The following is a 56,056-nucleotide window of genomic DNA, read 5'->3' as shown; positions in this document are numbered from 1 at the left end:
AATATAAATTGTAAAAAAACACCAGCTAACATAGCTGGTGCACCAGATAAATTATATAAGTTCAAATAAAAATGAGCGTAATTCTTCTGCATTTTCTTCAGACATCGAAAATGCATGCTCTAAGTAGCCTTGTTCGTTTAAATCGTCAGGACCGATGATAGCAAATTTGTTGCTTTGCATATCAAGGACTATCGTTTTACCGTAATGACGATCGGAGTATAAAAGCGCTAAATCATGACGCTCATTTTCCCCCAAAAAGCTAACGAAACGAGTTTTTGTAGCGACTGTATCGTCGTACAGAAAGAAACGTTCTTCCATACACATGGCTCCTTTATTAAATATCTAAGTTTAAGTGTGGTTTATAATCTAAATGGTGATGCGTTTTAATGAAACGTACTGTTCTTGTTTTGTAACGCATTACGATAGAATATGTTTCAGCTAAATCTCCGCCAAGGAATTTCACGCCGTCTAATAATTCACCAGCAGATACACCTGTTGCTGAGAAGATTGCATCATCACCAGATACTAAGTCATCTAACATAAGAAGTTGACGAGGATCTTCTAATCCCATTTCACGACAACGAGCTTCTTCTTCTTCGTTCATTGGAACTAAGCGAGCTTGCATTTCACCTTCAAGGCATTTTAATGCTGCTGCAGAAATAACGCCTTCTGGAGCTCCGCCAACACCTACGAATAAGTCGATACCTGTTCCAGGTAAAGCTGTAGCGATTGATGCACCAACATCTCCATCACCAAATAGTTTTACGCGTGCACCTTTTGCACGAACACGGTCAATAATATCTTGATGACGTTCACGTTCTTGGATGATAACCGTTAGGTCACGAATTTTTTTATTGTTTGCTTCTGCTACAATTTCAATTGTTTTTTCAATTGGATCATCTAAGCTAATTTTACCAGCTGCTTTTGGACCAACCGCGATTTTTTCCATGTACATATCAGGAGCATGAAGAAGGTTTCCTTTATCTGCGATTGCGATAACTGCCATTGCATTTGCAAGGCCTTTTGCAACGATGTTTGTACCTTCTAATGGATCAACGGCGATATCTACTTCTGGACCGTTACCTGTTCCTAGTTCTTCACCAATATACAACATCGGTGCTTCATCAAGTTCTCCTTCACCGATTACAACTGTACCTGCCATGTTTACTGAATCGAACATATCACGCATAGCTGTAGTTGCTGCATCATCTGCTTCGTTTTTCTTTCCGCGGCCCATCCACTGTGCGGATGCTAAGGCTGCTGCTTCTGTTACACGGACAATTTCTAGTGCGAGTTCACGTTCCAAGGTTGCATTCCTCCAATTTCAAAAATCATACAAATATAACTATAACAAATAACGAGGAAAAGGTGAATTCGAAAAATTGTCGATTTTTTCAGAAGAAAGCGTTACAATTAAAATGTAAATGCTTTAATTTCCAGGTAGGTGACATTCATGTACTTCGTAGACAGAAAAAAAATAGAACAAATGCTAGTATGTTTAGAACGAGCAACAAATACATTTCAAGAGAAAAAGACATATGAAACCGAGTTTGAATTTTACGCATTAGAGCGCATGGCGCATCTTATTATCGATTGTATATTAGATGTAGGGAATGCGATGATTGATGGATTTATTATGCGCGATCCAGGAAGTTACGAAGATATTATTGATATTTTAATGGACGAGAGAGTTATAAGTGGAGAAGAGGGAGCGCATATTAAAGAAATTATTCTTCTTCGAAAAATGCTTACGCAAGACTATATTCAAATGAATCATGATGAATTATATAAGACGATTCAAAAACATATCGCCGTGGTAGAGAAATACCCAGCGAATATTCACAGTTATTTAGAAAAGGAATTAGGACCTGTATCTGCATTTGTACCAGAATAATTGTGCTTATAAGATCCCCGGGAATTCCTTTGGGGATCTTATATTGTATAGGAGAAAGAAAAGGGAGAAGGGTGAGCTATGGGGGAAGCACGTACTACGAGAGAAGAGATTGTACAATTACTGAAGATAAAAGGAGAGCATACTGTAGCAGAATTAGCCGAAGCTTTAGAAATTACAGAGATGGCGATTCGTCGACATTTAAGTAAACTAGAAAATGATGAGCTAATTTATTCAAAGATGGTAAGGCAGCATGTTGGACGCCCAACATATTTGTATGGATTAAGTCAAAAGGGAGAAGATACATTCCCGAAAGAATATAAGCAGTTTGCTATTGATATGCTAGAAGATTTGGCTCGAATGGGCGATGAAAAAATGCTGCGTCACGTCTTGCAAGCGAGAACGAAACGAATGGAAGAACAGTTGCAAAAGAGGATAAGTAATCAAAGCAATTTAGCGTATAAAGTTCAAGAAGTAGCTGCTATGCAAGAGAGAAACGGTTATATGGTTCAAATAAAGCGAGATGGGGAGCATTCTTTCATATTTGAAAAGCAAAACTGTCCGTTAAAGGAAATTGCAGAGAGATTCCCGCAAGTGTGTGAAGATGAAAAAGATATGTATAAGCGGTTATTTGCAGATGCAAATGTGAAGACGTTAGCAAACATGTGCGTGGGCGATTGTAATTGTTCGTACCAAATAAAAGAGAAAAAATGAACGTTATGGGACGCTTTAGGGTAAAGCGTTTTTTTCTTTTGAAAAAGGGGTTAATATAAGAGTGGTATGATAGATATGAACGTTAGCATAGAAGGAGAGGCAAACAGATGTATAAAGGCTATTTAATTGATTTAGACGGTACGATGTATCGCGGTGAAGAACAAATTGAAGAAGCAAGCGACTTCGTAAAAGCGTTAGGAGAGCGCGGTATTCCATATTTATTCGTTACAAATAACTCAACTCGTAAACCAGAACAAGTTGCAGAAAAGCTTGTTCGTTTCGATATTCCAGCGAAAGCGGAGCAAGTATTCACAACGAGTATGGCTACAGCGAGCTTTATTTATGAGCGCAAACAAGATGCAACTGTATATATGATTGGTGAAGAGGGCTTACACGCTGCACTTGTGGAAAAAGGCTTTGAACTTGTGGATGAAAATCCTGATTTCGTTGTTGTTGGTTTAGATCGTGATATCACATATGAAAAATTAGCAAAAGCTTGCCTTGCTGTGCGTAACGGTGCAACGTTTATTTCAACAAATGGGGATATCGCAATTCCAACTGAGCGCGGATTATTACCAGGTAACGGTTCATTAACATCAGTTGTTGCAGTATCAACAGGTGTGGACCCAATCTTTATTGGTAAACCAGAATCAATCATTATGGAACAAGCGTTAAAAGTGCTTGGCATAGGAAAAGAAGAAGCTTTAATGGTTGGGGATAACTACGATACAGACATTTTAGCCGGGATAAATGCTAGTATGCATACCCTTCTTGTCCACACTGGAGTAACAACTGTGGACAAGTTAACAGAATATGAAGTACAACCGACGCAAGTTGTGCACAACTTGACGGAGTGGATTGAGAAGATGTAATGAAAGGCAGGTAACCGGAGGAGGTTGCCTGTTTTTTATTTCTAAAATAAAGACGCTAAAAATAGCCGTTCTATATCCCGCTCATACAAAGAACAAAGAAGACGAATAAAATGATAACAATACCAATGCCAAAGTTAAATACAAGAGTACTATCCATATATGTAACCTCCTTGTTTGAAAGTAAAAAGCACTCTGGCTGGAGTGCTTTTTATTATCCGAATCTGTCGCAACGAACGCTGCAACGTATAGAAAGGGAATAATACGTTTAAGAGTTATATTAATTTATGCATTAGTTTTGTAAATGAGCAGGTCCTGCTCAGGTATAGAAAAAAAGACACTCTTTCGAGTATCTTTCATGATGACAACATGTGCCAATTGCTTGAGTTTGATAAGACGTTAATTTTCCGGTTAACAGTCTTTCTTAATCAAGAAGTGTAACAACAGCGATTCAAATAAATTTTAGCATTTTTTAAAGGGGTGTGCGTATGTAACTATGCATATTACGATTAGAGGAGAATCAAGTTTGGAAAATGAATGAGTAAATACATATAGATTAGTAGAGTATTTGATAAGGAGCGAGATGAATGGATATACATAAGTTAACAGAAGAAGAAGCGAAAGAAATAAATACGTGGAAGTATGAAAATCCCTATACGTTATATAGCTTTTCGGGAGATGCTGAAGTAATAGAAGAGTTGCTAGATGGAACATATTACGGTTGTTGCGGAGAGAATGGAGAATTCATCGGCTATTTTTGTTTTGGAGAAAATGCACAAGTGCCAGGGGGAAGAGATGCTAATTTATATAGGGGAGAAGATGTAGTAGATATTGGGCTTGGAATGAAGCCGGAGTTAACAGGGAAAGGGATGGGGGAAATATTTTTTCAAGCGGGAATAGCATTTGCTACTGAGGAATTGAATTCGAAAATGTTTCGACTGAGTGTAGCGACATTTAATGAGAGAGCGATTAGGCTATATAAAAATATTGGATTTCAAGTAGGACCTGTTTTTTGGAGCCGTGGAAGAGAGTTCATGCTTATGGAATATGAAAGGCCGTCAGTATGAAACTGACGGCCTAGATACGTTACTCTGAATGCTCAGCACGGTGCGCTAAACGACTTGAAGCAGCGGCAGCGATTCCGCCAACGATATCATCAAGGAATGTATGCACCTTTCCAGTTGATTTATCATTTAAGTATTCTAAAATACCTGGTTTTAATTTATCGATATATCCAAAGTTCGTGAAGCCAATTGACCCGTACACGTTAACGATTGAAAGTGCGATGACTTCATCAATTCCATATAGTCCTTCATCGCGTTTTACAATATCTTGTAACGGCTGACTTAACATTCCTTTTTCAGCAAGGACATCAAGTTCAATGCCTGTAATAAGAGCGTTTTGTACTTCTCGTTTTGATAGTACACGCTCAACGTTATAGCGACATTCTGACATCTCTAAATTTGCATGGTATTTCTTTTGAAGAAAATGAACAAGATCAGCAATATCGTCAATTGTTACACCGCGCTCTTGTAATAGTTGTAATGCTCTTTCTTGTAGTTGATTTGAGTCTTTCATGTTTATCACCTTTTTTTCTTTTTAGTATTTGTATACGTTTCGTTGCTTTATCATGTGCATAGGAATGAAAGGCGAGCACAAGCTCATATATATAAAGAAAAACCATAGGTGGCGACTGCGATGATTCAGCATATTTATGAGCATTATCACATGCATATTAAAGAATTAATCCCCCTTGGCCCCTATAAAAGCTTTTGGATTCGCAACAAAATTTATGTACTTGTTCCAATTGGAGAAATGGAGGAAGAAGTACTTGTAGAGATGAAAAAGCTCAGTGATTATATGAACCAGCAAGGGGATATAACTGTTTCGACTTTCGTTCCGACTATACACGGCTACTATGTAAGTGAGATAGAAGAAAAAAATTACTGCTTATTAAAAGGTATGCGTATGTTAGAGCGACATGCTACATCATTAGGAAGTGAGCTTTCTATATTCCATAAACGTGGCGCATTCTTTCCAGAAGAAGTTGAGCAATTAAGCCGCATTGGTGAATGGAAAGCATTATGGGAAAAAAGGCTCGACCAATTAGAAAGGTTCTGGCAATCGCAAGTGATGAACCATCCTTCAGACGTATTCGATCAATTGTTTATTGAATCCTTCCCGTATTACTTAGGAGTTGCAGAAAATGCAATTCAATATGTTGTCGATACAGAGATGGACGATACACCACAAATAACTGACGCAGCAACAATTTGCCAAGAACGATTTACACCTTTATTATGGCAGCAAACGAAGCGTTTAAAACTTCCTTTTGATTGGGTATATGATCACCCAAGTAGAGATATAGCAGAATGTATTCGCTATATGATGATAGAAAAAAAGAAAGATTGGGAGCAAACGGTAGTTCAATTCATTACAGATTATGAACGTAATTATTCGCTCTCTTCATTTGGTTGGCGCTTATTATTCGCAAGGCTTCTGTTCCCGCTTCACTACTTTGAAACGATTGAACGATATTATCAAACAGGAAACGAAGAACAAAAAGGCATATATAGAGCCCGTTTAGAAATCATTTTACATGATGTGAAGCGCACTGAGCAATTTATGAATCATTTTTACGAGTCATTTCGTTTACCTGTTGATAAGTTAGGCATTAGGAAATTAGATTGGCTATCTTAAAATGAAAAAAGAGACCGGGTGAGGTCTCTTTTTTATATATCACAATTGTATGTAATACATTATGCCCCTACCTGTTGATCTGCACATATATTTAAAATGAATTGATGTCTTTCGATTTTTTCATTTACTTTACTCAATAATTCTTGCTGGATTTCTTTAAATAAAAATTGATAACTTGCATTCCATGTTGGTATAACGGATGAAATGTCTAATAAATACTCTTTTTTCTTTTCTAGTTCTTGAATTGTTAAGAAAGTGTTCCCCATTCTTGGCATGTGTCGTCCCCCTATGTTTTTTTCTGTATATGTGTGAACGATTCTATAGTATTAATTATCGCACTTTTTGAGAAGGATTTCCAATTTTGTTTTATGATGTTAAAGGGGAAGTGTTATTTGAATAAAAAAAGAGACCCATTTGGGTCTCTTTCTAGGAAGCGATTCTGAACGAGCCGCTTCTGCTTTTAGATGTTATCTAGCTCTGGTGGCTAGCTCTTCGTGTCTAAGAACCTTCCGCATAAGAAGGCAAAAAGCACCTTCTATGCGAAAGAACCTTAGCCAGTCAGAGCTGAACGAGCCACCGCTGCTTTTAAATTAAAATACTTGTTCTACTTCAATAACGCCTGGTACTTCTTCAAGTAGTGCACGTTCGATACCAGCTTTTAGTGTGATTGTAGAACTTGGGCAGCTTCCGCATGCACCCATAAGGCGTAATTTTACGATACCTTCTTCAATGTCTACTAATTCAACGTCTCCGCCATCGCGAAGTAAGAATGGACGTAATTTATCTAATACCTCTAGTACTTGTTCTTGCATATGTGGGTTTTCCATTTTTATCGACTCCTTTCATCAGTTTTATTATAATCAAGATAGAGGGGAAAATCTATTTTTTCTCTTCTTGTTTTATTGTCAAAATATTATATCGTGTGTACAACGTGTTTTTTCAGTATAGGGGTAGGGAATAAGTTTGTAAAATGATGTGCTTATGTACTAAGACATCTGAATATGCTGTTGAAACAAGAAGTGGGGGAGAAGAAATGGTTAATGTGCAAGTGTATGGGACGAAAGTAATTTGTGCGAGCTGCGTCGGAATGCCATCTTCAACAGAAACGTTTGAGTGGTTACAAGCGGCGATTGGTCGTAAATATGAAGGACAAGAAAATAAATTTAAGTTTGAGTATATTGATTTTCAAGAAGAACAAGAAGATGAAGATAAAAAAGTATTCGCAGAGCGAGTAGTGGAGGAAGATTTATTTTATCCAGTCGTTCTTGTAAATGGAGAAATTGTTGGAGAAGGAAATCCTCGTTTGAAGGATGTTTACGAAGAAATCGAGAAATATTTATAAAGCATGAAGCCTTTGCGAATTTGCGAAGGCTTTTTTTATTGGAGGGATAGATGTGGAGAATGGAATAAAGCAGGCTCTACCAGAAGAAGTAAAGCAATTAATGGAGCAGTACATAGTAGAATTAAAAGGGATTTTTTCGGATGAAAAAATAGTCGGGGTATATATTTACGGCTCCATTGCACTCGGTGCATTTCATGCAGAAACGAGCGATGTTGATTTTATTACAGTAATAAGTGATTCTGTGAATGAAGCTGAAAAACAGCAACTTGTAGAACTTCATAAGAAACTTAGTGAGAGTACGTTAGGTAAAAGAATGGATGGTATGTATATTCCGCTTGCTGATTTAGGGAAATACAATGATGAAATGAATGAGTACGTGTATTGTGCAGATGGTAAAGTGAATATAGGTCATTGGGATATTAATGCGGTCACATGGTGGACGTTAAAAAATCAAGGTATTACAGTTACCGGGAAAGAAGCTGAAGATCTTTCGTTTCAAATAAAGTGGGACGATGTAGTAAATACAATGAAATACAACGTAGAACATTACTGGCTTGAAAAAGCGAAGCGTCCTTATTTATTTTTCATAGAAGAATGGGTAGAATCAGCTGTCGTTACGATGGGACGTATTTTATATACGTTAGATCATAAAACAATTGTTTCAAAAGATAGAGGATTACAATATTTATTAGAACGTTCAGCGAAAGAATGGGAGCCTTTATTGAAAGAGGTAGAGCGAATGCGGCAGAATCCAAAAGAAAAGCGAATGCTTTCAAGGTGGAGAAGGGCTGATATGACGAAGAGGTACTTACTGCATTTAATTGAAACATGTAGAGAGAAATGGTAGCAGTTTCTTATTTTGCATAATTTCATTTTCAAAAATGCCCTATATAGTTGAGGCTTATAATAAGTCCTGTTTTTGAAAAATTAACAATAGATTAACGAAATATGGAATTAAAGTTATTAAATAACAAATTGTAACCCCTGTTTTTATTTAACAAATCTAAAAATTAAATCATCCCTTAAACACCTTACTTCCTTGCGAATAATGAGTTACTATTAATATATCTGTATAATACACTTAATATTGAGGAAGACAGAAGGAGACATGTTATGGGATTTTTAGAAGCTGTGGGAAGTTTGTTGTTTTTTGCGTCACTTGTTTTATTAGTAATTTCATTAGTAAGTAAGACTAGAAAAAAACCAGCAAAAATATGGATAAAAAGAGCTATTATTTCATTTGTATTAGCAATGGTAGTATTAGGATTTAATGTCTCATTTTTAGGTGGAATAGCTGTAATATTTTTCTTTATGGGCTTATATGGTTTAGCTAAAATCATTCAATTATTGGTTAAAAAGAAAGATGGTAAAAAGAAATTTGCTATCCTTATGGTCATAGGATTTGTAGGGTACTCTATTTTTGATAGTTCTTTTTTATTAAATGCAACTTACAATAAGCCTGCTGAAAAAGTTGCAAATGCAAAACAAGAAGAAAAGAAAGAAGATAAAAAAGAAAAGGTTACATACAAGAAATATGGTATTGAAGAAATAAAATCGATGTTTACAGTCGGAATGACTAAAGAAGATTTTTCTAATAAAAAAGAAAAAGCAAGTCTTAATAATCGCTCCTTTGAAGATTACGAAGGGTATGCTATATACACTTTCAATTCCTCTGAAGGTCAAATAGCTGCTGTTGTTTTAAATAAGACTGCTGTTACAAAGATTGAAGTTTTTGATAATGAGGATTCTATTGCAAACTTTATTAAAGAGGAAGAAGATAGAATTAAAGAAGAGCAAAGGATTCTTAAAGAAAAAGAGCAGGAAGAGTTAAAGAAAAAACTTGAAGAATCATACAATAATAGTAAACAAAAACTAGAAGGATCTGGAGATTCTGTTACAAGTAAAATTAATTTGAATTCAGGTTTAGCATTCTTTGAGCTTACCAATCAAGGTTCAAGAAACTTCATCGTTCATCTAAAAGATTCTTCGGGTACAGCCACTCAATTATTAGTAAATACTATTGGGAGCTATAAAGGAACAGTCCAAACAACGATTCCTTCATCTGGAGAGTACTATTTAGAAGTGAAATCAAGTGGAGGTTGGAGTAGCTCGGTAACCCAAAAGGCTGCCCCAAATACAGAAAAAACACCAGGCACAGTTAGCGGTCATGGGGACGATGTGGTATTTATCGAAGTACCAAGTGGTAATCATATAATTAAACTTAAACATACGGGCTCAAGAAACTTTATTATTAAAGTGAATGATAAAAACTTGCTTGTTAACAAAATTGGAAGCTATGAGGGCTCAGCTTCTCAAGTATTCCAAGACACAGGAATGTATAGCTTTGGTGTTAAAGCTGACGGAGATTGGAGCATTACAATAGAATAAAATAAAAAGCGGTCATAGGGATATGACCGTTTTTTATTTGAATGAGATTATAATCAATACAATTTATAGAAGTAATAAAGCATCGGAATTTCATTTGAAATTTCACCTTAAAAAAATCGTTTACTGTTATTTCATATTGTTACATACCGTAAAAGTACTTTACAAGGAATGAGAGTTTGACAGGTAATATAAAAAAATATGTAGGCGGGGAAGCGGATGAATAAATATAAATTACATATAAATAAAGAACAACTATGGAAAGGCTGCATCTTAAAGTCGATTGCAGATGCAATTTTTGTAGCACATGCTCCTGATTTCTCACATGAAAGTTCATGGGATGAATTTAACTATAGTATGCAATATAGTCAAGGTGGACAAGGGACAATTACTTTCCATCCGAATTACACGATCGTATGTATTCAAGATGTGAATAGTGAGAGAATTGATGAGTGGATTGATGCAGTAAATTATTTCGAAGGGGCACCTTCAGAAGTGCTAGAAATTGCTAAAGAGGAAGCACTCCAATACGTATTAGAAGAGGTAGAGGGGGAAACAGTTCCTTTCATTACGACAGCATTTTGGATTGATGATAACGGTGCGTATTCAATCGATTCATTTGAAGAGATGGAAGAGCACGGTGGATTTTTATTAGAAATTCCATTACTTGATACGGAATCAGCAATGGAAAGATTGGAAGAAGAGTATGAACTGACAGAGGAACAACTAGAGCTTTTACAAGTAGTGTATGAGAGAAAAATTCAAAATCCAAACAAGGAAATTAAGTTGTCTAAAGAAGAGGTAGCGATGATTGGAACGGATGATGAAGAAGGATTGGAAGTATGTAAGGATTCATTTGAAGAGATGAATATTACTTGGGAATTGTAGGAGAGGATAAAATGTTTCCGATTGGTGAGCAGCCGAGGATTATAAAGGACTTGGAAAATGTTACTGCTAGTTTAGAAGAATTAGCGATTGAGGGGAAAACAAAAAATATAGAACGATTAGTATCTTTACAAGTTAAGAAGTTATGGGTTTTCGCAGTAAATCAAAAGCAATTTGAGCATATTCTTACGTACGCTCGTCCAAATATATTGTACGTTTACGAAATGAGGGTCGAGGATTTAAGTAGCCTTCAGAAGTTATCAGATTTACAACAGTTGTATATGTGCTGGAATACAAAAGCGAAGACGTTATGGGATATCGCGTATAATAAAAAACTCAAATCCTTATTAATTGATGATTTTTCTAAGCTAGAAGATTTAAGTGCTTTAAGTAAGTGTCCGCAACTCAATACCTTTTACATGGGCGGTGGGATAAATACAGCAATGAAAGTACAAACTTTACAACCACTCGTTGCATTACAGCATTTAAAAAAACTTACTCTTATGAACTTAAAGGTTAAAGATGATTCGTTAGAACCTTTAATCCAATTGAAAAATTTACGAGAGTTAAGTTTATCTAATCAATTTAAGGTGGAAGAGTATGCAAAATTATCTGTAGCATTGCCATATACGAAATGTAAGTTTTTTAAACCTTACGTATATATGAATGATGCAATAGAGGGGGAAAATATAATGGTGACTGGGAGAAGAAGACAATTCCTTAATTCGAAAACGGATACGGTAAAGATGCAAAAGTATGAAGAACAATTTAAAAAGTTACAAGAGGAATATAGAGCACTAGTAGAAAGTACAATGTAATTTCACATTATGCCTTCTACTAGTTTTTTCATATACATATCAACTTCAAGAAAGAATACTTGCTCTTTTTCCTCGGTATTAAGATGTACAGCACAATGCAAATATTGCTGTAAGTAGCGGTTAGCTTGTTCGTACTGTTTTAAGTTGTAGAAAGAGAAACAGGTAAGAAGTAAAAATGCTTTTTCTTGTAATATTGGAACGACAGCTAGTACAGGAGTCATGGAATGGATAGTTTCATGTGAAACATTATGCAATAGACTGTTCTTTTTGATGTTTATCCCGCATTAACGGGCAGTAAGACTCTCACTTCAAAATTCGGCTGGAGCAAAGAAGTCAGGTGGGAGATCAACTGCCCGTAAAAGCCTTCACTTTATAATGAAATCTTGCACTATTGCGCACTCCTTTAGAGATAGGTTTACTCTTCATCATAATCGTACGTAGTTAAGTTTTGTAAGAAGCTTTCAAAATTAGGTGCTAATTCAATAATTTCCTCAAACTCATTATCGATAAATATAACTGGAGGATTTTCAGCTACGTTTCGATAGTCTAGTGCAATCCACGTATGTCCGTCACCAGATAAAAGCACGATATTCTCAGGCATGTCCCATTCCTGAATTAAATAATGGCTCTCTAAAATACTAGACTCATTTTCATCAAAAGAAATGCCATATAATCCAGAAACATTAACGTGATCGTCTGCCCAAGAATTTGGCTCTGAAGTAGGATGAGTATCTAATCGAAGAGTTCCTCCGTTTTGTTCTTTTAGAAGATTTATGTACGATTCTGGGAGCTTTACGTTTAGTACTTCTTCTGCTTTTTTTATTAGTTCGTCGTTAATAGGTGCTAATTTTAAATAGTCATCTTCTGCCCAAAGTGTAGTCTTCATATTTGGTCACCTCAAATAATAGTTTTATAAACTTTATTTTGTATATTATAGTTAATTAAAAAATTGCGCAATAGAGGGAGAAAATCTTATGATTAACCACAATAAAATTAAACAACTTTTAGCACATGTAGATCACGCTGAGGATAATGAAATTGAGTTAGAGTGTGAATTTGAACCTATGACAATCGAATTATTTAATAGTGAAGAAATAGAAGAAGGACAACTTGGTTATAGCTTTGATGAGGAAGGGCAAAGCTTAGTCGGAAATGAAGAGGGAGATTGGAAAGAGGGATGGATTGTAATTGGGATAGATTCCTATCTCGGAGACCCGATCTTTTTAGATAGTAATGATGAGAATTATCCGGTTTATACAGCTATGCATGGTGAGGGAGATTGGGAGCCAGAATGTATAGCTAAGCGTATAGAAGATGTTATTGAGAAAGTGAAGGGTAATGTGGGATAGTTGTGTAAGTGGAAATATGTTTGAAATAGTAGAGAGCTAATTTGTGAAGTCTCTTAAGTCGAGATTTTAGGTTTGGTCATATTACAATAGTAGTTTAACAGGAGAAGGGTGTGTCAAAATGATTTTGATACATCCTTTTTTGCGAATATACAAGATATTTAACATAGTGTATTAAATGTCTTATATATGAGTATTCTAATATATTTAATAGTAAAATGGAATATAGAATGGATAATTGTCGGAATGTATTCGATTTTTGTTCATTTTTATGAAATATAACTATTTTTTGTTAGATTCCTTCTTTTTATAGATATACAATAAAGTTATATAGAAATAAGAGAAGGATGATGTACGTGAAGGACACTGTTTTACAAGAAACAATTTCTCCGCAAGAATTACATAAAGTTGTTCAAAAGAATACAGCTTATTATGACTTTAAATGGGGCAAAGTAGAAAACCCAGCGCAAGGGAATACGTGGAATTGGGTAGCCTTTTTCTTTCCAACTTTTTGGTTAGCTTATCGTAAAATGTATAAGTTGTTTATTATACTTACATTATTATCGGTACCTAGTGTACTTGTAGCCCCTTTTATAGACATTCCGGATGGGATTTTTTTATCAATTAGTTTAGCTTTTCAATTAGTAATGATGATATTTACTGGATGGCAAGGAAACCGTTTATATTATAAGCACGCTGTTCGTATTTTACATAAAGCAGAAGATACGCTTGATCATGAGAAGGCGTATTACTTACAATCAAAGGGTGGCGCTAGTTTTGCTGGTATGATTGGTTTACAAGTTATAGTAGGGATAGTATTTGGTGTAGCCACGTTCGGACTCTCCTTGTTACCAACTGAGCCGAATATAAAAAATGTTGTTCGTTCAAGTGATGAAGGATTTACTTTAGAGGTTATGAATGATAATCCAACTTGGAAGTTTGTAAAGAAAGAAAAGGATTATGACGTAGTAGAGTTTACTGGTTATGATTATGAAGAGAAGAAAAATATAAAAATTAAATTTGCTGTTTATTTTAGTGAAGACTATTTTGAATGGCAAGAAGTATATGAGAATAATAAGAAGTTAAGTGAAGAAGAGTTAGAAGAATATCAATTTTACATTGAAGAGAATAGTTGGAGTTTCTAGAGAGAGCTCGTTCATTTTGAAAAGAAGAATCTTGTGAGGGTTCTTCTTTTTATATATTAGAAAAGTAAATAATATTAGGAGGAAAAGAGAGTATGATGGATGTACATTTTTATGATTGGGCTAAGAAACGTCCTAAAAAACATTATAATCGATTACATGAAATGAGAATTTTTGAATTGATTTTTTCAAAGGAATTAAGTAAGTGGGATCTTGGATTAGAAAATGTAGAAAATATTGATATCTACTGTCTAGCAAATCCTAATAAAGATATTTCTTATGAACTACATGAGGTCCGAGGGGAGATTTGTATATCCGTGCCTTATGATTATATGCAATTTTTAAATTTGGAATCAGTTGAGGAGAAGTATAAGCATTTTTGTGAGTTGGTTTACCTCTATGTCGTGCCAGCTATTGAAAAGTATTCAAAAATATCATTAGAAATGATTAAAGAGTATGTGAATGAAGCGCTTCAAGAAATAGAGAAAGAGAATTACGAGATTGTGTTTTTAGTGGATAAAACACCGAAGAAGAGCCCAAGTCGAAAGAAAACGGCTATATTAAAAGGAATTCATCGTTCGGAAGGATTTCAGCTAATGTGTGAAGTGTATAACGATAAAGGGCTAAGAGTAGTAAATAAATTACTCGTAGAAGAAGTAGGGAATGCAGTAGTCTATTCTAGATTTTTAGGCAAACTAAAATGGGAAAATGAGCACTTAATAGTAGTGAAATCCAAGACAAGCAGCTGGATGGAAGAAGTACATGTCGAATAAGCTAATTAACGAAAAATGTGAACACAAAACGCCATACTAATTGAAATTTTGTAAAATACAATAAAAAATGAGAATTCCAGGTAGGCTTGTCAATAACGTAAGACTATGGCACTATAAAGAAATGCTGTACAAATTTTATTTATCGAGATGTAAACATCAAATTTGATTTTTACGTATAAATAATGAACGGAGGAAATGAATTTATGGCTACTTTACCAAATTGTCCAAAATGTAATTCAGAATATACGTATGAGGATGGCGCTCTTTTCGTATGTCCAGAATGTGCCCATGAGTGGGGTCAAGAAGCGGAAGCTGAAAGTAATGATGGTGCAAAAGTTGTAAAAGATGCGAACGGAAACGTTCTTCAAGATGGCGATGCTGTTACTGTAATTAAAGATTTAAAAGTAAAAGGAACTTCTTCAGTTGTAAAGATTGGTACGAAAGTAAAGAGTATCCGTCTAGTTGAGGGAGATCACGATATTGATTGTAAAATCGATGGTTTCGGAGCTATGAAGTTAAAATCACAGTTCGTTAAGAAAGCGTAAGATTAGCAAAGAAAAAAGACGCTCTGTAAGTAACTTGCAGAGCGTCTTTTTTATGATTGTACGTCAACTTCTTTCAACTGGCACCGCTTATTAAAGAACGTTTTATACCCAAGCTGTAAGAAGATAATAACAGAGAAAGCTGTACTTCCAGAAATGCCAAGTATAATCGCAATTTGATATTGGATAGCTGTAAATGGTGATACACCGGATAAAATTTGTCCTGTCATCATGCCTGGGAGACTTATAATTCCCATTCCGACCATGGAATTAATTGTTGGTAAAATAGCAGAATCGAAAGCGTCCCGTATGAGCGGAGCAGCTGCTTGTTTTGGAGTTGCGCCAAGCATAAGTGCACCTTCAATATGGTCTCTTTGTGATTTCATACTGTTTAAAAAGGTGTTTGCCCCGAGGCAAATACCTGTCATAGCGTTACCGATTAGCATGCCGGCAATAGGAACGATATATTGCGGAGCATACCAAGGATCGTGTCCGATAATGACAAAGATAAATAGTAGAAGAGGGCCAATTGATCCAGCAATCATGGAAATGGCAGCAACTCTTTTTAATTCTTTTGACATAGGAAGGTTTATTCGTTTATAAATGTTGAAAATAGCAAATGTAGTAATAGAAGTAATGAGAGCTATTGTATAAAACGGATTACTATTTTCAAATATGTATGTAAGAACATATGCAACTAGTACAAGCTGAATTGTCATACGTAATGTAGCAATTGTAATTTGTTTCTCACGCGGTATTCCTTTTAATTTCACAAGCCCGATTAAAATAAGGATGAAAATATATGCAGCTGCAAGTTGCCAAATTTGTAGTTCAATAACGCCCTTCAATTGATAGCACTTCCTTTCTAGTTGCACCGTTTGTTTTACTAATTTCAATAATATCGTCTGCGATTTCTTCTGGAAGTTGTTGCGAGTGCGTGATGAAGATAACTGTTTTTTTCTTTTCTTTTGCCAGTAGAGTGAATTGTTTCATAACGCGGCGTTCTGTGTCACCATCTAGTGCCGAAGTTGGTTCATCTAATAAATAGACGGGCGGATCCATTAGTATAATACGAGCGAAAGCAAGTCTTTGTTTTTCGCCACCTGATAAAGAAGAGGCGTTATCTTCTAATTTTTTATCTAGGCTAACAGTCGTTAATGCGCCTTGCAAGGCGTCGTCATTTGGAAATGGCTTTTCAGAAAATCTAAGTCCCATTAATAAATTATCTTTAATTGTTCCATCAAAAATAGGCGAAGTTTGTCCGAGCATGACAACTTCACGGCGTAATTGAATGGGAGGATAATCTAAAATAGATTTTCCGTTATATTCAATTGTGCCAGATGTTGGTGATTGTAAATCGTTTAACATGCGAAGTAATGTGCTTTTACCACTACCACTTTCACCGATAATACAAGTTGTTTTTTCTTTTTGAATCTGTAAATAAGGAATGTGTAGAATATCTTTATATGTGATGTCTTTTAATATAAACATAAATTGCTCCTTTCTGATTCTAGTTATATCGTATCAAAAAGAGAGAAAAATAGAAAAATAAAGTCTCTTTAGAAGGAACATCTTTTTTCTTTGTTTTAAAACTTTGCGCGTGGCAGGAAAAGTCACTGACCGATCCTATACATAGCCAGTCCCTCTCGACCATTTAAAAAAATGCTTTTTTGTCGGTTTTTCATAGAGTGACTGAGTAGTTACAAAAAATGAATAGAAAAAGGCTGTCTACTATGTAGGCAGCCTTTAAAGTATTAACCGTTATGATATTTGTACATCCAAAGAAGACCGGATTTTAATAATCTCGGTACACGTCCCATTAATGGTTGGTTTGCTAGTAAACCAAATCCGTGTTTTTTGCCGAGAGAACCGAGAACACCTTTTAATTTAATAACAGGCAGTTCATCAGGAAGGGGTTCATTATTCCAACGTTTTAATAATATTTGGACAATTTGTTCTCCTTGACCTTCAGCAAGTTGAGCAGATGGTGCGTGTGGAAGTGCTGCACAATCTCCTACGACATAAACGTGCTCATTATTTGGAATATTGTGATATTTAGTTAAAACAACCCGTCCGCTACCATCTTGTTCTACTGGAAGGTTTCGAACAACTTCATTTGCTTGAATACCAGCTGTCCAGACGATTGCATCACATTCAAGTGGTTCATCATGGTTGTATACAATGTTTGGTTCCACTTTTGTAATGTTAGAGTTTCGTATAATGGTAACTTTATGTTTTACAAACCATTCTTCTACGTATCTACTTAATTTCTCTGGATATGGGAATAAAATTCTATCTTTTCGATCAAATAAATAGATTTTTAAATCTGAACGGCTTTCGCGAAGTTCACTTGCCACTTCAACGCCGCTTAAACCAGCCCCAACGACAGCTACTGTTGCATTTGGTTCTAAGCTATTTAATTGTTCATATGTCTTACGTGTTTGTTCAATTGATTGTAGGCTATGTGTATATTCCTTTGCCCCAGGAACGTTATGATATTTATCTTCACAGCCAAGCCCGATAATTAAATCATCATATTGAATCGTTTCACCGCCATCGAGATGAATGGCTTTCGTTTCGAGGTCAATATTTGTTACTGTTCCGTATTGAATATTGAGACGTGGGTGCTCAGGAAACGGTATGCGAATATGCGTTTCTGAAATTGTACCCGCAACTAATGCATAATATTCAGTTTTAAAGCAATGATATGGTACTTTGTCGATTAATGTCACTTGTACATCATCTGGAAGTTGGTTGCTTGGAAGTAGCCGCTGCAGAATTCTCATTCCACCGTAGCCACCACCTAGTAGTACGAGGTGTTTCATGATGGATTACCCCTTTTCTGTTGAAATATCCCCTAATCATACAATTTTATATTAATAAAATATTTTGACTTTACACAATCAAATTATATCGAATTTGTGAACAAATAACAATGCATGAATGAATACTCTGTTGTACAATAAGAAGAAAAGTAAAGTAAGTGGTTTTCATTTTCTAGTTACTATTTACTATTTCATTATGAGTAGTATGTTATATAAAGAAGACCATCTATTATGAAGTGAAATAGTGAAGTAACTAAATAGTTTAGAATATATAACGAAAACAACAAGAAACAGCTTAGTTTTCTTCTTATAAATAAAGTGGAATGGTAATAAGTAGAGAGGGTTACTTATCCGTTTCGCAAATTAGGTATGCACATACCATATAAAGTAAATGGTAATTTGTTTAGAGATACAGGGGGGAGAGAGTTTTGATTAAACCATTAATCGAATTTTGTGTAGGTAACCTTGCAAGCGGTTCGCAAGCAGCTTTAGAAAAATTAGAAAAAGATCCTAATTTAGACGTAATGGAATATGGTTGTTTAGGATATTGTGGCATCTGTTTTGAAGGTCCATTTGCACTTGTAAATGGTGAAGTTGTACAAGGTGCAACAGTAGAAGAACTTGTAAATAATGTATATGATTATATGGATGAAAATCCAATGTTTTAAAGCGTTGCAAACAGGCAACGTTTTTCTTTTTTCATTTATCCCGCTATTTGCGGGCAGTAAGACTCCCACCTCAAAATTCAGCTGAAGCAAAGAAGTTAGGTTGAAGCCGTGTTGCCCGTCCCCCCACTGATTAAAGTTTCACTTTATTAGGAGTGTTTATTTCGAAAAAAAAAGCCCTTTTAGAAGGGCTTTTTTCTTACACGATTTGTGTAAGAACGGCCTATTGCCAAAACACTGTCAAATATGAGAAACGGGGGACATTCATATTGTGTTCTAAAAGCATGCATTTTATACTTGAAATAATAAATTATTTTTGGAGTGAATAAAAATGAGCCAATTTTCTTTTACAAAAATGCATGGTCTTGGAAATAGTTATATATATGTAAATATGTTTGAGGAACAAATTAGAGAAGAAGATTTAGCAATTGTAGCGGAAAAGGTTTCAAATATTAATACTGGTATTGGTGCAGATGGAATGATTTTAATTTGTCCTTCTGACGTGGCACCAGTAAAAATGCGCATGTTTAATAACGATGGCTCAGAAGGAAAGAGCTGTGGAAATGGTTTACGCTGCGTAGCGAAATATGCGTATGAGCATAAACTAGTAGAAGGTAAAGTTTTCACAATTGAAACGTTAGCTGGTATTGTTACGGCAGAAGTAACGGTAGAAGATGACAAAGTTACATTAGCGAAAATCGACATGGGAGCACCTCGTTTAACACGTGAAGAGATACCGATGCTTGGTGAAGGAGAAACACCATTTATTCGTGAAAACTTCTTATACAATAATCACCGTTATGCATTTACAGCTGTTTCAATGGGGAATCCACATGCGGTTATTTTTGTTGATGATGTAGAAAACGCGCCTCTTACAACGTTAGGACCGGTTCTTGAGACGCATGAAATGTTCCCAGAGCGAGTGAATGTTGAATTCATCGAGATTTTGAATGATGAAGAGATGAATTTCCGCGTTTGGGAACGAGGATCTGGTGTAACACAAGCTTGCGGGACAGGAGCATGCGCAGCTGTCGTTGCGGCAATTTTAAATGGGAAAATGGAACACGGTAAAGAAATTACGGTTCACTTAGCAGGCGGCGACTTAATGATCGCATGGACAGAAGAAGGAAATGTATTAATGAAAGGACCTGCGGAAATAATTTGCCGCGGAGTGTATGAGTACAAGATAGAAGCGTAAAGATGTATAATAGAATGAGAACAGAAAGGATGGTGTATTTCATGATTGAAGTAACAGAACAAGCAGCTTTTCAAATTAAAGATATGTTAAAAGATGCTGAAGATGGAGAGAAGTACGTGCGCCTTGCTGTACATGGCGGCGGATGTAGTGGTCTTTCTTACGGCTTAGGATTTGAAGTAGAACCAAAAGAAGACGACACAGTTCTTGAGTTTTTCGGTGTTGAATTTGTTATCGATAAAGAAAGTGCTCCGATTGTAAAGGGAGTGAAAGTTGACTATAAGCAATCTATGCTTGGCGGCGGATTCACAATCGACAATCCAAACGCGATCGCATCATGTGGATGCGGATCATCTTTCCGTACAGCGTCGAATGCTGGTAAGCCAGAAGATTGCTAAGTTTTTTCATCCCTTTATTCTAAGTGGTAATTGAATGGGTAGGTTGCATATAAAGACCTTCTTAGCGATGAAACCAAATCGTTAAGAAGGTCTTTTCTTTTGCGCTAAAAAGAAAAAGAGCATGACAAAGATAACGAATATATGCAAGAAGAAGGCTAAAGAGGATGCATGAAGGTGCAGGCTATATCGAATTGTATAGAACTGACTCGTTCCATATTAATTAAAATACGCTGATTACTAGAAATTAAAAACTACCGGAGGAATTACAATGAAGTCATTTAAGAAAGTACTGGTATTAGGGATGACGTTGGTTACAGCATCAATATTTGGAGCTTGTTCTAACGATACAGACGTGTTAACAAAAGCGGGAGCAAAGCAACAAGTGAAATCGGAAGCGGAAGTACTAAAAGAACAGAAGGAAACCCCTATGACTACGAGCGAACGTGACAGCATTAAATATGAGGACGCTACATCGTCACAGAAGCGTTATATTTCTCGTGACGAAGCCGAAAAGATTGAGGAAGGCATGACATATACGGATATCCTTAACAAGATTAACTACGGTGGTGAGAACATAAAACATTATAATAACAAGGAAAAACGCGTGTTTTATACTGAAAAGGATACGGATGGTACATATGAAATTATGGTTGAATTAAATACATATGGTTACGTTGTTAATATTGAACGCACTGCTATAAAGGATGCGGATAAAGAGAGTCAGGTATCTACGAAAAGCAGTGAAGAGCCTGTAAAGAAATATGAAGAAAAAAACGACCGCGTACCGTGGTATAAAGATGTAAATAACGATTCGGCGGAAGTAGACTATAATCACTATTTGAAAATCAAAAAAGGTATGCCTGCGAATCAAGTAAAAGCTGCGATTGGACAGCCACGTATGATTGAGAAATATAAATCGTATTCAGTATACGGCTATACCGGTTATGGCGGCGAAGGAACATTACGTGTAATCTTCGAACCAAATGGAACTGTTACGCAGGTAGTAGAAGATGGATTACAACGATAATAAATTAATTACGGGAACAATTGCAGTAAAGTTGTCGGTGGCTTTATAAAGTCTTGGAGAGAGAACCGTGAGTAATCGGAGAGGACAATGATGAACGAAGATAAGATAACGATAATTATGCTAGCAGTATTAACAATAGCGTTAGTATTTGTTGGGGTTTCGTCCAAATTCAATAACCTCATTGTGGACGCTATCGCCGTACTATTTTTGTTGATAGCTACTGCAGTAGGCGCAGCGGTTGTAACAGAACGTAGATTGCGCAAAAAGAATGGGAAGTAGCAGTTTTTTGTACGAGCGGGAGGGACGCAAGATTGACGATGTTTTTGAATTCGTAAGGAGATATGTGATTAAACCTATAACTAGATTTGTAAGTTACATTGTAATAGATATCATAATAGAGTGCGTAATAGAAGGTGTAAGAAGCGGTATAAGGAAATTACGTGATAAGATTCGTGACAAGTGGAAAAATTGGCGTGGAAGACGTTATTGGCGTTAATAGATTGTCATGACTAGGCTAGATGAGTGTCAATAACGTTTTCAATGAAAAAACACTGATTAAAGTTTTAATTTACTATCTTACAAAAGTGTAATGTTTATGTCATGTTTTTGAATTTCTTCTTTAAAGCGAAGGCCTTAAGATAACAATATAAGAAAAACATATGAGGTGAAGGAATTGAAAAGATATATTGCACTTTTTAGTATTTTAGTCGTATTTGCAAGCCTATTAGTTGGCTGTGATTTAAACCGTATGGGTAAAGATGAGTATTACGTTCAAATTACAGTAGATGGAAAAGAGTATAATGGTAAATCTGATAATGGTGAACCATATAAAGATTACGAATATAAACTAACTGGTTTTGATAAAGATGGTAAAGAGAAAGAATTAGAATTCATAGCGCAAAAAAATCTTCGTAAAGATGCATTCCTACGTGTATATCATTCAGATAAAAAAGGTGTATCAGCTTGGGAAGAAGTGAAGAAAGACGAGCTTCCTGCGAAAGTGAAAGAAAAATTAGGTGCAAAATAAGAATGAAAAAAGGAATTGACGAACAGGGTCAATTCCTTTTTTCGTTCTCAAAATCCTCTTCTGAAATGACTTTAAATCCGTGTCTTTTAAATAAAGCAGTTGTCACTCCGTAACCAGTTTGTTTATTGCCGTTAAATTCCCCTGTGTAAATAGTAGAACTACCACAAGATGGACTGCGTTCTTTTAAAATAATATATTCTGGTTGTAAGCCTTTCAGTTGTTCCAATGCTTTATAAGCACCAAGCACGAAAGCTTCTGTAACATCTTCACCGTCTTTTGTCATCACTTTCGCTTTTCCGTCTAAAACATCATCGCCATTCCCGCCAATAATTTCAGCTGAAGGGCGTGGTGTAGGTAAACCGCCCAATACTTCGGGGCAAACGAGGATGGTGTCTTCTCTTTGTAATAACTCTTCTATTTTTGAAACGAGATTATCGTTACCATCATACCGACAAGCGATACCACCTAAACAAGCGCTAATTACAATCATATTTTCATCTCCAGTAAAAAAATATTAAATATCACGCCAATTTCTCTTCCGGCCTCTTACTTATAAATGAGGTGATAAAAATGGGAAGCTTATATAATTTAATGAAACCATATAGTCAATTTCGAAGTAAAGAAGAGTTTAATACATATCAAAAACAAGTTTTGAAGTGCTATCGATTTCAATTGAATAAAACGGATGCTATCATTATTCATTTTTTAGGAAAGTATGCAGTGAATGAGAAACAGAAAACAGTGGGAGTTGCTTGTCCGTTAATGGAGACGATTGCTACAAAAGTTGGAAAGAGTATTCGTACGGTACGCCGCTCGATTGCCAAGTTAGAGGAACTAGGGATTATAAAACGTGTTGCGACAAAAGAAAGATATAAGCGCGGGGGATATAGTGCAAACTTATATGTATTTCTTAAATCTGCGATTGACCGCATGGATGACCGTATGAAAATGTCCGCATGTGAAAGTGATGATCGTGCAGATGGCTGTAGTGGAAATGAGCAAAAAAATGAGGGGGAAACAATTCTTTCTAAAAACATTCCACAAATAAAAGAGAAAAGAAAAGTAACGTACGAGCTTGATGAAACGTATTGTCGTCACGATATACCGAAGCCTTTTATATATGCACTGGTGCCGATGACGAGTAATCCGAAGAAGATTAATATATTTTGGAGTAAGGTGGAACTTGCTTATAAAAAGAGCGGATTACTAGAGCAAGGTGCTTTATTAGAGGGAATATTAGCTGATGAAGAAGTGTGTGGAAATTTAATTTGGCGGGTGAAAAGTGTTGTGAGAGCGTATAAGTACGGAGAAATTCGTAAAGATGTTGGTGCATTATTGTATAGTACGATGCGAGATTTATTTTTAGAAATTGGATTAGAGTGGGGAGCGGCATTAAGGAGAAGTAAGGGAATACCGTTATTCGATCCATTTAAAAAGGAGCCATGCGTATAATACATGACTCCAAGTAGCTAATCGAACTTTCTTACAACTGGAACACGAATTGCTACAAATAGTACAAAGACGATAACGGCGATTGCACCGCTTTTCATAACCGTTACAATTGGAATGCCTATCCCAAGTGCAAGCGATGTAAATGCGTAAGAGAGCGGAATGAATCCCATCGATGAAAGCATGAGTAAGCTCATCACGCGTCCCATCATCTCTTCTTTTACTGTTGATTGAATCATTGCCATAAGTGGAACGATAGCCATCGCAATTGTAATACCGTAAAACATTCCAGCTAATAACGCTTGCCAAAGTACGGTGCTAAAGTTGATGGCTAGGAAGAATACACCAGACAGTAGCATCATGATAATACAAAATAGACCACGTCTGCGGTTAATGTTTTTTAATCCGACAATGACAGCTCCTATCGCCATCCCGCCGCCAACAGACGCTTCTAAGTAACTAAACTGAAGTGAATCACCGTGCAGAACGTTTTTGACGAAGAGCGGGAAGCCTACTTGCATTGGGCCGATTAAAAATAAATTTAAAAAGGCGCTACATATAAGGAAAGTTGAAAGAAATGGTGATTCTTTTACATATGAAATTCCCTCTTTAATAGAAGTAAACATGCCTTTATCTGTTTCATTTTTTTCGGGTACTGTAAATTGTATTTTTTGAACGAGTATCGCAGCGATAATGAGTAGCAGGATTGTAATTGAAAAGATTGTTTCATAGTTCGTAAATTTAATGAGAATACCGCCAAGTACAGGGCCCAAGATGACCGATCCTTGGTTTGTCATTTGAGTAAGTGAATTTGCTTGTGTTAAACGGCTTTTTTCTACAAGTTCAGGCAGAATAGATCCATCTGCTGACCAGAAGAAAGCGTCAGCAAGTCCGAAGAACAAAGCAAACAAAGCAAATGTATATAGTGTTACATCACCGACGATGAACCAGGTGAGAATGGTTGCGACAAGAATAGCGCGAATAATATTAGAGTAAAACATAATATTTTTTTTCGGGAATTTATCAGCTAATGCACCGCCGATAATCATAAAGATGAGTCTTGGAACACTAAGAGCCACGAAAACAATACCGAGTGAAGCCTCAAGGTTTAATGTTTTTGCTATGTACCATGTTTGTGAAAAAGTAAAAAAGGCTAAAGCAAAACTTGAAAAGAGAGTAGCTGCCCAAAGAAAAAGGAAGTTCGTATTTTTTAATAACGGTTTTCCGCTTCCTTCTAAAGCAGATTTATTTTGTTGTAGTTCCTCCATATTGCTTCCTTTCTATGTACCAAATTTAGACTAAAAAACCTATTAACAATCGTTTTATACAGTTTCTAATATTTCTATACTGCACTTTCTCATTGTAGACAATAATAATGAATTTGCACAGTGGCTATTTAACGACAAAAAAGAAGATACCAAAGGGTATCTTCTTTTTTGTCATTCACGCTAAGGCAATATAAATATCCACTTGTACGTTATTTGGATCTACTGCATTTTCGTCATAAAGCTCAAAGTCTGTTGTAAAAGCACGCTTGTTTTCTTTCGACCATTGCCAAATATATTCCCAAGCTTCACAAACGACTTCAGACACAGGACCTTTTCTCGTTGTAAATACCGCATACGTAGCAGCAGGTATTGTTAAAGCTGTCATATTTTCAGGAACGTCTTTTAATGAAGAAACAGGCATGCCAATAGTAAATTGATATGTACCAGTTTCATCTGATTCGTAGTTTGAGTAGAAAGCGAATGTTTCTTTTGTTTGTTGATTTGGGATGTGATGCATGATTTGTTCTTGGAAGTATTGGTTCCAAAGTTGTGGGATTTTTCCTTCAGTAGATGCTTCTTTCTCATTTGTCGTCGTAATAGAAACGCCGATTGCTTGGAAAGCTTCTTTTTTTACGATAATAGGTTCTTTCATGAATAAAACCTCCCTTTATTAAATGAAACGTATGTTCCGTTTTTATTGTAACATATTTTGGAAGGAAGTAGTGTTTTTTTATCAAATTGCAATGTATTTTAGTTAGGAAAAGGAGAGAGTATGAAAAGAACTCCTTTCACGTAAAAGGAGCTCTTTTCATTTCTATATTAAAACATACTTGAGCTATGCATTGGTTGAAGTTTTGCGTTTGGATCGAAGTAAGCTTTTGCATTGTTTACTGCTGTCGGTGCTTCACCAAAGCCGCAAGCAATGAGTTTTACTTTTCCTTCATATGTACAAATGTCACCAGCAGCGTAAATGCCAGGAATATTTGTTTCCATTTTTGAGTTCACGAGGATGCTGTTCTTTTGAATATCTAAGCCCCAATTTTTAATTGGACCAAGTGAAGAAACGAAGCCGTAGTTTACGATTACGTCATCAACATCGATGATAATTTTTTCTTCTGTTTTTACGTGCTGAAGAACAACTTGTTCAATAGTATCATCACCGATAAGTTCAACTGGAACGTAAGGTGTGCTTACTTCTGCACGGGAATTCATTAAGCTTTCTACGCTATGTTCATGTGCACGGAATTTATCGCGGCGATGAGCAATTGTAACTTTGTCCGCAATCGGTTCTAACATCATTGTCCAATCTACTGCTGAGTCACCACCGCCGAATACAACGACGCGTTTTCCAGCAAATTTATTCATATCATCAACGAAATAATGTAAGTTTTTCTTTTCGTATTTTGCTGTGCCTTCTAATTCTAAGCGGCGTGGTTGGAAAGCACCATTACCAGCAGTAATAATGACAGATTTAGAGTAGTGAGTTTGTTTATTTGTAACAAGTTTAAATATACCGTCAGCTTGTTTTTCAAGCGTATCAACAGCTTCTTCTAAGCAAACAGTTGGATCGAACTTTTTCATTTGTTCTTTTAAGTTATCAACTAACTCTTGTGCGCGCACTTTTGGGAATCCAGCTACATCATAAATATATTTTTCGGGATATAGTGCGGATAATTGCCCTCCAAGTTGAGGTAAGCTTTCAATAATTTTTACACTTGCTTGTCTCATTCCGCCATAAAATGCGGTGAATAGTCCTGTTGGGCCACCACCAATAATCGTTATGTCGTAAACTTTTTGATTTTCTGTCATTTTCATTCCCCCTATAGATGATGGAATTTTAATATTGATTTCATATATTGTTCATATGTACATGAAAATCCTGCAAATGATGACACTTTCAAATAAATGATAGCATATTTCAGTTAATAATACTTCTGGAAACGACTGAATAATAAGTAAGTTTGCGCATAGATGTTTTAGAATTGTATAAAATATAGCGAAAGGAAAATACATGAAAAAAAGGCTGAAAAACCCTTGAAAACGCTATGTTATTTTAAAATATTGATAATTCTCTAGGTGCTTGAATTATGGAATGAAACCGACTAATATAGGGAAGTATTATGTTAAATTTCTATGACAAATTTCGTACGATTTTTTGACTGCGTTTTGTTATGATATAGAATGTGATAAATTCCACATTCTTGACAAATAGAGTTTTTAGTACTTGGTATTATTTTTTATTACTATTATATAAAGAAAAGGGTTGTGATTTAGTGAAGACTCCAAAAATCGTAGTTTTAGGTGCAGGTTATGGCGGGATGATTACGACTGTTCGTCTGCAAAAAACATTATCTGTAAGTGAAGCTGAAATTACGTTAGTAAACAACAACAGCTATCACTACCAAGCAACTTGGTTACATGAGAGTGCAGCTGGTACATTACAAGATGATAAAATCTGTCTAGATATTCAAGACGTTATCGATACAAATAAAGTGAACTTTGTACAAGATACAGTAGTAGAGATTAAAGCTGCTGAAAAACGTATTATCTTAAAAGATGGTGAATTAGAGTATGATTACTTAGTAATCGGTCTTGGTTTCGAATCAGAAACGTTCGGAATTAAAGGATTAAAAGAGCATGCATTCTCAATCACTAACATTAATGCAACTCGTCAAATTCGTGAGCATATGGAAGAAAAATTCGCCCAATATGCGACTGAAAAACGTGATGAGTTAGTAACAATCGTTGTTGGTGGCGCTGGATTTACTGGTATCGAGTACGTAGGTGAGCTTGCAAACCGTATTCCTGAACTTTGCAAAGAGTACGATGTTCCACGTGAAAAAGCACGTATCATCTGTGTAGAAGCTGCTCCAACAGCACTTCCTGGTTTCGATCCAGCATTAGTAGAGTACGCTGTAAAACAACTTGAGAAAAAAGGTGTAGAATTCCGCATCGGTACAGCAATTAAGGAAGCAACTGAAGAAGGTATTATCGTTGCCAACGGTGATGATGCTGAACTTCTTAAATCTGAAACTGTAGTTTGGGCTGCAGGTGTTCGTGGTAATGGTATTGTGGAAGAGTCTGGATTTGAAGCAATGCGCGGACGTATTAAAGTGGATGAGTACATGCACGCTCCAGGTCATGAAGATGTATTCATGGTTGGTGATGCAGCGTTAATCATCAACGAAGAAATTAACCGTCCATACCCACCAACAGCACAGATTGCAATTCAAGAAGGTTATAATATTGCACACAATTTAACTGTGTTAGTTCGCGGCAAAGGTGAAATGAAAAAGTTCGCATTTGATAATAAAGGATCTGTATGTTCATTAGGTCATGACGATGCAATGGGCGTTGTTATGGGCAAAAAGTTAACAGGTTGGAAAGCTTCATTCATGAAGAAAGTAATTGACAACCGTTACTTATTCTTACTAGGCGGACCTTTATTAGTTCTTAAAAAAGGTAAATTGAAGTTCTTTTAATATATAGTAGAAAAAGCAGAAACGGCTATGAGCTGTTTCTGCTTTTTTCGTATTGAAAATATAGTATAATATATAAAAAAGAAAGAATATTCTGTTCGTTTCGATGGAGGAGGTTACATCATGGGGAAGCGAGGGAAAGTGTGGTTAGCTGTCAGTGGCTTAGTAGCTACAGAAGATGGGAGATGGCTATTCGTTAAGAAAAAATACGGTGGATTGAAAGGGCAATGGTCTTTACCTGCTGGTTTTGTTAATGAAGGCGAGACTGTTGATGAAGCTGTGAAACGTGAAATATTGGAAGAGACAGGCATTGTTGCTCATGTAAAGGGGATCATTGGTATTCGCTCAGGTGTTATTCATAATGAAATTAGTGATAATATGATTATTTTTCTTCTAGAGCCAGAGGGAGAAGACGTTATCGTACAGGAGAAAGAATTGTCGGAAGTAGCTTTTTTACATCCGGAAAATATTGCAGATGATCAAAATACTTCTGTACTCATCAAATATTTATTAGAAGGAAGAGCAGAGTCGCATTTTGAAATGGACAAAACATTAAATCCAGGAGAGCAATTTGGTTATACGGCTTATCATGTGTTTACGGCGTATGCGAAGGAGAGGGAGAAGAAGTGAGTATACCGGTACTACTTATTTCAATGATGTTGTTCTTTATTTTATTTTTTGGAATTGGATTTTTACTCAACATGATTTTGCGAGCTACGTGGGTAATGGTTATTGTATATCCGATTATTTGTATGCTTATTATTAATAAAGCGAGTGTATGGGACTATTTTTCAAAGCCAAAAGAAACATTTTCTTCATTTGGGACAAGTGTATCGCATTTAGGACACGCAGATGTGTTTATTCTATCTACTGGATTAGTAGGTGCTGCTTTAGCAGGAATCATAATTAAAAAACTTCGAAAAAGTGGATATCAAATGTTTTAATCTCCAATCAATTTGGAGATTATTTTTTTGCATATTCCTTCATCGTATAGGGAATGATTAACGATGAAGGAGTGTGGAATATAAAAATGTTAAAACGATATTGTATTCGCATTATGATGACTTGTTTACTTGCATTCGCATTATGCGTAACATGGCAGGCTTTCACAGGAGTTTCTTTATTAGAGATTATAAAATCATATGAAGGAACAAGTGTAAAAGAAGTACATGCAGCAGAAATTGAGAAAAAAGTTGCTCCGAGTAAAGAAGTGATAAATGCTTTAGAGCAGGCAAATGACTGGTCTAAATATCGTGTTATAGAAATGACTGCAACTGGTTATACATCAGGTATAGAGTCAACTGGAAAGAGGGCGGGGCATCCAGAGTATGGCATTACATATTCAGGTGTTAAAGCAAAAAGGGATTTATATTCCACAATCGCTGCCGATTTACGCGTATTCCCGCTTGGGACAATTCTATTCGTGCCAGGTTACGGATATGGTGTTGTAGCTGATAAGGGCGGTGCTATAAAAGGAAATCGTCTCGATTTATATTATGATACGGTGAAAGATGTTTATAGCCAATGGGGTAAGAAAAAAGTAAATGTGTATATAGTGAAAATAGGAAATGGCAAGTTTTCGGAAGAAGAGTTAACGATGTTAAATCAAGACGAAACGATGCAAGTGTTTCGTGGACAATATTTAAAACAAAGATAGTCTAGTGGCAATAACGCTAGACTTTTTTCTTGTCTTATTTCACCATAGAAGATATTGGAGATAGCATCTTTATCCTGCTATTTGCGGCCGGTAAAACTCCCACCTCAAAATTCAGCTGGGGCAAAGAAGTTAGGGGGGAGCCCTGCTGCCCGTAAACGCCGATTGGTGCGGGCTGATTAAAGTTTCACTTTATATGAAATAACAGAATTTAGAATTGTCGCATTTTATCGAAAATAAAGTTATAATGGACGTAGAGAAATTTAGGGGGTCTGAACATGTTTCAAGTACAAAAAGAATTAGTAAGTCATGAAGCGGTAATTGTTGCCTTATTTGAAGAAGATAAAACGAGTAGCTTTGTACAAGAACTGGATAAAGCGTTTGAAGGACAATTACAAGTTTTATTAGAAGAAAAAGAACTTTCAACTAAGAAGAAAGCCATTTCAAAAGTACATAGCTTAGGAAAAACAAATGTTAAACGTTATTATTTTGTTGGTTTAGGTAAGAAAGAGTCATATACAACAGAAACGTTACGTGCGGCTCTTGGTAAGGCGTTTAAAGCGTTACAAGCAGCAAAAGTACAAGATGCAGCAATCTTACTTGATTCTTTCGTGACAGATAAATTAGATGCGATTGATGTAGCTCATATTGCGGCAGAAGTACAAGGTCTTGGTACATATGAATTACAAACGTATAAAACAGATAAAAAGGATCGTGTAGAATTAGAGAAGTTTACGGCTATTACAGCAGAAGATGCACAAGAAATTGAAGCAGCATTAACGGTAGGATATGTACATGGACGTGCAACGAATTCAGCTCGTACGCTTGTAAATATGCCGCCAAACGTATTAACAGCGACAAAGCTTGCTGAGTATGCAGTTGAATTAGCAGAAAAATACGATATGGATTATAAGGTTCTTGAGAAAGAAGAGATGGAAGAGCTTGGTATGGGTGCATTACTTGCAGTAAACCAAGGATCTACTGAACCTCCAAAAATGATCGCTCTTATTTATAAAGGAAAAGAAGAGTGGAAAGATGTAATTGGATTTGTTGGAAAAGGGATTACATATGATACAGGCGGTTATTCTTTAAAACCACGTGAAGGCATGGTTGGTATGAAAGGTGATATGGGCGGCGCTGCAGCTGTTCTTGGCGCGATGGAGATTATCGGTGAACTTCGCCCTGAGCAAAATGTAATTGCTGTTATTCCATCAACTGACAACGTTGTAAGTGGTACAGCATTTAAGCCAGATGATGTGATTACATCTATGAGCGGAAAAACAATTGAAGTATTAAATACAGATGCAGAAGGTCGCCTAGCGTTAGCTGACGGTATTACGTATGCGAAGAAACTTGGCGCAAATTACTTAGTTGATGTTGCAACATTAACAGGCGGTGTAATTGTTGCACTTGGAAATCATACAACAGGCGCGATGACAAATAATGAAGAATTGTTTGAACAAGTGTTAGAGGCTTCTATGGAAACGGATGAGCCAATTTGGCAATTGCCGATTTTTGAACGTGATAAAGAACGTGTCAAAAGCAGTAAATTTGCTGATTTAAATAACTCACCAGGCCGTGAAGGACATGCGGTTATGGCTGGGACATTCATTGGTGAATTTGCAGAAGAAACACCATGGGTACACTTAGACATCGCTGGAACATCTGAAACATCAGGAGCACATGATTTAGGACCATCTGGAGCAACAGGTGCAATGGTGCGTACACTTGCAACACTTGTTGAGCGTTTCGGAGAAGAATAATTTTTGAAGAAAAGGCTGTCTCAAATTTTTGGGATAGCCTTTTCTTATTGATATGGTATGACTATTGTAAGTTTTTGTCGGTAAGTCGATACTCCTTGTCGAAACGTCGATATATTTGGAGTTACGGTTCATATAATTTCATTTATTATTTTACCGTTCCAAAAAGTGCTACATAGTGAAAGATTCGTCCTATAAAGAAATCGTATATAACGTCCCGCCTAAAGCGAATGAAGTACGGCCTGTTTCCTCAGAGACAACTAATATAAGTGCATCAATTTTCTCGGATAAGCCAATTGCAGCCCTATGACGTGTTCCTAGCTCAGGATTGATTTCCATGCTTTTTGTTAATGGAAGAATATTAGCTGCTGAGACAATATGATTATTTTTAATGAGAACGGCTCCGTCATGAAGAGGGTTCCCTGGATAAAAAATCGATTCAAGTAGTGGCGCGGTTAAGTGTGCGTTTAATGTCGTTCCAGTTTGAATGAAAGAATCAAGAGCGTCACTTCGTTCCACAATAATAAGAGCACCGTGTTTTCGAGCGCTTAAATGTTGGACAGCTGTAGTGATGAAATGTGAACTTTCCGTATAAGGTGATAAATATGCTTGAATATAATATGTAGCTGCTAACGTCTGTACATTTGTTAACATATGATGAATATCTTCCATTTTACATAAAATACATTCATCTTCTTTATCGATTGCATGCTTCATGTTTGATAATTCTTTTTCAGCAATTTCAATCATCTGCTTTGTTTTTATTTTGAGCTCTTCTGACAAGCCCCATTCTTGCATAATCCTCATTCCCTTTGGTGGAGTATTTAACCATAGTGTATACAAATATTTATAGTAAAATCCTGCTAGATTTTAAAAAATATTGAGATTCAGGTTGTTTTTTTCATATAATGAAGGTACGACAGGCGAGAGGAGATGGAAGTATGAATTGGAAACAAGAATTTAGTCGCTGGCTTTCATATGCAGAATTAGACGCAGAATTAAAAGAACAGCTAGAAAACATGAAGCAAGATGAGAAGAAAATCGAGGATAGCTTTTATAAAAATCTAGAGTTCGGCACAGGTGGTATGCGTGGTGAACTTGGTGCTGGTACGAACCGTTTAAATGTATATACAGTTCGTAAAGCAACAAAAGGATTGGCTATGTTTATTGAAAACTTAGGTGAAGAAGCGAAAAAACGCGGTGTTGTTGTAGCGTATGATTCTCGTCATAAATCACCTGAATTCGCAATGGAAGTAGCTGCTACTCTTGGTGCACACGGTATTACAACATATGTATTTGAAAGCTTACGTCCAACACCAGTGCTTTCTTTCGCAGTTCGTCATTTACATACAGCAAGTGGAATCGTTCTTACGGCAAGCCATAATCCGCCTGAATATAATGGTTATAAAGTATATGGTGACGATGGTGGACAATTGCCTCCAAAAGAAGCTGATGAGTTAATTAGCTACGTAAATGCAGTAGAGAATGAATTAACAGTTGAAGTTGCTGATGTTGAGCAATTAAAAGCTGACGGTTTATTACATATAATTGGACAAGAAGTAGATGATGCTTATGCAGCAGAATTGAACAATGTCATTATTAATAAAGAGATGGTGAAAGAAGTAGGAAAAGATTTAAAAATCGTCTTTACACCATTGCATGGAACATCAAATATTTCGGTACGCCGTGGTTTAGAAGAAGTTGGATTTACAGATGTAACAGTTGTAAAAGAGCAAGAGTTACCAGATCCAAACTTCTCTACAGTAAAATCACCAAACCCAGAAGAGCATGCAGCGTTTGAGTATGCAATTCGCGACGGTGAAAAAGTAGGCGCAGACGTGTTAATCGCAACAGATCCTGATGCAGACCGCCTTGGTGTAGCAGTTCGCAATCACGATGGTGAGTTCCAAGTATTAACTGGTAACCAAACAGGTGCGTTAATGCTTGATTACTTATTATCACAAAAGAAGGAAAACGGAACGCTTCCAGAAAACGGTGTTGTTTTAAAAACAATCGTAACGTCTGAAATTGGCCGTACAATCGCAAAAGCATACGGTTTAGATACAGTTGATACGTTAACTGGATTTAAATTTATCGGCGAAAAAATTAAACAGTATGAAGAAAGCGGACAATATGAATTCCAATTCGGTTATGAGGAAAGCTACGGTTATTTAATCCGTTCATTCTGCCGTGATAAAGATGCGGTGCAATCCGTCCTATTTGCATGTGAAGTAGCTGCATACTACAAATCACAAGGTAAAACGTTATACGATGGTCTGCTAGAAGTATTTAAGAAGTATGGGTTCTTCCGTGAGGACCTTGTATCGTTAACGTTAAAAGGAAAAGATGGTGCCGAACAGATTCAAAAGATGATGGCAACATTCCGTGAGAATCCTCCGAAAGAAGTAGCGGGTTTAACAGTCGTTGCAGTTGAGGATTATAAAGAAAGCATCATTACAACGTTACAAGATGGAAATAAGGAAGAGATTCACTTACCGAAATCAAATGTGTTAAAATATCAATTAGAAGATGGTTCTTGGTTCTGCTTACGTCCATCTGGAACAGAGCCGAAAATTAAATTCTACTTTGGTGTACAAGATGATTCTTTACAAAATAGTGAACAAAAGTTACTTACTATTAAAGAAGATATTATGAATCGTTTATAATAGAATAGAATGCTACTGATAGGAAAAGAGGAGAACGGAGAACGGCCTCCTCTTTTCTTGTAGTTTTGTTTGATGTAGAGGATTATTACGAGCGAGTGTTATAAATTTACACTTTACTAAGAGAATTAGAATGAAAAGCGAGGGTATTTGTCATGAAAAAAGTGAGAAAAGCAATTATCCCGGCAGCGGGATTAGGAACACGCTTTTTACCAGCAACGAAAGCAATGCCAAAAGAAATGCTTCCAATTGTAGATAAACCAACAATTCAATACATCGTAGAAGAAGCAGTAAAATCAGGCATCGAAGATATTATTATCGTTACTGGTAAAGGAAAGCGCTCTATCGAAGATCATTTTGATAACGCATTTGAATTAGAGCAAAACTTATTAGAGAAGAAAAAGTATGAGTTACTTGAAAAAGTACAAGCTTCTTCTAAAATGGTAGATATCCATTACATTCGACAAAAAGAACCAAAAGGATTAGGACATGCTGTTTGGTGCGCACGTAAATTCATTGGTGATGAGCCGTTTGCAGTATTATTAGGCGATGATATCGTTCAAGCTGAAAAACCATGTTTACGTCAATTAATGGACGAGTATGACAAAACACTTTCTTCTGTTATTGGTGTACAAACTGTTCCTGAAGCAGAAACACATCGCTACGGAATTATTGATCCGTTAGAGCAAGAGGGACGTCGTTATCAAGTTCGTAAATTCGTTGAAAAACCAGCGCAAGGTACTGCGCCTTCAAACTTAGCGATTATGGGACGTTACATTTTAACTCCTGAAATCTTTATGTTCTTGGAACAGCAACAAGTTGGAGCGGGTGGCGAAATTCAGTTAACGGATGCCATTCAAAGCTTAAATGAAATTCAACGTGTATTTGCATATGATTTTGAAGGAAAGCGTTATGACGTTGGTGAAAAATTAGGATTCGTTCAAACGACAATTGAAATGGCATTGCAGCACCCAGAATTACGTGATGATATGCTAGTAATGATGAAGAAAGTTTTAGACGAGCAAATGAAGCAAGAGTCTTAATATAATAAACAAGGAGCTGTTCCTATAGGAACAGCTCCTTGTTTATTATGAAATCGTCGAATGAGAATGCTGATAAGCGGAACGACGTACAGCATAGTATATGCGAGGTGCGATAATAGCGCCGATAATTGTAAACGCAATATCCTTTACTGCGAACCACATCATAATCATCCAGGCAGCTTTATAACTCATATTACCACCCATGAAAATATTGACTGCCCCGTACATATAAGTAGTACCGATAATATACGTTAAAATGATTCCGACGAAAGAAGAAATTGCAAAGGTGCTGAATGTTGGCCGTTCTTTTTGTTCTACTAGTTTTCCTGATACGTAAGCAACGATAATAAATGCGATAATAAAACCACCAGTAGGATCTAAAAGTGCTCCAAATCCAGCTTTGAAGTTAGCGAAGATTGGCGCACCTGCTACTCCAACAAGCATGTAAACAGTCATTGATAATGCCCCAAGTCTACTCCCGAGAAGAAGACCTGCTAAAATTGCGAAAAATGGTTGCATAGATAATGGAATGCCCGCTATTTGTAAGAATGGTGCCCACGATACAATATTTGCACCAATAGCCATAAGAGCGACGAACATGGCAGCTAATGCTAAATCTAAAACATGAAGCTTCCTCATAATGTTAACCTCCAGTTGTGTTTAGGTTAACATTATCGTAGCGAAAATATTTACTTGTTGTCAATCAAAATATTTTGATAAGAAGGCTTTAAATAGTCTCTAAGCAATGTGTATGGAATACGAAACTGCGGAATTCCGCTTGAATAAGGAGCAATTTCATATAAAGGGAAATAAATCACAAGATTATCGGGTTCTAAAAAGTAGTGAAACTTTTTAGTGCTTGTTACTTTTTCGACTGCATCAGGAAAATAAATGCTTTCATTTTGTTTAATTTGTCTTACAATCTCTGTGCGAATTATTTCTTTATATTTATCCTCTTGTTGAAATAAATCGTCTAAGTGTAATAATTTTTTTTCGTTTAAATCAAATGTATTTGCCTTCCACGTATACAGTCCGTGCGCTCCGCCTGTATATTGATAGTAATTCACATATAGACTTAGGAAAGGTGGTTTGTTTAAAGCTACTTTATAGTCAACATTTGCAACGTATGGATGAAAAGGTGTGCTAGATCCTTTTGTTTCTTCATAATATTTCTTCGCTTCTTTTTCTAATTTACTTTTAAATTTAGTAGTAGAGTTTTTGTAATAGGAATTCAGCTTATTTTGAAATTTCGAATCAGAAAAGTTGTGAAAGGAAGGCCTATTAATTTGATATTCTATATAAGGTTTCTTACCTTTTTGCGTTACAGTCTTAACATTGATTGTCAGGTTGGATGCTTTGGCTGCTATTGCACAATTTGGTACAATAGTCAGCAAGGAGAACATAAGCAATAGTATACAAAATTTCTGTTTCATTTAGGTGAAACCTCCTTATATAAGTGTTATAGGTAGTTTGAAATTAAACAGGTAAAATTATACATTTGATCTAAAGGGAGAGAGGTTGAAAACGATATGTCAAAAACTTTAATGGATTCGCTTGGAATTGAGTTGTTAGAAATGACAGAGGATAAAGTAGTTGCTACAATGCCTGTTGATGAACGCACGCATCAGCCGTTTGGATTTTTACATGGCGGTGCATCTGTTGCATTAGCAGAAACTGTGGCAAGTGTTGGCTCATACAATTTAATTGATCAAGAAAAATGTATTTGTTTCGGATTAGAAATTAATGCAAATCATATTCGCTCAAAGCAAGATGGAATTGTAACAGCAATTGGAACACCGATACATAGAGGACAATCGACAATGGTTTGGGATATTCGCATCATTGATGAAAATGATGAGTTACTATGCATATCAAGATGTACAGTAGCAATTAAAGAAAAACGTGAAAAATAGAAAAGAGGCAGCTCTGATGAGCAGCCTCTTTTTTTATAATTAGAACTGGATTTTTTTCTCTAAGAAACCTTTTAGTTCGCTAATTGGCATACGAACTTGTTCCATTGTGTCACGATCACGTACTGTAACAGCTTTGTCTTCAACAGAGTCGAAGTCGTATGTGATACAGAATGGAGTACCGATTTCGTCTTGACGACGGTAACGTTTACCGATAGAACCAGTTTCATCAAAGTCTACCATGAAGTCTTTAGCTAGTTCTGCGAATACTTCAGTAGCACCTTCAGATAGCTTTTTAGATAATGGTAAGATAGCTGCTTTATATGGTGCTAAAGCAGGGTGGAAACGAAGAACTGTACGAGAATCGTTTTCTAATTGCTCTTCTTCATATGCATCACATAAGAATGCTAATGTTACACGGTCTGCACCTAGAGATGGTTCGATGCAGTAAGGCACATAACGCTCATTCGTTTGTGGATCGATATAGTTAAAGTCTTCGTTAGAGTGTTCCATATGACGTTTTAAATCGAAGTCTGTACGAGATGCAACGCCCCATAGTTCGCCCCAACCGAATGGGAATCTGAATTCAATATCAGTTGTTGCGTTACTGTAATGAGATAATTCGTCTTCACCGTGGTCACGAAGACGCATGCTTTCTTCAGTCATACCAAGTGAAAGTAACCAGTTTTTACAAGTTTCACGCCAGAATGCGAACCACTCTAAATCTTCACCAGGCTTACAGAAGAATTCAAGTTCCATTTGTTCGAATTCACGTGTACGGAATGTGAAGTTACCAGGTGTGATTTCGTTACGGAAACTTTTACCGATTTGGCCGATACCAAATGGAAGTTTTTTACGCATAGAGCGTTGTACGTTTTTAAAGTTTACGAAAATACCTTGTGCTGTTTCAGGACGAAGGAAGATTTCGTTTGTGCTAGACTCTGTAACACCTTGGAATGTTTTGAACATTAAGTTGAACTGACGGATCTCCGTGAATTCTTGGCTACCGCAATCTGGGCATTTTACTTCATGTTCTTTCATTAAGTCAGCCATTTGGTCGAAAGTAAGACCGTCAACGACCATTTCGATACCTTTTGCGTCTAATGCATCTTCAATTAATTTGTCAGCACGGTGACGAGCTTTACATTTTTTACAGTCGATCATTGGATCATTAAAGTTACCAACGTGACCAGAAGCGATCCAAGTTTTTGGGTTCATTAAAATAGCAGCGTCTAAACCAACGTTGTGTGGAGATTCTTGAATGAATTTTTTCCACCAAGCTTTTTTGACGTTATTTTTTAATTCGATTCCAAGTGGACCGTAATCCCATGTGTTTGCAAGACCACCGTAAATTTCAGAACCAGGGAAAACGAAACCGCGATGTTTCGCTAAGTTTACAACTTGTTCCATTGAATACATAATAAAATCCTCCTTTTGAAAGTTAACGTATTTGCGATGACGTGATGGGTACTTTGGAAACGAGCAATATATGCTTTAAAAAACATAAAAAAACGCTCATCCCAAGGCTTAATCGCCTAGGGACGAGCGTTTGCCCGCGGTTCCACCCTAGTTGATACACAAAATGTGCATCCACTTTATCACGTATTGCTCGAGACTGCCGTTTCCTCGCAGCTTCAGGCTTTCACTATCCCTGAATCGCTTTTTATGCAAGTACTTATAAGTCCGTCATCGCTACTTATATTAATAATAATGAACATAGTTTAACACGTTCTTTTTTAAATCTCAATAGAGGAACGTGCCCATCTAGGATAGAGTCTCGCCTATTTTTTCGTTATTTATTCCGTAATTTTGCTTAATATGCTTAATTGCTTCGCGTTTACTAAGCGAGGCAAGTTCGTTATTTTGAACGTATTCCCATACTACATCTGGTTTTGTTTTTGCATATTCGCGAAGGACCCAGCCGATTGCTTTTTGAATGAAAAATTCTTTTGAGGAATGTAGTTGTCCGATAATCCAGAAAAGGAGTTCTTCATCCATTTTTTGTTTATATTTTAGCTGGAATAAAATAGCGGCACGTTGTAACCATATGTTTTCTGATGCAATCCACTTTGGAATATATGCAGAAATTAATTCTGGATGATTTAAAAAGATAGCACCTAAAAATGTAGGGACGATGCTATCAACAGAATCCCACCAAGATTTTGTGACAATAAGTTCTTCTAAAAATGGGATGTGAGTTTCGTTTATGTGTTTTTTATATTTTTGCATGATATCGAGTGCGGCAGCTTGAAATTCACGTTCTGGTAGGTCCCAAAGTTCACGCACGATAATTTGGAAGTCCTTTTTATCTGGGAGAGTATGTATTTGAATGACGTCTTTCAATAACTGTCTTCTCTCAGGAGTTTGAATACCGAGAAACGGGAAGTGATTTTTCATATAACGTGCCATCGGTTCTGCTTTTTCGGGATTTTGATGAGCTGTAAAATGCTCTTGTAATGCCTTTACAAATGGATGCATAGGTATGTGCTCCTCTCTCATTATCTTTCTCTTCTTATTATACAAAGAGTTTGGTTAAATTTTAAAACATAACTTGCACTGTAATGAAATATGTTGAGAAGAGAGAGGAGAGGATAAGATGGAAGATCAAGGCGTACTAGCAGGTTTCTTTGCTCTTAGTTTTGCGTTTATGCTTGTTATAATAATTTGGGCAATTATTTCGTATTTGTTAACGGCTTTTGCACTTTATACGATGGCAAAAAATGATGGTGCAACTGATGGTGTTCTTGCTTTTATTCCGTTTATAAATAGTAAGATATGGGGTGATTTAGCGAAAGATAAATTACCAGATTTCTTGAAAGAAGAAGCAGGGTGGAAAGTATTTGGCATATATGTTGGATGCTTCATCTTTAATTTCGTACCAATTCTATATATATTAGCAACAGCTGTATCACTTGTACTGTCTATTTATCTTATCTATGCTATTTTGGATAGATACGGAACGAATTCCATACTATTTACGATCATTCATACAATCACATTTTCGGTTTTCTTGCCGATTCATTTGTTCATTATTCGGAATGAGCCGGTGAGGTATAACGAGTAGATATATGTGAAGAGCTGTTCCAAAGATGTTTTGGAACGGTTCTTTGTCGGTAAATCGATATTTCGTGTAGAATCGTTGATATATTGTGATTTGTGATAGATATATTTGAAAAATCGTTAACATAATTTCATTTATTAAGGAAAAAAGAAAAAGGGCTGCCACATAGGACAGCCCTTTTTTCTACTACATAAGGTAGCGTAAATAAATATAAATGTGAGAAATGATTAATGAAACGATCATAATTGGGAAGCCGACTTTAAGGAATTCCATGTAGCTGAATTTATGTCCTTCACGACTTGCGATTCCGGCTACGATTACGTTAGCAGAAGCTCCGATTAATGTTCCGTTTCCACCTAAGCAAGCACCTAATGCTAATGCCCACCATAGTACGTCGACTTGTGCGTCAGAAGGTGATAAACCTAGCCCAACTGCCATATCGTTAATAAGTGGAATCATTGTTGCAACGAATGGAATGTTATCGATTGTTGCAGAGGCGATACCAGATACCCATAGAATAAGGATAGATGCCTGAGAAATATCTCCGCCTGTTATTCCAATTACTTTTTGAGCTAACATTTTGATAAGCCCGATATCAATAAGTCCTCCAACGAGTACGAATAGTCCCGCGAAGAAGAAGATTGTTACCCACTCTACACTTGCGAATACCTCTTCAATTTCATGCTCTTTCACACCGATTAGCATAAGTACAGTAGCGCCAGTTAAGGCGATGATAGCTGCATCAATATGGAAAATGGAATGAGTCATGAAACCTAAAATAGTAAGGCCAAGTACTGTTAAAGATTTCTTCATTAATACTGGGTCTTTAATGTATTGTTTTTCATCTAAGCTCATTAATTTTTTAATTTGTACAGGATCAGCAATTAATTGCTTACGGTACATGAAGTAAAGAATTGTTGCCGTAACAGCAATAATGATGATCACGATAGGTGCTAAGTTGAATAAGAAAGCATTGAAATCTAAATGCTTATTTGCAGAGCCAATCATAATATTTGGCGGATCACCAATTAATGTTGCTGTTCCTCCGATATTTGAAAAAATAATTTCAGAAAGTAAATATGGAACAGGATTTACTTGCAAGATGCGCGTAATAGATAAAGTAACTGGAACAACAAGAAGTACTGTTGTAACGTTATCTAAAAATGCGGAACCGAGCGCGGTAAGTAAGGAAAGTGAAATTAAAATTTTAATTGGATTTCCTTGTGCTCCTTTTGCGGCTTTAATGGCAACGTATTGGAAGACACCTGACTTACTTGTAATGTTTACGAGTATCATCATACCGATGAGTAATGTAATTGTTCCCCATTCAATATGTTTCGTAAAGGCATTGTGTAAGTCAACGACCCCTGCAATTACCATGAATGCTGCACCAAGAAGTGCGATGACAGCACGGTTAATTTTTTCAGAAATAATAATGGCATATGTAATTAAAAAGACTGCGATAGCGAAATAATACTGCCAGTTTGCGAGTTCTTGCGTTGTTTCGTGCAAAACTCTCATCTCCTTTCATTCACTTTTCTTAGTGTGTCAAAAAATTAACTAGATGAAACACACATAACGTCATTATAAAGTAGAAAAATGGCGGATGTAAATGAAAGGGTTTATTTTGTCATATTTTCTGCATAGGTCATTTTTTCTTATTTTTAAAAATATTTGTGGGCATCTGACATATATATAAGATACATCCAATCTGAATATTTAAAATCGAATCAGCATTCGAGCTTGTTCGTGTAGGAGTGTCAAATAGAAAGGAATGACAAATATGATAAGGAAGGGATCGTATGGATGAACAACGATTTTTGTTTTTAGACTTTGAGTTTACGATGCCCCAGCATAGAAAAAAGCCAAAAGGTTTTTTCCCAGAAATTATTGAGGTCGGACTCGTTTCAGTTGTTGGTTGTAAGGTGGAAGATACGTATTCATCGCATATTAGACCGAAAACATTTCCGTCTTTAACGGATCGATGTAAAAAATTTTTAGGAATTAAACAGGAAGTAGTGGACAAAGGAATTTCTTTTCATGAACTTGTTGAGAAACTTGCAGAATATGAAAAGAGTGGTAGACCGACAATTGTAACGTGGGGAAATATGGATATGAAAGTCTTAAAGCATAACTGTGAAATGGCGGGAGTAGAATTTCCATTCTTTGGACAGTGTCGTGATTTATCGCTTGAGTATAAGAAGTTTTTTGGAGAGAGAAATCAAACAGGGCTGTGGAAAGCAATTGAGGCGTATGGAAAAGCAGGAACAGGAAAGCATCATTGTGCGCTTGATGATGCAATGACGACATATAATATTTTTAAGTTAGTAGAAAAAGATAAAGAGTATTTAGTCAAACCAGCACCTCCGACATTAGGGGAACTTGTTGATTTTTCGAAAGTGTTAAAGAAAGTGAGTACACAGTAACGACCAAATTGCAAAATATGTAATTTGGTCGTTTTGTTTTTTAAAGTTTGTAATCTCGCTTCAATTGCTGAAGTGTTTCTAGACTACGCCCCGCAAAAGGTGAATCATCTTCAGAAAATGAATTCATTTGAGTTTCTAATGCTAATTTTAGTGACTCTGTATAATCCGGAATTTCCCCTTCATATTTCTTCACCATTTGCTCTGGAATGTTCGTCTGTTCACGAAAAGCTAAAGCACGTCTTTCATGGAAGAATGGTACGTCAGCTTGTTTTACATTATGTAAATCACCTTGCACTGGATGTTTTAAAACAGCTAGTACTTTTACGACGTAACTGCCAGGACGGCTATTTGTAATTTCGCCGATGTATTTTCCAGTTTTATAAATACCAGTAACGATTTCACCAATTTCAAATGTTTCTCTCATATTTTTCACCTCAAGTTTATAGTAAGGAAAGTATAAGAAGGAGTCAAAGAAATTAGTTGATTTTTGAATGTCCTTGAGAATATGACAGGCTTCAATTATAATTTAAGGTGATAAAACAGAAAATTCTGATGTTTATTCTTGCTATAAATTCCCCGATAAGGAGTGTTTCATATGATGCCTTTATATTTTCCTGAAGATAAAACGGAGTATATTATTCCAGGTATTGTTTGCGTTCTATTTATCATCGGTGCGGTTGCTACGTGGCGTATGTTTATTCGTGTATCAAAACGAGAAGCAGAGCGATTACAGAAAGTAGAAGAAAAGCTTTTAGCTGAAAAGAAACGGTAATTCATTTTTGTATGTTTCCCTCTATGCTCGGACAATCTAAGGGCAGAAAGCATTTTGGAGGGAATTGAATGAAAAGACGGCTTTTTTTCAGTTGTTGTTTATTATTTCTAATGGCGGGTTGTGACCAAGGGAAGCCGAAAGAAATTGATGTGAAATTACATAATGCTTCAGGTGATGAAGTTGGGACTGCCAAAGTAGTTCAGCAAACAAGTGGAGTGAAAATTAAGATTAAAGCGGAAGGCTTTACACCAGGACCACACGGGATACATGTGCATGAAATCGGAGAATGTAAAGCGCCACGTTTCGAATCATCTGGGAATCATTTTAATCCGGATAATAAAAAACATGGACTCCTCAATCCGAAGGGCGCAGAAAATGGTGATTTACCGAACGTAGTTGCAGACGGTTCGGGAAAGATTAAAGCAGAAATCGATGCTCCGCATATAACGCTTGAAGAAGGAAAAACGACGATTCATAGAAAAGATGGAGCGTCTATTATTATTACAGAAAACGCTGATGATGGTATGACGCAACCAACGGGTAAATCTGGTGGCCGAATTGCTTGCGGTGTTATCGTAAAAAAAGTGTCGGATATGAAGAAAAAATAGAAGCTACCTTGAATGGTAGATTTTGTTGTAAAACCGCATGATAGTAAGTGGAATTATATCGATTTATCGAAAAAAAGGAGGCTATCCCAAAATCATTTTGGGATAGCCTCCTTTTTTGTTATGAGAATGTATGGTGTAGTCTGTTTAAAATTTCTTCTAAAACAGATCTAGGACAGCCAATGTTAATTCGGATATAGGCTTCCCCGCCCATTCCGTATTTCTCACCAGGCTCAACGATGATTTTACCTTTCTCTTCAAGCAATGCTGTTCGTTCATCTTGAGAAAGATCCAAGTGGGAACAATCAATCCACAGTAAAAAACTGCCTTCTGGTTTAATTACAGAAAGAGCTGGTATGTGATTTTGAATATACTTACAAGCAAATTGAGCGTTATCTTCAACGTACAATCGAATTTCATTTAGCCAATCATTACATTCTGTATAGGCACTTTGCATTGCTGTATAAGCAAATGTATTTAATCCGTGGAATCCTTGTCTATATTGGATAGACATAAAGGCATTACGGAGATTTTCATTCGGAATAATAATGATCGATGCTTGTAATCCAGCGATATTAAATGTTTTGCTCGGAGCCATACAAGTAATAGTGCGTGCTGCTAATTCTTCAGATAAAGAAGCAAACGGTGTATGAGTATGGCCTCTATAAATAATATCGGCGTGAATTTCATCCGCGACAACGGTTACATTATATTGCGTACATAACGTACCGAGTTTTGTTAGCTCCTCTTTCGTCCAAACGCGCCCGATAGGATTGTGAGGGCTGCAAAGAAGCATTAGTTTTACACCTTGTTTAAATTGAGTTTCTAGATGCTCGAAGTCTATCTTATATATGCCATTTTGTTTAAACAAGGGACTCTCACATAATTGTCTATTATTTGTTTTGACCATTTCAAAAAATGGTGGATAAATAGGAGGTTGTACGAGTACGGCTTCTCCTTCTTTCGTTATAGCTTGTATGCTCGTACTAAGAGCTGGGACGATACCTGCGCTAAATACAATCCATTCTTTTTGTATTTCCCAATTGTATTGGCTTTTCGTCCAATTACAAATGATATTCCCAATATTTTCAGGAGGAAGTGTATAGCCGAAAATAGGATGTTCTGTGCGTTTTTGTAATGCAGTTTGAATTGGTTTTGGTACTTCAAAATCCATATCGGCAATCCAAGCGTGGATGAGCTCTTCATTTTTATATGTATCCCATTTTGTACTATGCGTTCCGCGACGATTTACCGTTTTATGAAATAGTTGCATATGTTTGCTCCTTTCTTCTGTCAAACTGTTAAGTTATGAAAATTCTCACTCTTCTTATAGAATAGCTGATGTGATACGATAAAGAAAAGCATTAAAAAGTGAAAAGGCGGGAAGCAGATGGGTGCATATGACAAAATGATTGAGGTTGTGAAAAATTGGGATCCGTTTCAAATGGGACCGGAGTTTTATGAAACAGAAGCGAGCGATGTTGTAAACGTCGTAAGTGTGTTTGATGATCCGAAATACATCGCAAAGAAGATTCAACATATATACTTTATGTCTTTTGAAGAAGTACCTGCACTTGAAAAATGCGAAAAATTAGCAGTAGAGTTACTCGTACTAAAAGAAGGCGGAAGTTGTTCATTATAGGCTGTCGGAATTTACGACAGCCTTTTTGTTTATTTTCATTTGTGCGGATGGATTAAAGCTTCACTTTATCCCGCTATTTGCGGGCAGTAAGACTCCAGCCTCAAAATTCGGTTGAAGCAAAGAGGTTAGGCGAGAAATCAAACTGCCCGTAAAAACCCCCACGGATTAAAGCTTCACTTTATTGCGTCGCAAACGTAATAATTTCTTCATAAACATGATCGGGCTTTTCTTCAGGTAGTAAGTGCCCTGTATTTTCGTAAGAAATGAAAGTTGAATTAGGTAGGTCCTTATGGAGACGGTGTCCTACATGTACAGGGACGACGCGATCTTTTTCACCCCAAATGAGTAATACTGGGGTTTCGATTTTTTGTAATTCAGTTGAAGATAAGTCACCTTCACGGTCTCTTATCATTCGAGTTAAAGCAGGGAATATACGATCATCATAAAAAGGAGCAGCGTAGCCTTCCATCATTTCATTGTCAATTAATGAATGGTCATGAACGACATTCATTAAGTTATGGACGATGCCCCTTCGAATAATCCAGTTCTTCACGTATAAGTGGAAGAATGGTAAATAAGAGGAGTACAGTAAAGGTAAGTTTGCGCGTGCTAAATAACTAGAGCTACATAGTAAAATCGTCTTTGAAATTAATTCAGGGCGTAAACGGTTTACAAAGAGTGAAATTTGTCCGCCCATAGAATGGCCAACTAATACAATATTCGCGAGAGATAAATGTTCGATTAAATCGATAATAATAGCTGCTAAATTGTGATAAGAATATTTAAAGAGATGAGATTTATCACTTTTTCCGAATGGTGGTAAATCAAGGGCAATTACTGTACCTTCCTTTGTTAGTAAAGGAATGAGTCGTCGATAGCTAAATGAGGAAGAGAGGAAGCCGTGAACGAGTACGAAAGTAGGTCGTTCTTTTTTAGTATTATGTTCATACAATTCGTAATGAATAGTAGTCCCGCGAGTGGAAAAAGTGAAGTAAGGGCATTTGCATTCATGGTTCATTTTTTGTCACTCCATTGATTTTTGTTCATATCATCTCCCGGCAAGAAACAAAATATGTTAACAAAAAAAGGCAAGATGACGATGTCATCTTGCCTTTCGTTTATTCATTATTATCTGCGAACAATATTAGGCGGTGTTTCTCCTTGTAACCCTGCAACTAAATTTTCAGCAGCTGTCATTGCCATTTGCTGCCTAGTTTTTAATGTTGCAGACCCAATGTGCGGTAAAGTCACAACATTTTGTAATGATAAGAGCGGATTATCTTTTTGAATCGGCTCTTGTGTAAAAGTATCGATGCCCGCTGCAAAGATTTTCTTTTCTGTTAATGCATGGATTAACGCTTCTTCATCTACTGTTTTTCCGCGAGAAGCATTAATGAAGATTGCAGTTTCTTTCATTAATGAAAATTCCTTTTCTCCAATAAGATGATATGTTTCATCTGTTAGTGGAGTAAGAAGGACAATAAAGTCAGATTGTTTTAGTAGCGTCTGTAAATCACAATATGTAGCATCGAATTTTTGCTCTGCTTCTTCTTTACGGCGACGGTTATAATAAAGAACATTCATATCAAATCCGAATTTCGCTCGTTTTGCGACAGCTTCACCAATGCGTCCCATTCCGATAATACCGATTGTACTATGGTGTACATCTAGTCCGAAGTGTTCTTTTCCAATTTCAGCGTTCCATTCACCATTTTTCACGTAGGAGTCGAGTTCACAAACACGGCGACCGGCAGATAACATAAGAGCGAAAACAAGGTCGGCTACTGTATCATCTAGTACGTATGGTGTATTCGTTCCGATGACATTTCGCTTTTCCATCGCTTGTAAATCAAAATTATCGTAACCGACAGAAATGTTGCTTACTACTTTTAAGTTAGGAGCCGCTTCTAATAATTCTTCATTAATAGCAGATCCAAAATTTAATAAACCATCTTTATCTTGTATTTTCTCTAATAGAACATCACGAGGTACCTTCTCATCTTGATCCCATTTTTCGAAATCACAGTGTTCTGATAAATAGTTTTCTACAAATGTTGGAACTGGTTCGGCAATATATACTTTTGGTTTCACGGTTCCATCCCCTTTCGCTTTATCACGCATTTTTCCGCTGATTAAAGGTTCACTTTACCCCGCATTAACGAGCAGTAAGACTCCCACCTAAAAAGGCGGTTGAGGCAAAGAAGTGAGGTGGGAGATCAACTGCTCGTAAAAGCCCGATTGGTTCAACTAATAATCCATGGGGTGAACCTTTCCATGGATTAAAGTTTCACTTTATTTTGACATAATTCTCTAAAAAAATCTTCTTTTCAAACTGGAAAGGGTATTTGTATAATTTAGACACAACAGAAAAGGAAGGATGATTTATATGGTGACAGAGAAAGAATTGGAATTATTAGCTTGTCTTGAAAAGAATAGTCGTTTATCTGTAGATACATTAGCGAAGTTGTTAAATATAGAAGTAGAAGAAGCGAAAAAAATGGTTACGAAATTAGAAAGTGAAAAGATTATCGTGGACTATGTAACACATATCGATTGGACAAAAGTGAAAGAACATACTGGTTTAACGGCGATGATTGATGTGAAAGTTACACCGAAGCGTGGTGTCGGTTTTGATGCAGTAGCTGAACAAATTTATCGTTATTCAGAAGTAAAATCTGCGTATTTAATGTCAGGGACATACGATCTTTCTATTACATTAGAAGGAAAGACGATGGGAGAAGTAGCGATGTTTGTTTCTGAGAAATTAGCAACAATTGAATCTGTCGTTTCTACAACAACGCATTTCATTTTGAAGAAGTATAAACATGAGGGAATTATTTACGAAAAAAACGATGATGATAAGCGCATTGTGGTGACACCATGAAGCAATTTGAACTATCTAGAACGGCAGAATCTTTACAACCATCTGGTATTCGAAAGTTTTTCGATTTAGCAGCAAATATGAAAGGTGTTATTTCTCTTGGAGTAGGAGAGCCGGACTTTGTTACACCTTGGAATGTAAGGCAAGCATGTATTCGTTCTTTAGAACAAGGATATACGTCATATACAGCAAATGCAGGATTATTGGAGCTCCGTCAAGAAATAGCAAAGTATCTAGAAAAACAATTTGCAGTATCTTATGATCCAAACGATGAAATCATCGTTACAGTTGGAGCGAGTCAGGCGTTAGATGTAGCGATGCGTGCCATTATAAATCCTGATGATGAAGTACTCATTATTGAACCAAGTTTCGTTTCTTATGCACCGCTTGTGATATTAGCTGGAGGAGTTCCGGTTCCTGTGGCAACGACTTTAGAAAACGAGTTTAAAGTACAACCAGAACAAATTGAAGCAGCTATTACAGCGAAAACAAAGGCAATTTTGCTTTGTTCACCAAATAATCCAACAGGTGCAATGTTAAACAAACCCGAGCTTGAAGAAATAGCAGTGATTGTTGAGAAGTACAATTTAATCGTATTATCTGATGAAATCTATGCAGAGCTCGTATACGACGAAGTATATACAAGTTTCGCGAGTATTAAAAATATGCGTGACCATACGATTTTAATTTCAGGGTTTTCAAAAGGGTTTGCCATGACGGGATGGCGTCTTGGGATGATTGCAGCCCCTGTTCAATTTTCAGAATTAATGCTCAAAATCCACCAGTATTCAATGATGTGTGCACCAACGATGTCTCAATTTGCAGCGCTTGAAGCATTACGCGGAGGAAATGATGAAGTAATTCGAATGAGAGATAGCTATAAAAAACGTCGTAACTTTATGACGACATCTTTCAATGAAATGGGCTTAACATGTCATGTGCCAGGCGGGGCATTTTATGTTTTCCCTTCTATAGCTTCAACCGGACTATCTTCAGCAGAATTTGCAGAACAATTATTATTAGAAGAAAAAGTGGCTGTTGTTCCTGGAAATGTGTTTGGCGGGAGTGGTGAAGGATTTATTCGTTGTTCATATGCAACATCGCTTGAGCAACTTATGGAAGCAATGAAGAGAATGGAACGGTTCATAGAGAATAAAAAAAGGACAAAACACAATACGTTTTGTCCATAAAAGGGGGGGAATACTAGAAAGCCATGTGTTAGTATTCTATCCTAATATTGGAGAATTATACGTATTACAGGAAATTTTTTCGTGAATTTTGAATGAGTTCTATCAAAGTGGTATAATTTACTAATATAAGGTGGGAGCATCCTCGGTGTTTTACTTAGGATACTTACCACTAATCGGATATTTAACAATAAATACATCTGCTTTGCTATTTACAATTGTAGAGAAAATGGTAAACGTATGGGAGTGTTTCACATGTCAGAACAATATACAACGGGAGTGGTTGTAACAGGGAAAGTAACTGGAATTCAAGATTACGGTGCATTTGTAGCTTTGGATGCAGAAACACAAGGACTTGTGCATATATCTGAAATCACAAATGGGTATGTAAAAGACATTCATGACTTTTTAAAGGTCGGAGATACAGTAGAAGTAAAAGTACTTTCAATTGATGAAGAACACAGAAAAATGAGTTTATCGTTAAAAGCGGCGAAAAGAAAGCAAGGACGAATTCTAATACCGAATCCATCAGAGAACGGATTTAATACACTGCGAGAAAAGCTAGCGGAATGGATTGAAGAGTCGGAGGTAATAAAGTAAAAGAGGAACGCATATGAGCGTTCCTCTTTTACTGTGACTTATGATATATATATTTGCAAATATGATTGCATGCAATCATATTCGTATGTCGGAGGCGAAAAAGACATACTGACTATTGAATTTCATGTGTTTCTGGGTGAGTACCAAGATTCTCGGATGGTTTAAATAGTAAGCCGAGATTGATAAGCCCAGAAATACCAACGATGCCGTAAATAATACGTGCAAGAGCTGATTTCTGTCCCCCGAAAATAGCCGCTACTAAGTCAAACTGGAAGAACCCGATCAGTCCCCAGTTAACAGCGCCGATTACAGTGAAGACTAATGCGATACGTTGCAAGGTACTCATGAAAAGTCCCCCCCTTAATGTGAAGCGTGAGCAAGCAAGGAGTTAATAAGAAAATTTAACTCCTTTATAGAATGGTATAGTTTTGTTGTTTTTATACATGAAAAATGTACGAAAAACGATGTATATACATCTATACCGAAAAATTCGAATTTTTATGCAAAAAATGAACTTTTTCTAAAAAATAAATAATGGTTACGTTTACAATTGTTGAATCGCTTGATTTACAACTTTAGTTTCGCTAAAGTGAATACAGAAATACATATACATAATTGGAGGGAAAAAGATGAGTACACATGTAACGTTCGACTATTCTAAAGCGTTATCCTTCATCGGTGAAAATGAACTAACTTATTTACGTGATGCAGTAAAAGTAACACATCATGCAATCCACGAAAAAACTGGAGCTGGGAACGATTTCCTTGGGTGGGTAGAGCTTCCGCTTCAATATGACAAAGAAGAATTCGCTCGCATTCAAAAATGCGCAGAAAAAATTAAAAATGACTCTGACATTTTACTTGTTGTAGGTATTGGTGGTTCTTACCTAGGAGCACGCGCAGCAATTGAAATGTTAAACCATTCTTTCTATAACACGCTTTCTAAAGAACAACGTAAAACTCCACAAGTGCTATTTGTTGGACAAAACATTAGCTCCACTTACATGAAAGATTTAATGGACGTACTAGAAGGTAAAGACTTTTCTATTAACGTTATTTCCAAATCAGGTACAACAACAGAGCCTGCAATCGCATTCCGTATTTTCCGTAAATTATTAGAAGAAAAGTATGGAAAAGAAGAAGCACGCAAACGTATTTATGCGACTACAGATAAAGCGCGCGGTGCTTTAAAAACATTATCTGATAATGAAGGCTACGAAACGTTCGTTATTCCAGATGATGTTGGCGGTCGTTTCTCTGTATTAACACCAGTAGGTTTATTGCCAATCGCTGTAAGTGGCCTAAACATTGAAGAGATGATGAAAGGTGCAGCTGCTGGTCATAATGATTTCGCGAAATCAGAACTTGAAGAAAACCCAGCTTACCAATACGCAGTAGTTCGTAATGCTCTATATAATAAAGGGAAAACAATTGAAATGCTTGTTAACTATGAGCCAGCACTTCACTACTTCTCTGAGTGGTGGAAACAGTTATTTGGTGAAAGTGAAGGAAAAGATCAAAAAGGTATTTTCCCATCTTCAGCAAACTTCTCAACTGACTTACACTCATTAGGTCAATACATTCAAGAAGGTCGTCGTGACCTATTCGAAACAGTTCTTAAAGTAGGTAAATCTACACACGAACTAAAAATCGAATTAGACGACAACGATTTAGATGGATTAAACTACCTTGCTGGTGAAACGATAGACTTCGTAAACACAAAAGCATACGAAGGTACATTACTTGCACATAGCGATGGCGGAGTACCAAACTTAATCGTAAACATCCCTGAATTAAATGAGTACACATTCGGTTACCTTGTATACTTCTTCGAAAAAGCATGTGCGATGAGCGGCTACCTATTAGGCGTAAATCCATTTGACCAACCAGGAGTAGAAGCATACAAGAAAAACATGTTTGCTTTACTTGGTAAACCAGGATTTGAAGAATTAAAAGCAGAATTAGAAGAGCGTTTAAAATAATGAAAAGCGATCGGGTCTCCGGTCGCTTTTTATTATTTTATTGAAAGGTACATCGGTATATTCAAACTAGAATGGGTATGCTAAAGGAAAAGTCTAGGAGGGATGGGCTTGATTCCGATTCAATCAAAATTAGAAGGATGTACATATGCGTTATATAAGTTAGAAGAGGTTATGAAACCACTTGGATATAGTATTGGCGGCAATTGGGATTATGATAAAGGATGCTTTGATTATAAAATCGACGAAGAAGAAGGGTATCAATTTTTACGCGTACCATTTACAGCGGTGGATGGGGAACTAGATGTGCCTGGTGTAATAGTCCGTCTTGAAACACCGTATATTCTTTCGCACGTATATCAAGACGAACTAGATGATAATGTTAATGCTTTAACAGCTGGAACGAGTGGATTGGATCAATTTGCGGAGCCACAAGATCCAGATGGAGATGTGAAAAGAAAATATATCAATATTGGTAAAGTATTGGTACAAGAACTAGAAAATCATTTTTTTAATGGTGAATAACGATGAGTATGTCGCTTTCGATGAGAATGAAAGAATGAACTGGATTGATCATATATTGTTCGTCGCGCTTTACACCTAGTAAGAGAATGTTTTGCTTTAAAAGAGTATAGCTACAATTTGCAAAGGATTGTCCGGTGCAGGACGGGGGAATCTCCATCAGTTGTAATTTGTTATCAGAGATTTCATCGTAAAGTGAGAATAGTACACCTGAAATGGAAGGGAATAAAAGAGAAGCGGTAAATACATAGCTCGTTAATTTATTTCCTTCTATAATTTCTGATACGCCAGCTCTCGTTGCATTTTGGATTTGTTCAGAAGTAAGAAGTTCAGCGATGCAGTGAATGTTTGGATTAAGTCCTTTTGCAGTTAAAATATTTAAAATGGACTGTGTATCTGCTAAGCTTTCGTTCTTCTCTTTATCCGCTGTTATTAATATAGTGTGAGCTGTTGTAATGTTAGCTTTTAATAAAGTTTGATCGTGATGCGGACAACCTTTTATAAATTCTAAATGATGAAATGGCTTTGGAAGTAAAGAAAGTGTTTCATCAATTAAAACGATATCAAGGTTCGGTTGTAATATGTGCATTTGTTTTACAACATGTTTTGCACGCTCATTCCAGCCAACGATAATCATATGACCATTAGAGGTAGCAGCTGCTTCACCTTTAATTCTCATATATTGTTTATTAATCATGTCGGTAGCGAATAGAACCATATAATAAGAACAAAATCCCGTCCCTAATAAAATAATACATATACCAATAAGTTTTCCTATCGTTGTATGGGGGGCGAAATCGCCGTATCCAACGGTGAAAATGGTAACGATTGACCACCAAACCCCGTCGAACCATGTGGTGAAGTGAGATGGCTCTAATATATGTATAAGAAAGCCGGAGAAGGCAGTAAGTACAATAATAAAACAAATTAAACGAAAAATAATGGAATCGCGAAATGTATCTACTAAATTCGGACGGGATTTCAAGTTCCTATTCCTCCTTACTTTTCAAGACTACATTCATTGTTACCATTATAGAAAAAAGAAAAACTCTCTAATTAAAAAGAGAGTTTTTCTTTAACTACTCAGTCACTCTATGAAAAAACGCCAGAAAAGCATTTTTTAAAATGACCGAGAGGGACTGGTTATGTATAGGATCGGTCAGTGTCTTTTCCTGCCATGCGCGAAGTTTTAAAACAAAGAAAGGTAGAGGACCATTTTATCTCCATGGCAGTAATCTATATGCTGAAAAATGAAAATAACTTTCTATAGATAATAAGGTACGTATTCTCGCGGGAGTAATACTCCTTATCTAACTTCTAAATGAAAGGTATGGCTGGGTAGTAACGTTTTTCTTTATGTTACATACTCTCCACTTCGGTTTGTTGAACACTTTCAAGATGCTGAAGAGCATAATAAACATCAGCGGTATGTCTTTTTTGATCGATAGACAATTTCAAATGTAAATAGTGCGAACCATTTTCCAATGTTTTGAGCTTCATGTTCTTAACTTTTATATCCATTTCTTTTATTTCTTCAATTACGGTCGGGATATTGTCCATATTTCGTACAACGAGTTTCACTGCGATATCACGTTGGCGAAATGATCTAGGACCGACGTATTTCATCGCTAATGGTATAAGTTCTACACTAATCATAAGGAAACACATTCCGAAAATAGCCTCGATATAGAAACCAGCTCCAACGGCAATGCCGATGCCAGAAGCACCCCAAATCATAGCGGCGGTCGTTAATCCCGCAATACTATCGTTTCCTCTGCGTAAAATTACACCGGCACCTAAAAAACCAATTCCGGATACAATTTGAGCGGCAAGTCGAAGTGGATCCATATTCATATGATCGGTATGTGGTAAGTTGTAAGCTGCTTTAATAGAAACAATGGTTAGGAGGCAACTAATAATAGAAATAACTAAACAAGTTTTTAAGCCGAGTGGTTTACGTTTTAATTCGCGCTCTAAACCGATAGCGAATCCTAAAATAGCCGAGAGACCTAGTTTTATTAATAAGTCGGTGTAGTCCATGTATATTCCTCCTTGTATGATATAGTATATGAATAAAACGTTTATCCCGCTATTTGCGGGCAGTAAGCCCCGCCTCAAAATTCGCCGAATGCGAGAAAGTTAGGTGGGAGACGACTGCCCGTAAATGCCCGATTGGTGAAGGCTAATAATCAGTGGGGGATGAACACCCCCCACACTGATTAAAGTTTCACTTTATATAGAAAGAAACGTTTTGTGACAGAGGGACTTTCTATAGAATATATGTAGGAATTACTTAGAAATGAAAGAGATGTTTCGTTTAAGTATATGATATTAAAAAAGAAATGTAGTTGGTTTCAAAAAAGTTTTCAAAAGGTGTTGCATTTCATTTTTCTACATGATATATTAATAACCGTCGCTGATGCGGAAACGCAGAAAACGACAAAAAAGAAATTGAAAAACTTAGTTGACATCGAAAAATGAAGATGTTAACATAAGGAAGTCGCAAATGAGCGACTAAGTAGTTCTTTGAAAACTGAACGAAACAAACAACGTGAACGTCAATTTTTATTTTTAGATGCTAGACAAACTAACTTTATTGGAGAGTTTGATC

At 36.4% G+C, this 56,056-nt stretch carries 66 protein-coding genes and 1 pseudogene; 40 read left to right on the top strand and 27 right to left on the bottom strand.

What is annotated here, in order from left to right:
* Positions 1–51: 51 nt before the first annotated feature.
* Together MR155_RS22025 and glpX are read right to left on the bottom strand one after the other, a co-directional pair.
* The gene (locus MR155_RS22025; RefSeq protein WP_002034592.1) at positions 52–318 is read right to left on the bottom strand and encodes a DUF3055 domain-containing protein; all 267 of its coding nucleotides are present in this window, start codon (positions 316–318) and stop codon (positions 52–54) included.
* A 16-nt stretch (positions 319–334) separates the two neighbouring features.
* Entirely contained in the window at positions 335–1,306 is a 972-nt protein-coding gene (gene glpX, locus MR155_RS22020; RefSeq protein ID WP_242311084.1) for a class II fructose-bisphosphatase, read from the bottom strand.
* Positions 1,307–1,453: 147 nt separating this feature from the next.
* On the opposite strand from glpX, the gene MR155_RS22015 reads away from it, so the two are divergent.
* The 4 genes from MR155_RS22015 to MR155_RS22000 all read left to right on the top strand — a co-directional run bounded on the left by MR155_RS22015 (position 1,454) and on the right by MR155_RS22000 (position 4,541).
* Positions 1,454–1,894: a DUF86 domain-containing protein gene (locus MR155_RS22015; protein ID WP_002015910.1), complete on the top strand. Its 441-nt coding sequence runs from the start codon at positions 1,454–1,456 to the stop codon at positions 1,892–1,894.
* Between the two features lie 78 nt (positions 1,895–1,972).
* The gene (locus tag MR155_RS22010) at positions 1,973–2,605 is read left to right on the top strand and encodes a helix-turn-helix transcriptional regulator (RefSeq protein WP_002139296.1); all 633 of its coding nucleotides are present in this window, start codon (positions 1,973–1,975) and stop codon (positions 2,603–2,605) included.
* A gap of 107 nt (positions 2,606–2,712) precedes the next feature.
* Complete coding sequence (locus MR155_RS22005) at positions 2,713–3,477, top strand: TIGR01457 family HAD-type hydrolase (protein ID WP_219301046.1); 765 nt, start codon at positions 2,713–2,715, stop codon at positions 3,475–3,477.
* 584 nt (positions 3,478–4,061) lie between these two features.
* The gene (locus tag MR155_RS22000) at positions 4,062–4,541 is read left to right on the top strand and encodes a GNAT family N-acetyltransferase (RefSeq protein WP_242311083.1); all 480 of its coding nucleotides are present in this window, start codon (positions 4,062–4,064) and stop codon (positions 4,539–4,541) included.
* 19 nt (positions 4,542–4,560) lie between these two features.
* Here the strand turns inward: MR155_RS22000 and MR155_RS21995 are convergent, their stop codons facing one another.
* Positions 4,561–5,052 carry a phosphatidylglycerophosphatase A family protein gene (locus MR155_RS21995; protein ID WP_002015902.1) on the bottom strand — a complete coding sequence of 164 codons (492 nt, stop codon included), beginning with the start codon at positions 5,050–5,052 and terminating at the stop codon, positions 4,561–4,563.
* 120 nt (positions 5,053–5,172) lie between these two features.
* Between MR155_RS21995 and yutH the strand changes: the two genes are divergently transcribed.
* On the top strand, positions 5,173–6,174 hold the full coding sequence (gene yutH, locus MR155_RS21990) for a spore coat putative kinase YutH (protein WP_061690089.1): 1,002 nt from the start codon (positions 5,173–5,175) through the stop codon (positions 6,172–6,174).
* A 59-nt stretch (positions 6,175–6,233) separates the two neighbouring features.
* Here yutH and MR155_RS21985 read toward each other — a convergent pair whose 3' ends face one another.
* Both MR155_RS21985 and MR155_RS21980 read right to left on the bottom strand, forming a co-directional pair.
* On the bottom strand, positions 6,234–6,449 hold the full coding sequence (locus MR155_RS21985) for a carbonic anhydrase (protein WP_242311082.1): 216 nt from the start codon (positions 6,447–6,449) through the stop codon (positions 6,234–6,236).
* A gap of 315 nt (positions 6,450–6,764) precedes the next feature.
* Entirely contained in the window at positions 6,765–7,001 is a 237-nt protein-coding gene (locus MR155_RS21980) for a NifU family protein (protein ID WP_000431159.1), read from the bottom strand.
* Between the two features lie 206 nt (positions 7,002–7,207).
* Here MR155_RS21980 and MR155_RS21975 point away from each other — a divergent pair, with 206 nt between their 5' ends.
* From MR155_RS21975 to MR155_RS21955, 5 genes are all read left to right on the top strand, one after another.
* Positions 7,208–7,516 (top strand): YuzD family protein, encoded by a 309-nt coding sequence (locus tag MR155_RS21975; RefSeq protein WP_002068102.1) that lies wholly within the window; start codon positions 7,208–7,210, stop codon positions 7,514–7,516.
* A gap of 37 nt (positions 7,517–7,553) precedes the next feature.
* A complete protein-coding gene (locus MR155_RS21970) occupies positions 7,554–8,363 on the top strand; it encodes a nucleotidyltransferase domain-containing protein (protein WP_242311116.1) in 810 nt (269 codons plus the stop codon).
* A gap of 266 nt (positions 8,364–8,629) precedes the next feature.
* Complete coding sequence (locus MR155_RS21965) at positions 8,630–9,904, top strand: tripartite tricarboxylate transporter TctB family protein (protein ID WP_242311081.1); 1,275 nt, start codon at positions 8,630–8,632, stop codon at positions 9,902–9,904.
* A gap of 216 nt (positions 9,905–10,120) precedes the next feature.
* Entirely contained in the window at positions 10,121–10,789 is a 669-nt protein-coding gene (locus tag MR155_RS21960) for a hypothetical protein (protein WP_242311080.1), read from the top strand.
* 11 nt (positions 10,790–10,800) lie between these two features.
* The gene (locus tag MR155_RS21955) at positions 10,801–11,604 is read left to right on the top strand and encodes a leucine-rich repeat domain-containing protein (protein WP_242311079.1); all 804 of its coding nucleotides are present in this window, start codon (positions 10,801–10,803) and stop codon (positions 11,602–11,604) included.
* Positions 11,605–11,606: 2 nt separating this feature from the next.
* On the opposite strand, the pseudogene MR155_RS21950 reads toward MR155_RS21955, so the two are convergent.
* A pseudogene (locus tag MR155_RS21950) lies at positions 11,607–11,882 on the bottom strand (DUF4304 domain-containing protein); the annotation flags it as partial.
* A 137-nt stretch (positions 11,883–12,019) separates the two neighbouring features.
* Positions 12,020–12,490 (bottom strand): SMI1/KNR4 family protein, encoded by a 471-nt coding sequence (locus MR155_RS21945; protein ID WP_242311078.1) that lies wholly within the window; start codon positions 12,488–12,490, stop codon positions 12,020–12,022.
* A gap of 88 nt (positions 12,491–12,578) precedes the next feature.
* On the opposite strand from MR155_RS21945, the gene MR155_RS21940 reads away from it, so the two are divergent.
* From MR155_RS21940 to phnA, 4 genes are all read left to right on the top strand, one after another.
* On the top strand, positions 12,579–12,953 hold the full coding sequence (locus tag MR155_RS21940; protein ID WP_242311077.1) for a hypothetical protein: 375 nt from the start codon (positions 12,579–12,581) through the stop codon (positions 12,951–12,953).
* 347 nt (positions 12,954–13,300) lie between these two features.
* A complete protein-coding gene (locus MR155_RS21935; protein WP_242311076.1) occupies positions 13,301–14,095 on the top strand; it encodes a DUF2628 domain-containing protein in 795 nt (264 codons plus the stop codon).
* Positions 14,096–14,187: 92 nt separating this feature from the next.
* On the top strand, positions 14,188–14,865 hold the full coding sequence (locus MR155_RS21930; protein ID WP_242311075.1) for a hypothetical protein: 678 nt from the start codon (positions 14,188–14,190) through the stop codon (positions 14,863–14,865).
* A gap of 203 nt (positions 14,866–15,068) precedes the next feature.
* Positions 15,069–15,410, top strand: a complete 342-nt coding sequence (gene phnA / locus MR155_RS21925) for an alkylphosphonate utilization operon protein PhnA (protein ID WP_002089332.1) — start codon at positions 15,069–15,071, stop codon at positions 15,408–15,410.
* Between the two features lie 50 nt (positions 15,411–15,460).
* Here the strand turns inward: phnA and MR155_RS21920 are convergent, their stop codons facing one another.
* The 3 genes from MR155_RS21920 to MR155_RS21910 form a co-directional block, all read right to left on the bottom strand.
* Positions 15,461–16,255 (bottom strand): ABC transporter permease, encoded by a 795-nt coding sequence (locus MR155_RS21920; protein ID WP_219301058.1) that lies wholly within the window; start codon positions 16,253–16,255, stop codon positions 15,461–15,463.
* A complete protein-coding gene (locus MR155_RS21915) occupies positions 16,239–16,898 on the bottom strand; it encodes an ABC transporter ATP-binding protein (protein WP_242311074.1) in 660 nt (219 codons plus the stop codon). The genes MR155_RS21920 and MR155_RS21915 overlap by 17 nt, the downstream gene beginning before the upstream one ends.
* Before the next feature lie 263 nt (positions 16,899–17,161).
* Complete coding sequence (locus tag MR155_RS21910; protein ID WP_002192372.1) at positions 17,162–18,232, bottom strand: NAD(P)/FAD-dependent oxidoreductase; 1,071 nt, start codon at positions 18,230–18,232, stop codon at positions 17,162–17,164.
* Positions 18,233–18,660: 428 nt separating this feature from the next.
* Here MR155_RS21910 and MR155_RS21905 point away from each other — a divergent pair, with 428 nt between their 5' ends.
* The 7 genes from MR155_RS21905 (at position 18,661) to MR155_RS21875 (ending at position 22,544) form a co-directional block, all read left to right on the top strand.
* Positions 18,661–18,900, top strand: coding sequence for a YuzB family protein (locus MR155_RS21905; protein ID WP_002015892.1), 240 nt, complete (start codon positions 18,661–18,663; stop codon positions 18,898–18,900).
* A gap of 328 nt (positions 18,901–19,228) precedes the next feature.
* Positions 19,229–20,095 carry a diaminopimelate epimerase gene (dapF, locus tag MR155_RS21900; protein WP_012261916.1) on the top strand — a complete coding sequence of 289 codons (867 nt, stop codon included), beginning with the start codon at positions 19,229–19,231 and terminating at the stop codon, positions 20,093–20,095.
* A gap of 41 nt (positions 20,096–20,136) precedes the next feature.
* The gene (locus MR155_RS21895; RefSeq protein ID WP_002034566.1) at positions 20,137–20,490 is read left to right on the top strand and encodes a HesB/IscA family protein; all 354 of its coding nucleotides are present in this window, start codon (positions 20,137–20,139) and stop codon (positions 20,488–20,490) included.
* Positions 20,491–20,758: 268 nt separating this feature from the next.
* Positions 20,759–21,517, top strand: a complete 759-nt coding sequence (locus MR155_RS21890) for a hypothetical protein (RefSeq protein ID WP_061690100.1) — start codon at positions 20,759–20,761, stop codon at positions 21,515–21,517.
* A gap of 87 nt (positions 21,518–21,604) precedes the next feature.
* A complete protein-coding gene (locus tag MR155_RS21885) occupies positions 21,605–21,796 on the top strand; it encodes a hypothetical protein (RefSeq protein WP_061690101.1) in 192 nt (63 codons plus the stop codon).
* Positions 21,786–22,013 (top strand): hypothetical protein, encoded by a 228-nt coding sequence (locus MR155_RS21880; protein WP_242311073.1) that lies wholly within the window; start codon positions 21,786–21,788, stop codon positions 22,011–22,013. The genes MR155_RS21885 and MR155_RS21880 overlap by 11 nt, the downstream gene beginning before the upstream one ends.
* 177 nt (positions 22,014–22,190) lie before the next feature.
* Positions 22,191–22,544 (top strand): YxeA family protein, encoded by a 354-nt coding sequence (locus tag MR155_RS21875; protein WP_242311072.1) that lies wholly within the window; start codon positions 22,191–22,193, stop codon positions 22,542–22,544.
* Between the two features lie 28 nt (positions 22,545–22,572).
* Here MR155_RS21875 and MR155_RS21870 read toward each other — a convergent pair whose 3' ends face one another.
* A complete protein-coding gene (locus MR155_RS21870; RefSeq protein ID WP_242311071.1) occupies positions 22,573–23,034 on the bottom strand; it encodes a 2-thiouracil desulfurase family protein in 462 nt (153 codons plus the stop codon).
* Positions 23,035–23,114: 80 nt separating this feature from the next.
* Between MR155_RS21870 and MR155_RS21865 the strand changes: the two genes are divergently transcribed.
* Positions 23,115–23,996: a helix-turn-helix domain-containing protein gene (locus MR155_RS21865; protein ID WP_242311070.1), complete on the top strand. Its 882-nt coding sequence runs from the start codon at positions 23,115–23,117 to the stop codon at positions 23,994–23,996.
* Positions 23,997–24,013: 17 nt separating this feature from the next.
* Here MR155_RS21865 and MR155_RS21860 read toward each other — a convergent pair whose 3' ends face one another.
* From MR155_RS21860 to MR155_RS21850, 3 genes are all read right to left on the bottom strand, one after another.
* The gene (locus tag MR155_RS21860; protein ID WP_002034542.1) at positions 24,014–25,261 is read right to left on the bottom strand and encodes an MFS transporter; all 1,248 of its coding nucleotides are present in this window, start codon (positions 25,259–25,261) and stop codon (positions 24,014–24,016) included.
* 175 nt (positions 25,262–25,436) lie between these two features.
* On the bottom strand, positions 25,437–25,913 hold the full coding sequence (locus tag MR155_RS21855) for a GyrI-like domain-containing protein (RefSeq protein WP_242311069.1): 477 nt from the start codon (positions 25,911–25,913) through the stop codon (positions 25,437–25,439).
* A 167-nt stretch (positions 25,914–26,080) separates the two neighbouring features.
* Complete coding sequence (locus tag MR155_RS21850) at positions 26,081–27,070, bottom strand: NAD(P)/FAD-dependent oxidoreductase (RefSeq protein WP_061690105.1); 990 nt, start codon at positions 27,068–27,070, stop codon at positions 26,081–26,083.
* 464 nt (positions 27,071–27,534) lie between these two features.
* Here MR155_RS21850 and MR155_RS21845 point away from each other — a divergent pair, with 464 nt between their 5' ends.
* The 5 genes from MR155_RS21845 to pepA all read left to right on the top strand — a co-directional run bounded on the left by MR155_RS21845 (position 27,535) and on the right by pepA (position 32,157).
* Entirely contained in the window at positions 27,535–28,743 is a 1,209-nt protein-coding gene (locus MR155_RS21845; RefSeq protein ID WP_002067919.1) for an NAD(P)/FAD-dependent oxidoreductase, read from the top strand.
* Between the two features lie 120 nt (positions 28,744–28,863).
* Positions 28,864–29,370 (top strand): NUDIX hydrolase, encoded by a 507-nt coding sequence (locus MR155_RS21840; protein WP_002015875.1) that lies wholly within the window; start codon positions 28,864–28,866, stop codon positions 29,368–29,370.
* The gene (locus tag MR155_RS21835; RefSeq protein ID WP_002089308.1) at positions 29,367–29,684 is read left to right on the top strand and encodes a YuiB family protein; all 318 of its coding nucleotides are present in this window, start codon (positions 29,367–29,369) and stop codon (positions 29,682–29,684) included. Before MR155_RS21840 ends, MR155_RS21835 begins: the two co-directional genes overlap by 4 nt.
* Before the next feature lie 86 nt (positions 29,685–29,770).
* The gene (locus tag MR155_RS21830; RefSeq protein WP_219301091.1) at positions 29,771–30,397 is read left to right on the top strand and encodes a 3D domain-containing protein; all 627 of its coding nucleotides are present in this window, start codon (positions 29,771–29,773) and stop codon (positions 30,395–30,397) included.
* Positions 30,398–30,672: 275 nt separating this feature from the next.
* Positions 30,673–32,157: a cytosol aminopeptidase gene (gene pepA / locus MR155_RS21825; protein WP_242311068.1), complete on the top strand. Its 1,485-nt coding sequence runs from the start codon at positions 30,673–30,675 to the stop codon at positions 32,155–32,157.
* A gap of 189 nt (positions 32,158–32,346) precedes the next feature.
* On the opposite strand, the gene cdaS is transcribed toward pepA, so the two are convergent.
* Positions 32,347–32,952 (bottom strand): sporulation-specific diadenylate cyclase CdaS, encoded by a 606-nt coding sequence (gene cdaS / locus MR155_RS21820; protein ID WP_002067925.1) that lies wholly within the window; start codon positions 32,950–32,952, stop codon positions 32,347–32,349.
* A gap of 143 nt (positions 32,953–33,095) precedes the next feature.
* Here cdaS and MR155_RS21815 point away from each other — a divergent pair, with 143 nt between their 5' ends.
* Both MR155_RS21815 and galU read left to right on the top strand, forming a co-directional pair.
* A complete protein-coding gene (locus tag MR155_RS21815) occupies positions 33,096–34,820 on the top strand; it encodes a phospho-sugar mutase (RefSeq protein ID WP_113938360.1) in 1,725 nt (574 codons plus the stop codon).
* 152 nt (positions 34,821–34,972) lie between these two features.
* The gene (gene galU, locus MR155_RS21810) at positions 34,973–35,860 is read left to right on the top strand and encodes a UTP--glucose-1-phosphate uridylyltransferase GalU (RefSeq protein WP_002015869.1); all 888 of its coding nucleotides are present in this window, start codon (positions 34,973–34,975) and stop codon (positions 35,858–35,860) included.
* Between the two features lie 45 nt (positions 35,861–35,905).
* Here the strand turns inward: galU and MR155_RS21805 are convergent, their stop codons facing one another.
* Together MR155_RS21805 and MR155_RS21800 are read right to left on the bottom strand one after the other, a co-directional pair.
* Positions 35,906–36,499 carry a biotin transporter BioY gene (locus MR155_RS21805; RefSeq protein WP_242311067.1) on the bottom strand — a complete coding sequence of 198 codons (594 nt, stop codon included), beginning with the start codon at positions 36,497–36,499 and terminating at the stop codon, positions 35,906–35,908.
* 50 nt (positions 36,500–36,549) lie between these two features.
* A complete protein-coding gene (locus tag MR155_RS21800; protein ID WP_242311066.1) occupies positions 36,550–37,293 on the bottom strand; it encodes a DUF3298 and DUF4163 domain-containing protein in 744 nt (247 codons plus the stop codon).
* Between the two features lie 96 nt (positions 37,294–37,389).
* Here MR155_RS21800 and MR155_RS21795 point away from each other — a divergent pair, with 96 nt between their 5' ends.
* The gene (locus tag MR155_RS21795; RefSeq protein WP_002034550.1) at positions 37,390–37,773 is read left to right on the top strand and encodes a hotdog fold thioesterase; all 384 of its coding nucleotides are present in this window, start codon (positions 37,390–37,392) and stop codon (positions 37,771–37,773) included.
* A 39-nt stretch (positions 37,774–37,812) separates the two neighbouring features.
* Here MR155_RS21795 and MR155_RS21790 read toward each other — a convergent pair whose 3' ends face one another.
* Both MR155_RS21790 and MR155_RS21785 read right to left on the bottom strand, forming a co-directional pair.
* A complete protein-coding gene (locus MR155_RS21790; protein WP_002015863.1) occupies positions 37,813–39,189 on the bottom strand; it encodes a glycine--tRNA ligase in 1,377 nt (458 codons plus the stop codon).
* 345 nt (positions 39,190–39,534) lie between these two features.
* On the bottom strand, positions 39,535–40,248 hold the full coding sequence (locus MR155_RS21785; protein WP_242311065.1) for a DNA alkylation repair protein: 714 nt from the start codon (positions 40,246–40,248) through the stop codon (positions 39,535–39,537).
* A 118-nt stretch (positions 40,249–40,366) separates the two neighbouring features.
* On the opposite strand from MR155_RS21785, the gene MR155_RS21780 reads away from it, so the two are divergent.
* A complete protein-coding gene (locus tag MR155_RS21780; protein WP_002034556.1) occupies positions 40,367–40,834 on the top strand; it encodes a hypothetical protein in 468 nt (155 codons plus the stop codon).
* 183 nt (positions 40,835–41,017) lie between these two features.
* Here the strand turns inward: MR155_RS21780 and MR155_RS21775 are convergent, their stop codons facing one another.
* Positions 41,018–42,343, bottom strand: a complete 1,326-nt coding sequence (locus tag MR155_RS21775; RefSeq protein WP_002139350.1) for an ArsB/NhaD family transporter — start codon at positions 42,341–42,343, stop codon at positions 41,018–41,020.
* Positions 42,344–42,633: 290 nt separating this feature from the next.
* On the opposite strand from MR155_RS21775, the gene kapD reads away from it, so the two are divergent.
* Positions 42,634–43,257: a 3'-5' exonuclease KapD gene (kapD, locus tag MR155_RS21770; RefSeq protein WP_219301097.1), complete on the top strand. Its 624-nt coding sequence runs from the start codon at positions 42,634–42,636 to the stop codon at positions 43,255–43,257.
* A gap of 40 nt (positions 43,258–43,297) precedes the next feature.
* On the opposite strand, the gene kapB is transcribed toward kapD, so the two are convergent.
* The gene (kapB, locus tag MR155_RS21765) at positions 43,298–43,681 is read right to left on the bottom strand and encodes a kinase-associated lipoprotein KapB (RefSeq protein ID WP_219301098.1); all 384 of its coding nucleotides are present in this window, start codon (positions 43,679–43,681) and stop codon (positions 43,298–43,300) included.
* 171 nt (positions 43,682–43,852) lie between these two features.
* Here kapB and MR155_RS21760 point away from each other — a divergent pair, with 171 nt between their 5' ends.
* The gene (locus tag MR155_RS21760; protein ID WP_000982764.1) at positions 43,853–44,029 is read left to right on the top strand and encodes a hypothetical protein; all 177 of its coding nucleotides are present in this window, start codon (positions 43,853–43,855) and stop codon (positions 44,027–44,029) included.
* A gap of 68 nt (positions 44,030–44,097) precedes the next feature.
* Positions 44,098–44,637: a superoxide dismutase family protein gene (locus tag MR155_RS21755; protein WP_242311064.1), complete on the top strand. Its 540-nt coding sequence runs from the start codon at positions 44,098–44,100 to the stop codon at positions 44,635–44,637.
* 118 nt (positions 44,638–44,755) lie between these two features.
* Here the strand turns inward: MR155_RS21755 and MR155_RS21750 are convergent, their stop codons facing one another.
* Positions 44,756–45,907: a MalY/PatB family protein gene (locus MR155_RS21750; protein ID WP_113938632.1), complete on the bottom strand. Its 1,152-nt coding sequence runs from the start codon at positions 45,905–45,907 to the stop codon at positions 44,756–44,758.
* 117 nt (positions 45,908–46,024) lie between these two features.
* On the opposite strand from MR155_RS21750, the gene MR155_RS21745 reads away from it, so the two are divergent.
* Entirely contained in the window at positions 46,025–46,276 is a 252-nt protein-coding gene (locus MR155_RS21745; RefSeq protein WP_002015854.1) for a YugE family protein, read from the top strand.
* A gap of 178 nt (positions 46,277–46,454) precedes the next feature.
* Here MR155_RS21745 and MR155_RS21740 read toward each other — a convergent pair whose 3' ends face one another.
* Together MR155_RS21740 and MR155_RS21735 are read right to left on the bottom strand one after the other, a co-directional pair.
* On the bottom strand, positions 46,455–47,294 hold the full coding sequence (locus MR155_RS21740; protein WP_002089283.1) for an alpha/beta fold hydrolase: 840 nt from the start codon (positions 47,292–47,294) through the stop codon (positions 46,455–46,457).
* Positions 47,295–47,404: 110 nt separating this feature from the next.
* Positions 47,405–48,397: a 2-hydroxyacid dehydrogenase gene (locus tag MR155_RS21735; protein WP_242311063.1), complete on the bottom strand. Its 993-nt coding sequence runs from the start codon at positions 48,395–48,397 to the stop codon at positions 47,405–47,407.
* A 265-nt stretch (positions 48,398–48,662) separates the two neighbouring features.
* Here MR155_RS21735 and MR155_RS21730 point away from each other — a divergent pair, with 265 nt between their 5' ends.
* From MR155_RS21730 to yugI, 3 genes are all read left to right on the top strand, one after another.
* A complete protein-coding gene (locus MR155_RS21730; protein ID WP_113938635.1) occupies positions 48,663–49,160 on the top strand; it encodes an Lrp/AsnC family transcriptional regulator in 498 nt (165 codons plus the stop codon).
* The gene (locus MR155_RS21725; RefSeq protein WP_242247780.1) at positions 49,157–50,347 is read left to right on the top strand and encodes an aminotransferase; all 1,191 of its coding nucleotides are present in this window, start codon (positions 49,157–49,159) and stop codon (positions 50,345–50,347) included. The genes MR155_RS21730 and MR155_RS21725 overlap by 4 nt, the downstream gene beginning before the upstream one ends.
* A gap of 252 nt (positions 50,348–50,599) precedes the next feature.
* A complete protein-coding gene (gene yugI, locus MR155_RS21720) occupies positions 50,600–50,944 on the top strand; it encodes a S1 domain-containing post-transcriptional regulator GSP13 (RefSeq protein ID WP_002015848.1) in 345 nt (114 codons plus the stop codon).
* Between the two features lie 112 nt (positions 50,945–51,056).
* Here yugI and MR155_RS21715 read toward each other — a convergent pair whose 3' ends face one another.
* Positions 51,057–51,290 carry a DUF378 domain-containing protein gene (locus tag MR155_RS21715; protein WP_002089278.1) on the bottom strand — a complete coding sequence of 78 codons (234 nt, stop codon included), beginning with the start codon at positions 51,288–51,290 and terminating at the stop codon, positions 51,057–51,059.
* A 283-nt stretch (positions 51,291–51,573) separates the two neighbouring features.
* Between MR155_RS21715 and MR155_RS21710 the strand changes: the two genes are divergently transcribed.
* Together MR155_RS21710 and MR155_RS21705 are read left to right on the top strand one after the other, a co-directional pair.
* Positions 51,574–52,926, top strand: coding sequence for a glucose-6-phosphate isomerase (locus tag MR155_RS21710; RefSeq protein ID WP_002015845.1), 1,353 nt, complete (start codon positions 51,574–51,576; stop codon positions 52,924–52,926).
* Positions 52,927–53,034: 108 nt separating this feature from the next.
* Complete coding sequence (locus MR155_RS21705; RefSeq protein WP_016093472.1) at positions 53,035–53,448, top strand: YugN-like family protein; 414 nt, start codon at positions 53,035–53,037, stop codon at positions 53,446–53,448.
* Here MR155_RS21705 and MR155_RS21700 read toward each other — a convergent pair.
* Positions 53,435–54,430, bottom strand: a complete 996-nt coding sequence (locus tag MR155_RS21700; RefSeq protein WP_002191049.1) for a potassium channel family protein — start codon at positions 54,428–54,430, stop codon at positions 53,435–53,437. The genes MR155_RS21705 and MR155_RS21700 overlap by 14 nt on opposite strands.
* Before the next feature lie 374 nt (positions 54,431–54,804).
* Positions 54,805–55,485: an MgtC/SapB family protein gene (locus tag MR155_RS21695; RefSeq protein ID WP_002067957.1), complete on the bottom strand. Its 681-nt coding sequence runs from the start codon at positions 55,483–55,485 to the stop codon at positions 54,805–54,807.
* Between the last annotated feature and the right edge of the window lie 571 nt (positions 55,486–56,056).

It is taken from the genome of Bacillus cereus group sp. BfR-BA-01331 (assembly GCF_022663915.1).
GTDB classification, from domain to species: domain Bacteria; phylum Bacillota; class Bacilli; order Bacillales; family Bacillaceae_G; genus Bacillus_A; species Bacillus_A mycoides.
This window is presented reverse-complemented; position numbering and strand designations above follow the sequence as displayed.

Bases quoted from the DNA above. Each gene is read 5' to 3' on its own strand.
- MR155_RS21860 (WP_002034542.1), bottom strand. From the start codon at position 25,261: ATGGAGGAACTACAACAAAATAAATCTGCTTTAGAAGGAAGCGGAAAA.
- MR155_RS22015 (WP_002015910.1), top strand. From the start codon at position 1,454: ATGTACTTCGTAGACAGAAAAAAAATAGAACAAATGCTAGTATGTTTA.
- kapD (WP_219301097.1), top strand. From the start codon at position 42,634: ATGGATGAACAACGATTTTTGTTTTTAGACTTTGAGTTTACGATGCCC.
- MR155_RS21740 (WP_002089283.1), bottom strand. From the start codon at position 47,294: ATGAACCATGAATGCAAATGCCCTTACTTCACTTTTTCCACTCGCGGG.
- MR155_RS21790 (WP_002015863.1), bottom strand. From the start codon at position 39,189: ATGTATTCAATGGAACAAGTTGTAAACTTAGCGAAACATCGCGGTTTC.
- MR155_RS22000 (WP_242311083.1), top strand. From the start codon at position 4,062: ATGGATATACATAAGTTAACAGAAGAAGAAGCGAAAGAAATAAATACG.
- MR155_RS21965 (WP_242311081.1), top strand. From the start codon at position 8,630: ATGGGATTTTTAGAAGCTGTGGGAAGTTTGTTGTTTTTTGCGTCACTT.
- MR155_RS21760 (WP_000982764.1), top strand. From the start codon at position 43,853: ATGATGCCTTTATATTTTCCTGAAGATAAAACGGAGTATATTATTCCA.
- MR155_RS21945 (WP_242311078.1), bottom strand. From the start codon at position 12,490: ATGAAGACTACACTTTGGGCAGAAGATGACTATTTAAAATTAGCACCT.
- MR155_RS21895 (WP_002034566.1), top strand. From the start codon at position 20,137: ATGATTGAAGTAACAGAACAAGCAGCTTTTCAAATTAAAGATATGTTA.
- MR155_RS21735 (WP_242311063.1), bottom strand. From the start codon at position 48,397: ATGCGTGATAAAGCGAAAGGGGATGGAACCGTGAAACCAAAAGTATAT.
- yugI (WP_002015848.1), top strand. From the start codon at position 50,600: ATGTCAGAACAATATACAACGGGAGTGGTTGTAACAGGGAAAGTAACT.
- MR155_RS21755 (WP_242311064.1), top strand. From the start codon at position 44,098: ATGAAAAGACGGCTTTTTTTCAGTTGTTGTTTATTATTTCTAATGGCG.
- MR155_RS21940 (WP_242311077.1), top strand. From the start codon at position 12,579: ATGATTAACCACAATAAAATTAAACAACTTTTAGCACATGTAGATCAC.
- MR155_RS21865 (WP_242311070.1), top strand. From the start codon at position 23,115: ATGGGAAGCTTATATAATTTAATGAAACCATATAGTCAATTTCGAAGT.
- MR155_RS21815 (WP_113938360.1), top strand. From the start codon at position 33,096: ATGAATTGGAAACAAGAATTTAGTCGCTGGCTTTCATATGCAGAATTA.
- MR155_RS21980 (WP_000431159.1), bottom strand. From the start codon at position 7,001: ATGGAAAACCCACATATGCAAGAACAAGTACTAGAGGTATTAGATAAA.
- MR155_RS21800 (WP_242311066.1), bottom strand. From the start codon at position 37,293: ATGAAACAGAAATTTTGTATACTATTGCTTATGTTCTCCTTGCTGACT.
- MR155_RS21855 (WP_242311069.1), bottom strand. From the start codon at position 25,913: ATGAAAGAACCTATTATCGTAAAAAAAGAAGCTTTCCAAGCAATCGGC.
- MR155_RS21975 (WP_002068102.1), top strand. From the start codon at position 7,208: ATGGTTAATGTGCAAGTGTATGGGACGAAAGTAATTTGTGCGAGCTGC.
- MR155_RS21840 (WP_002015875.1), top strand. From the start codon at position 28,864: ATGGGGAAGCGAGGGAAAGTGTGGTTAGCTGTCAGTGGCTTAGTAGCT.
- galU (WP_002015869.1), top strand. From the start codon at position 34,973: ATGAAAAAAGTGAGAAAAGCAATTATCCCGGCAGCGGGATTAGGAACA.
- kapB (WP_219301098.1), bottom strand. From the start codon at position 43,681: ATGAGAGAAACATTTGAAATTGGTGAAATCGTTACTGGTATTTATAAA.
- dapF (WP_012261916.1), top strand. From the start codon at position 19,229: ATGAGCCAATTTTCTTTTACAAAAATGCATGGTCTTGGAAATAGTTAT.
- MR155_RS21850 (WP_061690105.1), bottom strand. From the start codon at position 27,070: ATGACAGAAAATCAAAAAGTTTACGACATAACGATTATTGGTGGTGGC.
- MR155_RS22005 (WP_219301046.1), top strand. From the start codon at position 2,713: ATGTATAAAGGCTATTTAATTGATTTAGACGGTACGATGTATCGCGGT.
- MR155_RS21910 (WP_002192372.1), bottom strand. From the start codon at position 18,232: ATGAAACACCTCGTACTACTAGGTGGTGGCTACGGTGGAATGAGAATT.
- MR155_RS21880 (WP_242311073.1), top strand. From the start codon at position 21,786: ATGGGAAGTAGCAGTTTTTTGTACGAGCGGGAGGGACGCAAGATTGAC.
- MR155_RS21885 (WP_061690101.1), top strand. From the start codon at position 21,605: ATGATGAACGAAGATAAGATAACGATAATTATGCTAGCAGTATTAACA.
- MR155_RS21795 (WP_002034550.1), top strand. From the start codon at position 37,390: ATGTCAAAAACTTTAATGGATTCGCTTGGAATTGAGTTGTTAGAAATG.
- MR155_RS21725 (WP_242247780.1), top strand. From the start codon at position 49,157: ATGAAGCAATTTGAACTATCTAGAACGGCAGAATCTTTACAACCATCT.
- MR155_RS21935 (WP_242311076.1), top strand. From the start codon at position 13,301: ATGTACGTGAAGGACACTGTTTTACAAGAAACAATTTCTCCGCAAGAA.
- cdaS (WP_002067925.1), bottom strand. From the start codon at position 32,952: ATGCAAGAATGGGGCTTGTCAGAAGAGCTCAAAATAAAAACAAAGCAG.
- MR155_RS21955 (WP_242311079.1), top strand. From the start codon at position 10,801: ATGTTTCCGATTGGTGAGCAGCCGAGGATTATAAAGGACTTGGAAAAT.
- MR155_RS21915 (WP_242311074.1), bottom strand. From the start codon at position 16,898: ATGTTTATATTAAAAGACATCACATATAAAGATATTCTACACATTCCT.
- MR155_RS21805 (WP_242311067.1), bottom strand. From the start codon at position 36,499: ATGAGGAAGCTTCATGTTTTAGATTTAGCATTAGCTGCCATGTTCGTC.
- MR155_RS21960 (WP_242311080.1), top strand. From the start codon at position 10,121: ATGAATAAATATAAATTACATATAAATAAAGAACAACTATGGAAAGGC.
- MR155_RS21785 (WP_242311065.1), bottom strand. From the start codon at position 40,248: ATGCATCCATTTGTAAAGGCATTACAAGAGCATTTTACAGCTCATCAA.
- MR155_RS22025 (WP_002034592.1), bottom strand. From the start codon at position 318: ATGGAAGAACGTTTCTTTCTGTACGACGATACAGTCGCTACAAAAACT.
- MR155_RS21730 (WP_113938635.1), top strand. From the start codon at position 48,663: ATGGTGACAGAGAAAGAATTGGAATTATTAGCTTGTCTTGAAAAGAAT.
- MR155_RS21710 (WP_002015845.1), top strand. From the start codon at position 51,574: ATGAGTACACATGTAACGTTCGACTATTCTAAAGCGTTATCCTTCATC.
- MR155_RS21750 (WP_113938632.1), bottom strand. From the start codon at position 45,907: ATGCAACTATTTCATAAAACGGTAAATCGTCGCGGAACGCATAGTACA.
- phnA (WP_002089332.1), top strand. From the start codon at position 15,069: ATGGCTACTTTACCAAATTGTCCAAAATGTAATTCAGAATATACGTAT.
- MR155_RS21995 (WP_002015902.1), bottom strand. From the start codon at position 5,052: ATGAAAGACTCAAATCAACTACAAGAAAGAGCATTACAACTATTACAA.
- MR155_RS22010 (WP_002139296.1), top strand. From the start codon at position 1,973: ATGGGGGAAGCACGTACTACGAGAGAAGAGATTGTACAATTACTGAAG.
- MR155_RS21830 (WP_219301091.1), top strand. From the start codon at position 29,771: ATGTTAAAACGATATTGTATTCGCATTATGATGACTTGTTTACTTGCA.
- MR155_RS21780 (WP_002034556.1), top strand. From the start codon at position 40,367: ATGGAAGATCAAGGCGTACTAGCAGGTTTCTTTGCTCTTAGTTTTGCG.
- MR155_RS21695 (WP_002067957.1), bottom strand. From the start codon at position 55,485: ATGGACTACACCGACTTATTAATAAAACTAGGTCTCTCGGCTATTTTA.
- MR155_RS21930 (WP_242311075.1), top strand. From the start codon at position 14,188: ATGATGGATGTACATTTTTATGATTGGGCTAAGAAACGTCCTAAAAAA.
- MR155_RS21870 (WP_242311071.1), bottom strand. From the start codon at position 23,034: ATGATTGTAATTAGCGCTTGTTTAGGTGGTATCGCTTGTCGGTATGAT.
- pepA (WP_242311068.1), top strand. From the start codon at position 30,673: ATGTTTCAAGTACAAAAAGAATTAGTAAGTCATGAAGCGGTAATTGTT.
- MR155_RS21985 (WP_242311082.1), bottom strand. From the start codon at position 6,449: ATGCCAAGAATGGGGAACACTTTCTTAACAATTCAAGAACTAGAAAAG.
- yutH (WP_061690089.1), top strand. From the start codon at position 5,173: ATGATTCAGCATATTTATGAGCATTATCACATGCATATTAAAGAATTA.
- MR155_RS21890 (WP_061690100.1), top strand. From the start codon at position 20,759: ATGAAGTCATTTAAGAAAGTACTGGTATTAGGGATGACGTTGGTTACA.
- MR155_RS21745 (WP_002015854.1), top strand. From the start codon at position 46,025: ATGGGTGCATATGACAAAATGATTGAGGTTGTGAAAAATTGGGATCCG.
- MR155_RS21715 (WP_002089278.1), bottom strand. From the start codon at position 51,290: ATGAGTACCTTGCAACGTATCGCATTAGTCTTCACTGTAATCGGCGCT.